This window comes from Gillisia mitskevichiae (assembly GCF_003634585.1).
Lineage (GTDB): Bacteria > Bacteroidota > Bacteroidia > Flavobacteriales > Flavobacteriaceae > Gillisia > Gillisia mitskevichiae.
This window is the reverse complement of the sequence record NZ_RBLG01000007.1, coordinates 1-57,140: the sequence shown is the minus strand read 5'-3', so window position 1 is coordinate 57,140 and position 57,140 is coordinate 1. Positions and strand designations below refer to the sequence as shown.

Below are 57,140 nucleotides of genomic sequence, written 5' to 3'. Positions count from 1 at the left end.
TAGGGGTAATTGAAGAAGAGGAAAACAACTGTAAAATTCAGCATATTTTAAAAAAGTTCGATTTCCTTAAAGAAAATTACAGAGTCATTCTTACACTTCATTTAATTGATGGCTATGATTATGAAGAAATATGTGACATCCTTAAACTAAGCCCTGCTAATTGTAGAACGACCATCTCTAGAGCAAAAGAACAATTAAGAAAAATATTATCAGAAAATGAAAGATGAGGAATTATATAAACTCTTTATAAACGAAGACTGCGATCTAGAAGAACCAGAAATTGGTCATGAAGATCGGTTTTTCGAGAAATTAAAAGAGTCCCGGAACCTTAATGGTAAAAGCGGTGAAAGTAATGTTAGAACTTTATGGCAATCTTGGATAGCTATTGCAGCAAGTATTGTATTTATAATATTAATTGCTGGTAGTTTGTTAAATACCAATTTGCTTGCGAAACCTGCAGATCTTGCAGCAGTTTCTCCCGAGATGAAAGAAACACAGGAGTTTTATGCAAAAGCTATTAGAGCAGAACTGGATAAAGTGAAGGCTTCTAAATCTCCAGAAACAAAAATAATTATTGATGATGCCTTAGTACAACTGGAACGATTGGACAATGAGTATAAAAAACTTAGAGTAGACCTTTCTGATAGTGGTAAAGATAGGCGAGTAATATTTGCGATGGTATCCAACCTGCAACAACGTATAGATCTATTAAATACCGTTTTAACCCAAATTGAAGAAATTAAAGAATTAAAAAACAACAAAAATGAAAGCACTATTATATAACATATTTATCCTCGCAGTGATGTATCCCGCAGTTCCCACTTTCAATGGAAATGATGCGGCTATAGATAAAATCTCTGGCAAACACACAAAAGAGAAAAAGATCACCAAATCCTATGATGTAGCTGCAGATGCACTTCTAAAAATTGACAATAGTTATGGAAATATAGATGTTACTACTTGGAGCAAAAACAAGGTACAAATTGAAGTAGTAATAAAAGTGAATGGAAATGATGAACAGAAAGTAAAAGAAAAGCTGGAAGAGATCTATGTGAAATTTAACCAATCTTCTGTAGGAGTAAGTGCTAAAACTTATTTTGAAGAAGAAAATAGATCATGGTGGAATATGATCTTTGGAGAAAATAACAATATGAATATGGAGATAAATTATGTTATTAAAGCTCCTGTAACAAATAATGTGCACCTAATAAATGACTACGGAAATATCTACCTAGATAAATTAACCGGGAACGCTCAAATAAATTGTGATTACGGAAGTATTGATATTGGTGAATTGCTGGGAAGTAGTAATCAAATTAGCATAGATTACTCTAGAAACAGTCATATTAGAGTAGTTAAGAATGCAGTTATCAATGCAGATTATTCTGAATTTGAAATAGAAGATGCAAAGACTCTAGATATCAATGCAGATTATTCTAAAAGTAAAATAAGAAAAGTAGAATATTTAAAATACAATGGGGATTATGGAAGTCTCAATGTAGATAAAGTTAGAAAACTTGATGGAAATGCAGATTATGTTAGCACTAAAATTGGGCAAGCTTATCAATCTCTAGATCTTAATTTAGACTATGGAAGTCTTGAAATCAATAAGATCATGAAGGGAGCTGGAGATATTAAAATTAAATCTAATTACGCAGGAGTGAAAATTGGATATGCAATGGATCAGGCTTTCGATTTCGATATCGTATCAACTTATGGAGGTATTGATGGGATAGATGAATTAGATGTTCAAAAGAAAAATGATGAATCATACAAAAAAAGTTTTTCCGGTTATCATATTAAATCTGATAATTCAAGTAACATTATTATAAGAAGCAACTACGCAAGTGTCACATTTCAAAAGAAATAATTTAAATAACTAAAACAAAACGATCATGAAAAAAGTAATTATCTTATTATTCCTAATACTTATAGGCACCACCAACATGAATGCACAATGGTGGGGGAGTAAAAAAATAAATGGGAATGGAAATATGGTTTCAGATACCCGTAGCACTCCCCGTTACGATGAAATTGCCTTGATAGGTTCTATGGATGTTCAAATTATATCTGGCACAGAGGGAAAACTTAAAGTAGATGCAGAAAGTAATTTACAGGAATATATTTTAACAGAAGTTAAGGATGGAAAGCTCAAAATTTCTGTTGAAAAAGATGTGTCATTAAACCCATCCCGTAACATGACTATTCGAGTGACTGTTCCTGTAGAGACAATTAGCAGTCTTTCTGTAACCGGCTCGGGAGATGTTTCTAACAATGGGATCTTAAAGGCTAATGAGCTAAAAATTGGAGTTACTGGGTCTGGAGATATTAATCTTAATGTGGAAGCAAAACAATTATGGGGCTCTATTACAGGTTCTGGAGATATTAAACTAAATGGAAAGGCAAAAGACTTTAGCTGTAAAGTAACCGGTTCTGGAGATTTCATGGCATACAATTTAAATGCAATAAATGTAGAAGCGGCAGTTTCGGGATCTGGAGATATCCAAGTATATGCATCAGAATCTTTGAAAGCTCGTGTTTCTGGTTCGGGCGATATAGGATATAAAGGAAACCCAGAAAAACAAGATTTTAAAACATCTGGTTCTGGTGATATCTCGAAACACTAGTTTCCCGAATATTTCAAAAAACCTAAGGCAAAGACCTTAAATCTTCATCGAGGTTATATTAAAAAAATAATGAACCTGTAAGAGTTAGTCAACTTTTACAGGTTCATTATTTTTAGGAACTCTCAGCAACAAGAATACACCCGCTACAAAGAAAACTATTAGAAAAAGAATAGCATTACGAACACTCCCTGTTATTTGAGCTACTATCCCATACATAGACATCCCAATCACGATCCCGATCTTTTCCGATACATCGTAAAAACTAAAATAACTAGCTGTATCTACGGTGTTCTCAGGAATCATTTTAGAATAAGTAGAACGAGATAAAGCCTGAATTCCACCCATTACTAAACCTACAGCGGCCGCAGCTACATAAAACTCTTGTGGTGTTATTATAAAATAGGCATAAATACATATAAGAATCCAGAAGATATTTAAATAAATAAGGGTTTTAATATTTCCGATTTTCAAGGCTATTCTAGAAGTTAAAGTTGCTCCCACCACTGCAACTAATTGTATTAATAAGATACTAACAATTAACCCGGTGGTTGCATCTTGTTCTCCCCAATCTAATTCTTCAATTCCAAAATAAGTGGCTATAAGCATAATAGTTTGCACAGCCATACTATAGGTGAAAAAAGCCATTAAATATCTACTAAGTCTAACCTGAGATTTAAGGGCAAACCAAATTTTATTTATTTCTTTAAATCCATTAAAAAGTACATTCCTAGTAAGCTTCTCTTTCTTATTCCCTTTTGGTAAATACTTGTAGGTATATTGGCTAAATCCTATCCACCAGATTCCGGTTAACACAAAAGATAATCTAGTTGGTAAACCTTCATCTTCAAAACCAAACCACTCATATTTCATGATCATTATCAAACATATGATCAATAGTATTACACTTCCAATATATCCTAATGAAAAACCTTTGGCGCTAATTTTATCTTGCTGCTCTGGAAAAGCAATATCTGGCAAATAAGAATTATAAAACACCAAACTAGACCAGAAACCTATTAGTGCAAAGAAATAGCATAATAACCCAAACCATAGAAAATCTAAACTAAACCAAAACAGGCCAATACATGAAATCGCTCCCAAATAGCAAAAGAATTTTAAAAAGGATTTTTTATTCCCCACGTAATCTGAGATCCCAGATAAAAATGGACTGAAAATAGAAACCACCAAAAACGCCAAAGCAGTAACGTAGCTTATTAACGAGTCGTTATTGAGATTATACCCCATAAAATTAATAGTATCATCTATAATGTTGCCATCGCTATCTTTTACAATTGTGATTGCTCCATAGAAAATCGGGAAGATTGCTGAAGCGATCACCAAACTGTAAACAGAATTGGCCCAATCATAAAACGCCCAGGCATTTAATAATTTCTTGCTTCCTTTAGGGGGATATTTCATTTTTTAAAAATAAAAAAAAAGCCGTTCTAAAAGAACGGCTTTTCAAAAAGTTATAATAAATATCCTATTTAAAGGAAGTTACACCATATTTTGCTGCTTCAGCTCTTGCTGCTGGAGCCCATTGTGTAAGATTATTAATTCTAGTTGTAGAAGATGGGTGAGTACTTAAAAACTCAGGTGGTGCTTGTCCCCCATTCTGTTCTGCCATCCTTCTCCATAGACCTGCAGCTTCATCTGGATTATATCCTGCAATAGCCATTAATGTTAAACCTATTCTATCTGCTTCCGTCTCATGACTTCTACTAAAAGGCAACATTACACCTAATTGAGAACCTAATCCGTAAGCTTGAGCAAAGATTTGTTGAGTCTGATCGCTTTTACCACTTAATGCCACAGTTCCTGCAACTGCTCCTAATTGTTGTAATTGTGCTGCACTCATACGTTGTGCACCGTGATCTGCTAATGCGTGAGCAACCTCATGCGCCATAACTACTGCTAGTCCAGTTTCATCTTTTGCTACTGGTAAAATACCTGTATAAGCTACAACCTTTCCTCCTGGCATTGCCCAAGCATTCACAGCTTCATCATCTACTAAATTAAATTCCCATGCGAAATCTTTCAAATATCCTTGATAACCATTTGCATTCAAATATCTTTCTGATGCTGTAACTATTTTTTGACCAACATTTTTCACCATTCTAGCTTCTGAAGTGCCTGTTACAACTTTATTTTCAGCTAAAAATTGATCGTATTGTGCAAATGCGGCTGGAAATATTTGATCGTTAGAAACAAAGTTTAAATTTTTCTCTCCAGTAAAAGGATTGGTTTTACAACCAACCATAACAAACACAGCAAAAACTGCTATAAATAAATTTTTAATTCTCATGATTTTTGGTTTTAGTTTGATAAAAATACAAAACAACCGCTTTCTGTTTAGAATGTTTATGCTTGCTTTAACAGTTATGGATTTTCAAAAATGATACCATTTATAAATTATCTTTTATAATTTCTTTAATCCTAACATCATAGGAATTTATTTAACTTGGCGCTTCTAATTTATTTTATGTCCCAATCAATAGAAAAGAAGAAGCCAGTACAAGTACTACTTGCTCCAAAATATATAATGGTCACTGGAAAAGTTTTAACTGCAATCTCCCCATTTATCGCGAGTAGATTTGCTGCAAGACTTTTTTTTACTCCTTTTAAATACAAAACCCCTTCCAGAGAAAAGGAGATGGATCAAAATTCCATTCAGGAAAAAATTACAGTTCCCGCTATAAACAGAGAAATTGTAGTATATCATTATGGGGAATCCCAAAAGAAAATATTACTCATTCATGGTTGGAGTGGTACTGGTACTCAAATGGCTATAATTGCAAAAGAGCTGGTGAGAAAAGGATTTAGCATTCTGAGTTTTGATGCGCCAGGTCATGGAAAAGCACCTGGTAAAATAAGTATGATGCCATTTTTTATAGAATCAATACATCATTTAGAAAAAACTTATGGACCCTTTCATGCTGCTATAGGACACTCTTTAGGTGGTATGTCTATTCTAAAAGCTATAAAAGATGGTCTTAAGGTAAATAAGTTAGTTGTTATTGGAACTGCTAACAGTGTCACTCATATTACCAAGGATTTTGCCCAAAATATGCAACTAAATGAAAAGGTTGCAATTAAGATGAAATCTTATTTCGATACTAAATTCGGAGAAGACATGGATAATTATTCGGGTGCAATTTCTGCAGAAGAAGTTAAAATACCAAGCCTAGTTATACATGACGAAGATGATGTAGATGTACACGTGAGTTCTGCTTACGAGATCTCCAAAAACCTAGAGAATAGTCAATTATATATCACTAAAGGATTGGGGCATCGGAAGATATTAGGGGATCCTGAAGTAATTAACAAAATAACAACATTCATCGCGGTATAATCTTTGTAGATTTAAAAATAAAAACATGAAAAATTTATTTTTTGCATTTTTAGCAATTGTCGCTATTAGTTGTAATAGCAATGCTCAGAAAAGTAATTCTGAATCAAAGTCAAAGGAGGTAGCTTCAAAATTTGAAGTTTCAAAAACAGATGCTGAATGGAAAGAAATTTTAACTCCAGCTCAGTACCAAATCCTTAGAAAGGCAGGAACAGAAAGACCTTTCTCAAGCGAGTTGAATGATATTAAAAAACCAGGAACTTTTGTTTGTGCTGCCTGTGGAACTAAACTATATAAAACGGAGCACAAATTTGATAGTGGAACTGGATGGCCAAGTTTTGATAGAGCAATTAATAGTGGAATAGAAATGGGATCTGATTCTAAATTAGGTTATTCCAGAGATGAAATTCATTGTGCTACCTGCGGAGGTCATTTAGGACATTTATTTAATGATGGTCCCCAAGAAACTACTGGAGAAAGACATTGTATAAATGGAGATGCCATGAAATTTATACCAGATACTAAATAAAGATATATTTAATGAAAAAGTATAATATAGAGAAGACAGAAGAGGAATGGAAAAAAGAACTTTCTGAAGAACAATATCGAGTTCTAAGGCAAAAGGGAACTGAAGCTCCAAATTCTGGGAAATACAATCTTCATTTTGATAATGGGGAATATCAATGTGCTGCCTGCAAAGCAAAACTTTTTGAAAGCAATAGCAAATTCGAAAGCTCATGTGGATGGCCTAGCTTTGATGAAGCAATAGAAGGAACTATAGAATATGTGCAAGACAAAACATTTGGAATGATAAGAACAGAGATTCTTTGTGCCAATTGTGGAGGTCATCTAGGTCATGTATTTGATGATGGCCCTTCCCCGTCAGGTCAAAGATTTTGTGTAAATTCAGCAAGTATAGATTTCAATAAAAATTCTTAAACTTTAAAAATTAAATTATGAAAAAATTATCTACCCTTATAATATGTGCGCTTTTCGCCATGACCTCTTGTACCTCAGATAGTGTACAAGGACCTCCTGGACCTCAGGGACCTGAAGGACCATCTGGTGTAAATGGATATATTGGAACAGCAATAGATCTTCCCGGAGATTTTACTGCTGCAAATGATTATACACTTTCTTTATTTTTTGATGATGAAGGAGTTGAGGTTTTTGAATCGGATGCAGTTTTGGTTTACGTTAAAGTAGGAGATGGAAATGATGATGCAAATGGAGTTCCTATCGAAATTTTTAGAGCTTTACCACAAACCTATTTTCAAGGAGACAAAACAGTACAGTATAATTTCGACTTTACTTACGAAGATGTTTTTATCTTCTTAGACGGAATTAATTCAGATGGAAGTGCATTAAACTATGCTGCTTTAAATTCTGAATTCAGATTAAATCAAAAATTCAGAATTATAGTTGTTCCAGCCGCTTTTGCTGAAAATAGAAAACAATTGGATTTAACTAATATGAATGCAGTAATGAAAGAATTGAATATTAGAGAAGCAGATGTGATCAAAAAATAAATAGATAATAAATACTATTTTCTCAATGGCTCTACATAATAAGTAGAGCCATTTTTATTTAAATTCTTAATCTGGTAATTTCACTAATTCTAATTCTTTCAGTTTAGGCTTATATTCCTTAAATTCGCAACTTCTAAAAATGTCATAAAAATTTCGAAATATGAGTAAATACGATATCGTTGTTCTAGGAAGTGGTCCAGGAGGTTACGTAACCGCAATTCGCGCTTCACAACTTGGTTTTAAAACCGCAATCATCGAAAAGGAAAAACTTGGAGGTGTATGTCTTAACTGGGGTTGTATCCCAACAAAAGCTTTACTTAAAAGTGCTCAGGTATTCGATTATTTAAAACATGCAGAAGACTATGGTCTTACTCTTCAGAATCCAGATAAAGATTTTGGAGCTGTTGTAAAGCGAAGTAGAGATGTAGCAGAAGGAATGAGCAAAGGTGTTCAATTCTTAATGAAAAAGAATAAGATAGACGTTATTGAGGGTTACGGAAAACTTAAGGGCGGAAAAAAAGTTGAGGTTACAGATAAAGATAATAAGAAAAAAGATGTAGAGGCAGATCATATAATTGTTGCAACTGGCGCAAGATCTAGAGAGTTACCAAATCTTAAACAAGATGGTAAGAAAGTGATTGGATATCGTGAAGCAATGACTTTAAAGACCCAACCAAAATCTATGATCGTAGTTGGTTCTGGGGCAATTGGAGTGGAATTTGCTCATTTTTATAATGCTATGGGAACAGATGTTACTATAGTAGAATTCCTTCCAAATTTAGTTCCTTTAGAAGATGAAGAGGTTTCTAAGCAGTTTGAAAGAAGTGTGAAAAAAGCCGGTATTAAGGTAATGACCAATTCTTCTGTAGAAAGTGTTGACACTTCTGGAAAATTGATAAAAGCTAAAGTTAAGACCAAAAAAGGGGAAGAAACTCTAGAAGCAGAGATCGTACTTTCTGCAGTTGGAATTAAAACTAATATTGAAAATATCGGTTTAGAAGAACTTGGTATTAAAACAGATAAAGATAAGATTCTTGTAGATGAATGGTACCAAACTAATGTTGCAGGTATTTATGCAATTGGAGATGTGGTAGCTGGACCTGCGCTTGCTCACGTAGCTTCTGCTGAAGGAATTACTTGTGTAGAAAAAATAGCAGGAGTTCATGTGGAAGCAATAGATTATGGAAATATCCCTGGATGTACCTATGCAACCCCGGAAATTGCATCTGTTGGAATGACAGAAAAGCAAGCTAAAGAGGCTGGTTACGAACTTAAAGTTGGTAAATTTCCTTTCTCTGCATCTGGAAAAGCAAAAGCTGCAGGAACCCCAGACGGTTTCGTAAAAGTTATTTTTGATGCTAAATATGGTGAATGGTTAGGTTGTCATATGATTGGTGCAGGAGTAACAGATATGATCGCTGAAGCTGTTCTTGGTAGAAAATTGGAAACTACAGGACATGAAGTTTTAAAAGCTATTCATCCTCACCCAACAATGAGTGAAGCAGTGATGGAAGCTGTGGCAGCTGCTTATGGAGAAGTGATTCATCTATAACATTAAAAGGTTTATATAAAAAAGCTCCGAAATATCGGAGCTTTTTTTGTTTTATATCGGTAGAAGATCACAATACCAAAATGCGGTATCCCAAGATTCAGTTTTTTCTTTAAAGCAGTCATCCTCTGTTTTGGATGGAGAATATTTTTTTTCGATTATTTCTCCAATTTCAAATCTTACAGGTTCTTTAAAATTTGGACCATCATAAACAAAAGTATGAAATTCCCCATGTTCCCCACAGGGATCAACATTTGCAGGTAAGCTGTTTATAAAATCTAGATCTATTTCTCTTCCGCAAAACGACTTATCTAAAACTTTTGCATTTACACAAACTGTGATCGCTTTAAATCCTAACTCAATGAATTCAGTTATTAAGTGTTTTGTATTCTTTTTCCAAAGAGGGAAAACTGCGGTTATATCTATTTTTTTTAGTTGTTCCTCCCTATACGTTCTAAGATCTTCTAGAAATATGTCTCCAAATATAGCATGGGAATGATCTTCAGATCTCAGTTTATTAACCGCTTCAGCCATTATAGAATTATATTCTTCCATAGAAACGGTTCCATCCAATGCTATCAATTCCAGGGGTATTCCAATACTTTCAGCTTGCCGCTGTAACAAATCCTTTCTCACTCCATGCATGGAAACTCTATCTACTTCAGAGTTTATAGTGGTAATAAGTTTTTCCACCTTATATTCTCCAGCCTTTTGGATCTTATATAAAGAAAAAGCAGCATCCTTACCACTACTCCAATTTAAATATGATTTATACATGAGCTTATTGTTTAATAAAACTCGCGATAGCTAGATCGTAACTCTGCAGTCCAAAACCTAGAATTACGCCTTTAGCATTTGGAGATATAAAGGATTTATGTCTAAATTTTTCTCTGGAATAGGTGTTGGAAATATGTACTTCTACCACTGGAGTAGCAATAGCTTTAACAGCATCTCCAATCCCTATAGAAGTATGAGTATAGGCCGCAGCATTTAAAATAATACCATCAAATTCTTTATCTGCCTTTTGCAATTCGTCGATCAACTCTCCTTCTATGTTACTCTGAAAATGAGATAATTCGGCATCTCTAAATTGAAATTGAAGTTTGGAAAAATAATCTTCAAAACTCTGATCTCCATAAGTATCTGGCTCCCTAGTTCCTAAAAGATTGAGATTAGGACCATTTATAATAATTAATTTCATAGGTTCTCTTTATAGATTTTAATCAGGCGTTTAAGTGAAATTATAATCTGTCTACAGGACTTAACCTATACCCAATACCAATCATTATATTATTGAATTTAAAATCTTGGGAAGGTTGTCCAAGGTAATCATCCACTTTTCTCCTACTTACTTCATACGTATATCTCCCCTGAATAAAAAAAGATTTAGTAATATCCATGCCCAATCCTGCACCTAGCTCCCATCCAAACTGATCTTTGGTACCGGTAACATCTTCACTCCCTAACAAATAAGTTACTTGAGTTCCTGCTTGCACATTAAACCCCTTTTGGCCGATTTGATATTTTAGCATAAGTGGTAAATAGATAATATTAAAATCATTTACATATGCGAAATTTACCGCTGGCTGTAAATGAAATTTGTCTGTAATGTAAATATCCACAAATGCACCTCCATAAACTCCTGAACCATAATCATTCCATCTCGCGTTATCTTTCTCTCCATTTACCTGAGCATAAACGTAACCGCTAATAAATCCAACCTTTGTGTCTTTAGATCTTCTATATTGTGCATTTAAGATCGATGTTGAGAGTAGAAATATTAATATAATAAAAGCTATTCTTGCCATACTCCTAATTTTAAAAAATAAAAGTACCATAAATATCAATTTTGAACCTAATAAATTTAAATCAATAAAAAAGTAGGTGCAAAACACCTACTTTTTATATTCATAGTACATAGTAATTCTATAAACCGAATTCTATACCTAGATTAATAGAATTAATGCTACCACCATCCATACTTATACCTTCATAAGAAGCCGCGATTCCCAATTTCCCTATCCTGTATCCCAGCATTGGTCTATAATAGAATCCTCCGTCATTTCCATCATCTACCCCTATTGCATAACCAAGATCTGCTCCCAGATAAAATGAAGAGAGTCCAAAACGACCCGAAGCCGCTACGGGAATGAACTGAATATCATCAAAATCATCCTCAACAAAATAATGAGAATATCCAAGCAATGGCCCAACATCTAAAACTTCCGCAACATTAAACATATATGCGACATCTGTACCTAAATGGAAATTTGAAAAATCTTCTACATCTCCCACTGGAATTCCACCATTAACTCCGAACCTAAAATCACCCTGACTAAAGGCCGAAGTTATTCCCATAAATAAAACAAAAAAAGAAATTACTAACTTTTTCATGATCGTTATTTTTAAGATTAGTTACTTAAAATTATCAAAAAAAATTGAACAAATCATGGATTTAAACATAATGAAGGGATTTATTTACACTGATTTTCAGCAGTTTACGACAAAAAGCAAATAAAAAAGGCACAACTCTACAGTTGCGCCTTATTCTTTATAAATAAGAATTCTCTAGAAAAGAAACCCAATACCACCCTGGAAAACAGAGTGTTTAACATCACTATTACTAAAAAAGGAATCATCATAAACATCTGTAAGACCATGATTATATCGTGCATTTACGAAAAATCCTCCTCTAAACTTATAAGAAGCTCCAAGTCCTAAACTAATATCTACTTTATTAAACTGATCTTCATTTAAAGAAAAATCTCCACTATCACCACCTGGATTTCTATCGATTTCACTGTTCACCAAAAATCCAATTTGTGGACCTGCCTCTAAAGAAAGACCCTCAACAAGATAGTATTTAGCCAAAACAGGAACATTAATATAATCTAACTGGTATTCAACATCGTTTGCATTATCTCTACTTACAATATCATAACCTTGCCCGGAATATAGAACCTCTGGCTGTATAGAAAATTTGTCTGAAACAGGTATCTCTGCTAAAAGACCTAGATTAAAAGAAGTTCTAGAATCTGGATTGTCAAAATCACCAAACCCATCACCTCTAAAAGTACTGGAATTAATTCCTCCCTTAACTCCAAATTTCACATATTCTTGAGCGCTTAAGCTACCCAAACTCAATAAAGCTATTCCTATTAATAAAATCGACTTTTTCATATATTTTTATTTTAAGTTCACGAGCAAAATTAGTCCTACATTTGTTAAGGAAGTGTTATTCAAACCTAAAGTATTGCTAATTGTAAGCCTAGCTTTTGTTAATAATCATAAATATGACTTGGGAACAAGCTCTACAAGACTTTAAGAATTTTATGCGGATAGAACGTGGGCTATCAGACAATTCTGTTACCAACTACTCTTTAGATATTCATAAACTTATTAACTATTTAATGCTTAATAAGATACAGATATCTCCTATAAAGATATCAGCAGGAATACTCCAGAAATTTGTTTTTGAAATTGCTAAATCCTTAAATCCCAGATCACAATCTAGAGTGATCTCTGGATTAAAAAGCTTTTTTGATTATCTGATCTTTGAAGGATATAGAGATAATAATCCAATGGAAATAATTGAGTCTCCAAAGATCGGCAGAAAACTACCAGATGTACTTTCACTTGCTGAAATAGATAAAATGATATTTAATATAGACTTATCTAATGCGCAGGGAGAAAGAAATAGAGCTATTATTGAAACCTTATATGGCTGTGGCCTCCGAGTCTCTGAATTATTAGATCTTAAAATTTCCGATCTATACTTTAAGGAAGGATTTATAAAGGTTACTGGAAAAGGCGATAAACAGCGCTTTGTTCCAGTAAGTTCTATTACTGAACAATATATTACAGAATATCTTCAAAACTCGAGAAACAATTCCCCTATCCATCCAAAGGCATCAGATATTATCTTTTTAAACAGAAGAGGCAATTCCCTTACCCGAGCAATGATCTTTACCATAGTTCGAAAACTTGCAGAACAGTCTGGAATTAAGAAGAAAATAAGCCCTCACACTTTTAGACATTCCTTTGCTACCCATTTATTGGAAAATGGTGCCGATCTAAGAGCTATACAACTAATGCTGGGTCATGAAAGTATCACGACTACAGAAATTTATATGCATGTAGACAAAAGTCATTTAAAAGAAGTGATAAACAGTTTTCACCCCAGAAGCAATTATTAATGTTTTGCTAAACCTCTCATTTAATTTTTTATTGAGCCTCTTCCTGAGTAAATTCAATAAAAATTATAAAAATGAAGCATTTAAATTTTAAAAACGGAGATAAAATGCCTGCCATTGGGTTAGGTACTTGGAAATCTGATAAAGGAGAAGTAGGAAAAGCTGTAAAAACCGCTATAGAAAATGGCTACAGACATATAGATTGTGCAGCCACTTATGGCAATGAAGCTGAAGTTGGCGAAGCACTTGCAGAGGTATTAAAGGAAGGGATCGTAAAAAGAGAGGACCTATGGATCACTTCTAAACTTTGGAACAATGCACATAAATCTGAAGATGTGATACCTGCTCTAAAGCAAACATTAAAAGACCTACAATTGGATTATTTAGATCTATATCTAATTCATTGGCCAGTAGCTTTTAAACCAGGTGTAGCATTTCCAGAGAACGATGAAGACTATTTATCGCTTGAAGAAGCTCCTATCATAGAAACATGGAATAAGATGTTGGAAGCCAAAAAAGAAGGTCTTACAAGACATGTAGGAGTTTCTAATTTTAGTGCTACCAAATTGAAAGATCTTTTATCTAAGACCGAGAATGGACCAGAAGTAAACCAGGTAGAATTACATCCTTATCTACAACAAAATTCATTGATAGAATTTTGTAGCAAGAATGAAATTCATTTAACTGCATACTCTCCATTGGGAAGCGGGGACAGAGTGGATGCTATGAAAGCTCCAGATGAACCTTCTCTTTTAGAGAATAAAGTGATAAAAAAAATCGCAAAGAAACACGGAGCTTCTCCTGCACAAGTTATAATTAATTGGGATACTTTACGGGGAACTGCTGTAATTCCAAAATCTACTAATGAAGGTAGAATAGTTGAGAATCTTGAAAGTACAGGGGTTAAATTGGATGAAGAGGATCTTAAACAAATTGCAGATCTAGACGAACATTTTAGATATGTAACAGGAGAATTCTTTGTTACTAAAGGAAATAGTTATGAAGATATCTACGACGAAAAGTAGAAATTAGAGATGCCCTTATAAAAACAAAAATCCCGCAAATTGCGGGATTTTTTATTATTGAGTGGTAAGTTTATTTAGCAATATTCACCGCTCTGGTTTCTCTAATAACAGTTACTTTAACTTGTCCTGGATACGTCATATCTGTTTGTATTTTCTGAGAGATCTCAAAAGATAAGTTCGATGCTTTATCATCAGTTACTTTTTCACTTTCTACAATAACTCGTAATTCTCTACCGGCCTGAATTGCGTAAGCTTTCTTAACACCACCAAATCCAAATGCGATCTCCTCAAGATCTTTAAGTCTTTGGATGTAAGAATCTAATACTTGTCTTCTTGCTCCTGGTCTCGCACCACTTATAGCATCACATACCTGTACGATCGGAGATAATAAGGAAGTCATCTCTATTTCATCATGGTGAGCTCCAATTGCATTACATACCTCTGGCTTTTCACCATATTTCTCTGCCCATTGCATTCCAAGAATTGCGTGTGGTACTTCTGTTTCTGTATCTGGTACTTTACCAATATCATGTAATAGTCCAGCCCGTTTTGCTAATTTAGGGTTTAGACCAAGTTCTGCTGCCATCACTCCACATAGCTTAGCTACTTCTCTGGAGTGATGTAATAGGTTTTGCCCATAAGAAGAACGATATTTCATTCTACCTACTACCTTTATTAACTCCGGATGTAAACCATGAATACCAAGTTCAATAACAGTACGTTTTCCTATATCTATAATTTCTTCGTCTATCTGTTTTCTGGTTTTCTTAACTACTTCTTCAATTCTAGCAGGGTGAATTCTACCATCTGTAACTAATTTGTGAAGTGATAATCTAGCAACCTCTCTACGCACACTATCAAAACAAGAAAGAATAATTGCTTCAGGAGTATCATCTACAATGATCTCTACTCCAGTAGCTGCTTCTATCGCTCTAATGTTTCTACCTTCTCGCCCAATAATTCTACCCTTAACATCATCACTCTCCAAGTTGAATACAGAAACACAATTTTCAATTGCTTCTTCTGTACCAATTCTTTGAATAGTATTAATAATGATCTTTTTGGCTTCTTGTTGTGCGGTTAACTTGGCTTCTTCAATAGTATCTTGAATTAATGCCATTGCGTCTGCCTTGGCAGTATCTCTTAACGTTTCGGTAAGTTGAGACTTCGCATCTTCAGCAGATAATCCAGAAATCACTTCCAACTGTTGGATCTGACTGTGGTGCAATTTATCTATATCTTCTTTCTTCTTTTCTAAATAATCGTTTCTATGATCGTAGTCTTTGATCTTATCTTCTAGATCTTTATTAAGATTTTTATTTTTAGAAAGTTCACTAGATACTTGAGATTCCTTATCACGGGTTCTTTTCTCAGACTCTTGTATCTTTTTATCTCTAGAAAGGATCACTTTCTCATGCTCAGACTTTAATTCTATAAACTTTTCCTTGGCTTGAAGAATTTTATCTTTTTTAATATTCTCTGCATCGGCTTTTGCTTCTCTTAAGATAGCGGCTGCAGACTTTTTAGCACCTTTAGTGATTTTTGAAGCGTGGTTTTTCTCTAAATATTTAGCGACCGCAAAACCAATTGCTACTCCCACTATCCCGGCAACTATCATAAAAATTATCGATTCCATATATTTAATTTAATTGTATAAAAAAGCCTGTACTAGATCAAATTTTGTATAAACTCCATAAAATAAGTATAGGGCTAACAAGCTGATCAAGTATCCGCTCTAAGACGGCACGCTTTTACAACTTAAACTCACCCTTTTTAAAGAATTCGTGTTGAGTTTATCAAATATATATCACTAATACAGGCAGTAAACCTTAATGCTATTTAAAAGAACTAGGTAGCTAATTGCTCCTGAAGAAGATTATTGAGTGATCTCAACTTTTCTTCCATCAGTTTCACTTCGCTAGAATTATCTATAGATTTTTGCTCGGTCTGGGCAGCAAATTGTAAAGCACACATTGCCAATACATCTTGCTTATCCCTTACGGCATAACTTTGCTCAAATTGCTTAATCATTGCTTCTATCTTCTTTGCTGCCTTACGCAATCCCTCCTCCTGTTCAGCCTGAATGGTGAGTGGATATACGCGGTCTGCAATAGATAATTTAATTTTAAGCTTGTCGGACATTAATTCTTTTTATTCTGAAAGTTGAACGATACATTGATCAATTTCCCTTATTAAACCGTTTATTTTGAGCTTGGTTTCTTTCTTATATTCGTTACTGCCTAGCATCGCGTTGGCTGCTTTTAACGTATGAATTCGTTTTTCTGAGGTTTTCACCTCTTCAGATAAACGCTCATTTTCTTCTTTTAAAATCGCTAATTCTTCTTGAATTGAATGTTGTGACTGCTTTGTTGCTTCATACTTATGAAGTAACTTGCTAATTCTATTTTCAAGACTATCAACTATTTCGGTTAGATCACTCATAAAAGCTTAACGCGCTACTAATATTCACAAAGTTAACATACCGCTTGAAATTTCCCAATACTTTTAAAGCTATTTTCAAAATACCTGAAATTTAATCTAAGTTACATTAAACCAAAGCTTTAATTATCTCTAAAAGTTTAATTATATTTATCCCCCCATAAAAATGCTGTTTTCTATGACTATGAAGAAGATCTTTACCCTAACATTATTACTTTTTTCTGTTGCTATACAAGCTCAATCTAAAATACCTTCAGATTTCTTTAAAAATCCGTTGGCTGTAGATTTAGTGCTATCCGGAACTTTTGGAGAATTACGCTCCAACCACTTTCATTCTGGGATGGATATTAAGACCCAACAACGGGAAGGATTACCCATTTTAGCTGCAGGAGATGGATTTGTAAGCCGCATCAACATTCAGCATTACGGTTATGGAAAAGCGCTTTATATTCAGCATCCAAATGGATATACAACGGTATACGGTCATCTTCAGAAATTTTCTCCTGAGATTGAAGCTTATATCAAAAAACAGCAATACGAGAAAGAAACTTACGAAATAGAGTTATTTCCTAAAGCAGATGAGTTGAAAGTAACTGTCAGTGACCTCGTTGCTATTAGCGGAAATACCGGAGGAAGTGGCGGGCCACATTTACATTTTGAAATTAGAGATGGGCAACAACGCCCGATGAATCCTAATTTATTCGGAATTGAGATCAAGGATACGCAAGCGCCTACTGTAAATAGTTTATGGGTATATCCTCTAGGAGAAAGCGCGCATGTTAATGGTTCTGGAGAAAGACAGCGTGTAAAGCTTACACCATTAAAAGATGGTTCTTTTAAGGCGGAACAATTAAATGCCTGTGGTGAAATTGCCTTTGGTGTAAACACTACAGATAAGCAAGATGGTGCACCAAATAACAATGGGATCTATAAAATAAATACCAATCTAAACGGAGATCAAATCTTTCAGCTGAATTTTGATCGTTTTTCGTTTTCTGAAACCAGACATTTAAATCAGCTTATAGATTATGAATATTTCAGCAATAATAAAAGCAGGATCACAAGGCTATACGTACAACCTAGCAATCCGCTAAGTGTTTACCAAAATGTGGTGAATAATGGAACTATTACAATTCAGGATAGTTTAACCTATTTATACAACATCACAATTCTTGATTTTGCAGGGAACGAACGTATTATAAGAGTTCCAATTAAAGGGGAGCAACCTATAAATAAGATCACGAAAAACATAAAAGAGACCGATTTTCTTGTAAAAGCCAATGAAGCTTTTAGTGTTGAAGAGAATGGTATTGATGTGTATATTCCAAAAGGTAGTTTGTATGAAGATACTTTTCTAGATATTTCATTCTCTGGAGATACCATTCATCTTGATAAAGATGATATTCCTATTCATAGCAATATTACAATTGGGTTCGATGTAAGCAAGTATTCTGAAGAAAGTAAAGAAAAGATGTTTATTGCCAAATTAGGATACCGCGGTAGACCAAGTTATTCTTCCACTTATAAGAAAGGTAATAGATTTACTACAGGAATTCGCAGCTTTGGAGATTATACTTTGGCTTCAGACGTGAAACCTCCTTCCATAACTCCTGTGAATTTTAAAGATGGACAGTGGATCTCTAGTAATGAGAATATAAAAGTTAAAATTACCGACGACCTTTCTGGAATTAAAAGTTACCGCGCAACGGTTAATGGGAAATTCATTTTGATGGAATATGAGTATAAGAACAATACTTTAACTCATAATTTTAGCGATGCAGTACTTACAGAAACCGAAAATAAACTTAAAGTGATCGTTATAGATAATGTTGGAAACAGCAGCACCTACGAAGCTACGTTCTTCAGAAAATAGATTTACTTCCTTAGTAATTTCGTTTTTGTAAAAAATATGATGATAGAGCTTTGAAGATCTCTAAAATTGTAAAAAACCTCTATGAAGCCTTAGTTCTTCATAAACTCTTTAAGTACAGAGACCACATAATCCAGTTCTTCTTTTGTATTGAATCTTGAAAATGAAAATCTTAGAGAAGGTTTACTCATATCTTCTTCAGAAAGAAAAGCGCTTAAAACATGAGAGCCTTTATCACTTCCACTTTGGCAAGCAGAACCTTTAGAACAGGCAATTCCCTTTAGGTCTAATTGAAAAAGAAGCATTAGTGCTTTTTCTGGTGGAATTGGCAAACAAATGTTCACCAAGGTATATGTGCTTTTTGTAAAATCTTTGCAATGCCCATTGAATTTAACACCTGGGATATTTTCTTCTAACTGTTCTATAAAATAAGATTTTAAAGAACTCACATAACTCTTCTCTTCTTCTAAATTAGCATAGGCCAGTTTAAAAGCTTCTTCTAAGCCTACAATATTATGTACACTTTCTGTCCCTGCACGATGTCCGCGTTCCTGTTCTCCTCCAAATATCAAAGGTTTTAGGCCGCTATTTTTTCGAATAAATGCAAAACCAACACCTTTTGGTCCGTGAAATTTATGAGCGCTTACCGCAGTAAAATCTATAGGTGTTTCCTTAAGATCCATTTTATAATGCCCTATAGATTGCACGGCATCACAATGAAACAAAGCTTTATGTTCTTTACAAAGCGCTCCTGCTTTTTGAACATCTAACAAGTTTCCTATTTCATTATTCACATGCATTAAACTCACAAGAGTTTTCGTTTCAGAATTACTTAGCAGTTCCTCTAAATGCTCAAGATCTACACTCCCATAAGTGTCTAGATTTACATAGTCTACGTCTATCTCATAACACTCTTTTAACTGGTCTACAGTGTATAAAACCGCATGATGTTCTATTTTAGAAGTGATAATCCTTTTTACACCAAGATCTCGAACAGCAGAATTAAGAGCCAAATTATCGGCTTCTGTTCCCCCTGAAGTAAAAATGATCTCCGCCGCGCTTACATTTAAAATGTTAGCTATAGTCTTTCTTGTATTTTCAATTAAAGATTTAGATGATCTACCATAACTATGTATAGAAGAGGGATTTCCGTAAAAATCTTTCATCACTGTTGTCATTCTATCTATAACTTCGTCACGCATTTGCGTGGTAGCGGCACTATCTAAATATATTTTTCTCATCGAAGGCAAAAATAAAAGAAATAAAATTATTTAATGGATGCTCTGCTATAAAATCCTAATACTTTATTTTTGTTAAAAACGGAAGCTATGCGTAACTACTTTTATATCATTTTTTTATTCCTAGGTTTCACCTCCTGTGATGATGGCGATATCATAATAAACAATTTTGATTTTGAGGATGATAGTATTGAAAGTTGCGCTAAAGTTGGTAGACCAAAAGTTTTTTTTATAATAAATAGCGATGATATATTTGAATCTATTTCTCTAGTTACTAATAACACAGCAATAAGTGAGTTAGCAAGTATATTAACTATAAACACAGAAACTGACATTAGTTTTAATCTTGATAGTAATAACAAAATAAACTATCGAGTATACGATGGCAGTATAACTACAGATTATTTCTGCAATTCGTTACCACCAAGCGGTCCTAAGGTTATTCAGGAATTTGTAAGCGTTGGAGGGACGGTTAAAATTTCTACTACAAGAATTTATCTAGACTCAACAGATAGTGACGGGGACGGCATAAAGGACGCAGATGAATTTGATGGCGATACAGATGACGATGGTATTCCTAATAAATTTGATATAGATGACGACGGAGATAATGTACTTACATCTACAGAACTGTATGCTACAGGCGACAATACTGTATTTCAAGATACCGATCAAGATGATAAACCAAACTATTTAGACAAAGATGATGATGGTGATGGTATATTAACTAGAGAAGAAATTACCGCTGGGGACCAATTGCCTACTGCAAATGTAAATGATGAAAATCTTGCAAATTATTTGAATTTTGATATTGCAGAACGATTTACAGGTGATATTACGGATATTACAACACGAGATAATGTATTTAATGTAAAATACACCTCTGTTATAAACATTGAGAATTTGCAATTACAAAATCAAGATGGGACAGGAGAAGTTATTTCTTTTGAATCTTATAGATTAGGAGAATACAATTCTAATTCTACGCCCCTAATTATAGTACCTACAACTCCTGATACTGATATTGAAACTGAAACTGAAAATTAAGAGTTCTGATAAATATAGACCTCTGTAGCGCCTAAGCCATACTTCTGGAAATTAGCATCGTAAAATTTAAGGTTGTCATACCGGCCTAAAAGGTAATCTAGTTCTGCTTTTAGTACTCCTTCTCCCACTCCGTGTATAAATACGATCTTTGGGATACGCTTACTAATAGCAAAATTAATTTGTCGTTTAGCTGTATCTAGCTGAATATTCAAAATATCGAAATTGCTCATTCCTCTAAAGGAATTTACTAATTTTTCTATATGTAGATCTACTTCCATTGGCGGAGCACTGCGATCTTTAGACTTTACCTTTTCAGTTTTTGCTCGTTTTACAGGTTGTTTTTCTTTGATAATTTCTGAAAAAGAAATGTTTTCTGAAGCGATCATTCTACTCTGCTCCTCACCTATCTTAACTAGTTCGGAGTCATGAAATTCCATTAAAAACCCTTCAGAAGTTTCAACATAAATAGTTTCCCCATCTATATTAATCACTTTGCCTTTCAAAGCATCATCCAATACTTCTACTTTATCATTAATTTCAAACTTCATAACTAAGGTTTTTCTTCAGTGTTATCATCTTCCTCATCTTTGGTCTCAACCCAAAAGTTAGTAGCTCTGTATAAACCAAACATTATAATTACCAAACCTAAGATCTGTAAGTACTTATTTCTATCTTCTCCGGTAATTGTATATATCATTATTGCGCCACCAATTACAATAAGCAATGTATTTATAATTTGACCGTATCTTCTATTCATAATCTGCTGATAATTAATACTTAAAAACCTAAATGAATTGTTATTCGATTAATTAAAACACTATTTTTAATTAAAATCTTAGGGCGATGAGGCAAATATACATTTTAGTACTATTTATTATACCATTCATTGCACATTGTCAATTAAGCATTAAGCCCAATCAGGAATTAAATACTTATCTATATTCCGAAGGCGCTCTTGTTTATGTTGAGCAAGGCATTCATTTAACACCTAATTCTGGAAATAATCCAAAACCAAGTATTTTTCTAAGAAAAGAAGCACAATTAATTCAAGGAACCTCCAATTTTCAAAATACAGGAGATGGGGTACTTTCTTTATATCAAGAAGGGAATGCCAGCAATTACACTTATAATTATTGGAGCATGCCCGTGAGCAATACTTTTTCTAACAATACCTTCGGAAATCAATTTTTTGATCCAATCACAAAAACCGAAAGCAATCCCGCATTAATCTCCATTGGTTATAATGGAACTTCCAAACCATTAACGATCTCTACTAAATGGATTTACAAATTTTCTGGCACCGATTATTCCGACTGGGAATTTATTGGTAATACTTTCAAGCTTAAGCCAGGGGAAGGTTTTACTATGAAAGGCGTAGATGGAACGAATACAGATATAAACATCTATAGTGTGCCCAACAATGCAGGCAATAAGCAGCGTTATGATCTACGAGGAAGACCTAATTCAGGAATTTATGAGTTAGAAATTAAGGAAGGTGATACTAAGCTTGTTGGTAATCCATATCCATCTGCTTTAGATCTCAATGTCTTTCTTCAGGACAATACAAATACTACTGGAATTGCTTATTTCTGGGATTCCGAGAACATCGATTCTCACTATCTAAAGGAGTATGAAGGCGGATATGGCGCTTACTCACCCGGAGCAGGGATATTCGGCTATGTACCAGCTATTTTCAATAAATTTGATGGTTACGGGAACACTATTTCAGAAGGAGGAACTACAGGAGCTTATTACGCTAGAAGATTCTCCCCAATTGGCCAAGGTTTTATTGTTATAGGCAGCCATGATGGTAAGATCGTATTCAATAATAACTATCGGCATTTTGTAAAAGAAGATCAGATATTATCTGAATTTAAATCTAAAAAATTGGAATTAAATTACTTAAAAGCCGAGGAGTTTCCATTATTAAGGTTAAATATAGAATTACAGAGCACCTACATTAGGCAAATACTTTTGGTGTTACGCGATAATGCCACAGAAGCAGTAGATCATGCTATGGATGCCATTAATCCTGAATACTTAAGCTCGGATGCGGGATGGATGATAGATAACGAGAATTATCTAATAAATGTGAGGCCTTTCAATGAGCTTGAAGAAATTCCGTTTTTTATAGTATTAGCAGAAGATTCAGAGATCATATTTAGTATTGCGGAAGTAAAAGGATTTAAACCTAAGGTCTTTTTATTGGACACTAATACAAGTATATACCACAATTTAAGTGATGGCCCAATAAAATTCAATTTGGCTGCTGGTGATTATTCAAATAGATTTAAGCTTACTTACACCAATAAGGAACAGATCTATATTAACTGGGATATTGTAAAAGATATCACGAATTTCAACATTTTTCAAAATAATCCCGAATCGAGATTAGAAATACGAATACCGGCAAAATCAATCCACAGAGACATTATACTTTTCGACAGTTTAGGCAAAAGGATCATGGAGAAAAAAGGAATTACCTATGAGAGTTATCACGAATTTTCTACCAGGAAATTAAGCAAAGGCCTATATATTCTTAAAATAACGAATAAAGATGCTACGATAATTTCCAAAAAAGTGATAATTTCAAATTAAATTAAAAATCTCGAGGGAGTTCACGAGATATTAATTGAAATTTAGAGGTTTTCCTCTTAGAAAATAAATCCTTACTGAGGGAAATTGAAATTATGGAAGAACTATTACTTCCCTGTTTAAACAAACAACTTTTTGGATTAGAATGTTATGGTTGTGGTGGCCAACGTTCTGTTTTGTTATTATTAAAAGGAGATTTTCACGCTGCCTTTATTATGTTTCCGGCTATCTACCCTATTTTAATTTTACTTGGGTTTGTAATTTTCAATCTATTTTATAAATTTCAAAAAGATTATCTTATAAAGATCACACTTATTTTAATTACTGCATTTGTATTAGCTGTGAGCTATCTATTTAAAATGTATTATTTTTTCAACTAAAACCAACTAAAAAACAAATTCAACTTATGGAATTAAACAAACAAGAATTACCAAACGCTACTTTAATATTAATTTTAGGAATACTATCTATAGTTGGTTGTTGCTGTTACGGAATTGTAGGGGTGATATTTGGAATTATAACATTAATATTAGCTAAAAAAGCAATGGAAATTTACAATGCAAATCCCGAAATGTATCTCGGATATCAAAATGTGAAACTTGGACGGATCTTGGCTATTATTGGATTGGTGTTAAGCGCTCTGTTTTTATTAACCTTTATTGGTGCGCTAATCTTTTATGGGGGAATGGAAGGTTTAGAAGAATTTCAGCGGGAGATGATGGAACCGCAAGGAATGTAATCAGAATCTTAAAATATAAAAGCCCCAGAAATATCCTTTTCTGGGGCTTTTATATTTTTAATAATAATCTAGCTTAATCTATCTATCATAGCTTCCAAAGATATTTTTTCCTGATCTCCAGAAACCATGTCTTTTAATCCATAAACTTTATTGTTCATCTCTTCCTCCCCTGCCAAAACAACAAATGGAATTTCACGTCTATTAGCATAATTCATTTGTTTCTTCATTTTTGAAGTATCTGGATATATTTCTGCAGCAATTCCAGCATCCCTTAATTTCTGAACAGCTTTTAATCCATAAAGAGCTTCTTTTTCGCCAAAATTGATAAATAACACTTTAGTATTTGCTGTTACCGTATCTGGGAAAAGGTCGAGCTCTTCCAGAACAAGGTATATCCTATCCAACCCGAAGGAAATACCTACTCCGCTCATATCCTTTAAGCCAAAGATACCAGTAAGATCATCGTATCTTCCACCACCACCAATAGAACCCATTTTAACTATTGCCGGGGGAGCAACTTCAAAAATAGCTCCAGTGTAATAGTTTAAACCTCGAGCCAAAGTGACATCGAGATCTAAAAGTGCAGATTTCAATGGCATCTCAGAAATCACATTCTGAATAAACTCCAATTCCTCTACTCCTTTCATTCCTATCTCAGAATTAGAAAGTATTTGCTTCAGCACTTCTACTTTCTCACCAAAATTACCTTTCAAACCAAAAATTGGTTGGATATTTTTTAATGCTTCCAAAGAGATCCCTTTTTCAAGCATCTCTTTTTTAACTCCTTCTTCTCCAATTTTATCTAACTTATCTAATGCCACCGTAAAATCTATCAACCTGTCTTGCTCTCCAATCACTTCAGCAAATCCAGACAAAACCTTTCTATTGTTAAGCTTTATAGTAACCCCTTCCAATTTAAGCTTTGTAAATACATCATCATATAGCTGAATGAATTCTACTTCTTGCCATAGACTATTGCTACCAACAACATCTGCATCGCATTGAAAGAATTCTCTAAATCTTCCTTTCTGCGGTCTATCTGCTCTCCATACTGGTTGAATTTGGTAGCGCTTAAAAGGAAACTCTACTTCACTTTGATGTTGAACCACATACCTTGCGAAAGGAACTGTAAGATCGTACCTCAAAGCTTTTTCACTAATCGAAGATGTGAGTTTTAAACTGTCTGAATTTTTATAGGCTTCTTGATTGGCTTTTTTAAGAAAATCTCCTGAATTCAAGATCTTAAAGATCAATCTATCTCCTTCTTCCCCGTATTTCCCCATCAATGTATCTGAATTTTCAAAACTTGGAGTTTCAATAGGTTGAAATCCAAACTTTTCAAATTGTGCCTTAATAGTATTCATTATATAAGTACGTTTAGAAACTTCTTTTGGGGAAAAATCTCTGGTACCTTTAGGGATCGATGGTTTTTGTGCCATAATTTTGTTTTGTGATATTATAGTGAACTATATTTAAAATATTGCTGAATTATCAATTTCAAAAAAAATAATATAAATCCTTTTTCTTATTGGTATTATTCCTAAAGGTCACATCGAGCGAAGTCGAGATGTTTTAATAAGCCTTCGACTACGCTCAGGGAGACAAAAACTTAAAACCTTAAGTCAATTAAGTAAAATGGATGATTTCAACAGTTTTTTCAATTTTATTAGTGCTGCAAATATCTTAATTTTTAAACGAACCAAAACAAATTTCAAATTTTAAGTAACATATAAGTATCTTGATAGTCTAATCTTATTGTTAGACCAAATATATTATGTTTAAACTCTTTAAGGAAAATGTAAGGATTGCTTTTGAATCTATTAGAAGTCAAATTCTTAGAACCATTCTAACTGTTTTAATAATCGCAATTGGAATTACTGCTTTGGTAGGAATTTTAAGCGCAGTTAGTGCATTAGAAAACACAATTAGTAGCGATTTTGCCTCTATGGGGTCTAATACGTTTAATTTACAGCGTTATGAATTTGTAACTCAGTCTCGTGGTGGAGACGAAAAAGAGAAAATAAATCCTATTTTATCTTATAGAGAAGTTAGAACTTTTAAAGAGGAATTTATTTTTCCAAAAACTCAAACCTCTCTTTCATTTAATGGAACAGGAACGGCAGAAGTTAAATTTGAAGGAGATAAAACAGATCCAGAAGTTTCGGTTGTAGGGATAAATGAAAATTATTTAACCAATTCTGGTTTAAAATTAGAGAACGGAAGAGAATTCACATATTTCGATATTCAAAACAACAATAAAGTTGCCATATTAGGAGCCGATTTTGCTGAAGGACTTTTTAAAAATACGAATCCTATTGGAAAAACTATCAGTATTCGCGGAGTGAAATTTCAGGTTGTTGGAATGCTGGAATCTAAAGGTTCTACTTTCGGAAATAATCAAGATCTAAGAGTATTGATCCCTATAGAAACAGCGAGATCTATTTATACTCAACCTAATATAAATTACAACATTAGCGTAAAAGTTGATGATAAAGAATTAATGGAAAGCGCCCAAAGTGAAGCAATTATCACTTTCAGAAATATTCGCGGACTGAATCCTGTAGAAGAGAATAATTTTGGAATAGAAAAAAGCGACGATCTTATTAATAGAATTCTATCTATTACAGGGTATCTAAATATTGCTGCCTGGATTATCTCTATTATTACAATCTTCGGGTCCTCTATCGCTTTAATGAATATCATGCTGGTTTCTGTGGCAGAAAGAACCCGTGAAATAGGGATTAGAAAAGCTTTAGGCGCTAAGAAAAGCACTATTGCTACTCAGTTCTTTATGGAAACCCTTATAATTGGACAATTAGGAGGTCTTCTTGGTATTATCCTAGGGATTTTAATTGGATATGCTGTAGCCTCTGTAGCAGATTTTGATTTTGTAACTCCGTGGAAAGCTATGTTATGGGCAACCGGGATAACCATACTTGTAGCAATACTTGCAGGAAGTTATCCAGCTAATAAAGCTGCTAAACAAGATCCTATAGAATCCTTGAGATACGAGTAACTAATTATTCTCTACCATATCATTAAAGTACTCAAACAATTGTCCTTTGGTGATAACGGCCCCTTGTTTAATCAAAGCAAAAATATCCTTATTTCTATCCTCGCTCACAGCTTTGGTGGAAGTAAAAAGATTCACAGCATCGTCTAGCAAATTACTTTGAAGCCACTGGTATCCTTCTCTGGTAGTAATATCTATTGCTTCATTCTCTACTTTAACAGCAACTAGCTTAATTTCTGCCATGGTAATATTGAACAAATACATTTGATGCTTAGAAAAATGTTCTAAATAAGTAACTTTCTCTAAAACTCCTTCCCAGATTAGATCACTAAAAACATCTAATTCATCTTCAGCAACCTCTGGCTTGTTTTTTTTGATCTGCTCCCATTCGTCTGCTGTGATGGATTGAGAAGCCAAGAAATTTATAAATTCCTGATGTAATTCTTCAAATTGTTCTTTGGTGAGTCTGCTATATTTCATCTTTGAAATCCTGAAAAGTTAAAAATGCCAGTGTCTTCATTTATAAAGTTAAGAAGAAACAGCACTTTTTAATATGTTCATTTTAAATTATGCGTAAAAAAAAAGCTGCTCAAAAAATATCGTTGATATTCTTTAAGCAGCTCTAATAAATTATTTGATTAAGCCTCAGCTACAACGTCAAAAGAGAACGAAGAGATCACTTCACGATGGAAACGCAAAGTTGCCTCATATTGTCCTAAACGCTTGATGTTTCCACCGGCGATCGCAATAAATTTTTTCTCCAATTCAACTCCTTCTTTTGCTAATGCATCAGCTAAGTCTCCATTGGTAATAGATCCAAACATTTTATCTCCACCACCTGCTTTAGCAGTAAGTTTCAATTCCAATCCGTTTAGTTTAGCAGCTTGTTTTTTAGCTGCATCTATATTCTTTTGCTCTTTAAAAGCTTGTTGCTTAATAGTTTCAGCTAATACCTTCTTTGCTGAAGGAGTTGCTAAATCTGCAAAGCCTTGAGGAATTAGAAAATTTCTACCGTAACCATGCTTCACAGTTACCATGTCATTTTTAAATCCTAAGTTTTCTACGTCTTTTTTAAGTATCAATTCCATAATTGCCTCTTTCTTATTTTAATAAATCGCCAACATACGGCATTAATGCTAAGTGACGAGAACGTTTAACCGCTACAGCCACCTTACGTTGATATTTCAAAGAAGTTCCAGTTAAACGACGTGGTAACAATTTACCTTGCTCATTTACGAAACTCAATAACCAATCTGCATCTTTATAATCGATGTACTTAATACCAGATCTTTTAAATCTACAGTATTTTTTAGCTTTATTGGTTTCTATGTTTAACGGAGTTAAATACCTGATTTCTCCGTCTTTCTTTCCTTTTGCTTGTTGTTCAATAGATGACATAACTACGCTTTTTCTTTGTTTCTATTTCTTCTTTTCTCTGCCCAAGCAATAGCATGTTTATCTAAACGTACAGTTAGATAACGCATCATACGCTCTTCTCTTCTAAATTCAACTTCCAATGGGTTAATAACCTCACCTGGAGCTTGAAATTCGAATAAGTGGTAAAAACCACTTTTTTTGTGTTGGATTGCATAAGCTAATTTTTTTAGCCCCCAATCTTCTTTGGATACCATCTTGGCGCCGTTAGAAACAAGAAAATCTTCGTATTTCTTAACTGTCTCCTTTATCTGTTCATCAGATAAAACGGGATTCAAGATGAAAACAGTTTCATAATGATTCATAAACTATGATTTAAATTAATTGGCTGCAAAAGTAACACATTTTTTATTATCTGCAAAGCCTTTCTTATTACGTATTAACAGTAATATACATTTTAATATATGTAATTGGTATTTCATCGAAACCTAATTTCTATTTATCTTGCTTTAGTAATATTTTATCAGTAATATTGTTAACACTTAACCTTACCAAGACGTGGACGAAATTTTACTTAAATGTGCTGTTGTGGATGATTCTAGCTTACAACGTTTATCGATTGTAAAGCTTATAATGGATCACCCTAACTTAAAGGTGGTTGCACAGTACAATAATGCGATAGAAACCAAAAATGGTTTGTTAGATACAGAGGTAGATCTTATCTTTCTAGATATAGAGATGCCTATTCTTTCAGGTTTTGATCTTTTAGATGACCTTCCAAATAAGCCGCAAATTATATTCGTTACAGGGAAAACAAAATATGCTTTTAAAGCTTTCGATTATGATGCTGTAGATTATATCCATAAACCGGTAAATAGAGAACGTTTTAATAATGCAGTTTCAAAAGCTCTAAACCTATATCAACTAAAGACCAATGGAGTTCCTGTTGAAGATGAGAATTTCATCTTCGTAAAAAGTAATCTAAAGAATAGAAAAGTATTTCTTAGCAAGTTAAAGTATATAGAAGCTTTAGGAGATTACGTTAAGTTTGTAACAGAAAAAGATACGTTTGTTGTTCTTGCAACTATGAAATCTTTTGAGCAGCAATTACCCTCAGATAAGTTTTTGAGAATTCATAAATCTTATATTGTGAATCTTGAAAAAGTGGAGCGTTATAATAGTAAGAATATTGAGATCGATAAACAACAACTACCTTTAAGTAGACATAAGAAAGCAAATCTTATAGAGGCTTTAAGCTCGATGCAATAAATTTTAAGCTTTTCTGAATTAACATTATAGAGGATTCCTCGTGATCATTTACAACTGTTTTTACGAAGGATCTACATTAGTGATCACCCTCACACTTCTCCATATTCCAATTGCCTTAAAACTGGTTAGGATCTTCTGAATATATTTTTTTGTTTTTCCTAAGGACTGATTTGGTGGGATCTTTAAAAGAATATTCTTATAATACTCATTACGTATCCTCGCTACTGGTGGAAATTCTGGCCCTAAAACATGTTCTCTAAAAACATTAGCCAAAGACTTAGCTATCCAATCTGCTGCATCATTGGTTTTAGAATAATCCTTACTTCTAATCGTGAATTTTATAAGCTTATAATATGGAGGATATTGATATTGGTAGCGTTCTTCCAGTTGCTCCTTATACATTTCCAGATAGTTGTTTTCTGAAACCTGTTTCACTATTTGATGATGAGGATTATAGGTTTGGACGATCACCTTCCCTCTATTCTTTGTTCTTCCAGATCTCCCTGCCACCTGAAGCATTAGCTGAAAGCTTCGCTCATGCGCTCTAAAGTCTGGGAAATTCAGCAAATTATCGGCATTCATGATACCTACCAATCTCACCTTTCTAAAATCTAGTCCTTTGCTTAGCATTTGGGTTCCAACCAAAACATCAATGCTTTCCTGTTCAAAAGCACTTATTATTTTTTGATGTCCATGTTTACCACGAGTAGTATCTAGATCCATTCGTCCTATTCTCGCCTCTGGTAGTAAAGATCTTAATTCTGTTTCTATTTGCTCGGTCCCAAAACCTTTGGTGGTAAGTTCTACACTCTCACAAGCCATACATTGCTTTTGCATAGCCATATGATAACCGCAATAGTGACATCGCAACTGATTGCTATGATTGTGGTAGGTAAGACTTACATCGCAATTAGGACATTGCGGAGAATGACCACAAGTAAGGCATTCTAAAATAGGAGAATATCCTCTTCTATTCTGAAATAAGATTACCTGCTCTCCTTCCTCTAGTGTAAATTTGATCTCCTCCAACAATCTATCAGAAAAATGGCCTGTCATTCTTTTCTTCTTGTATTTCTCTTTAAGATCTACAATTTCAATTTCTGGCGGCAATACATTCCCGAATCTTCTATCTAATGAAACAAGAGCATATTTATTATGAGTGGCATTATAATAAGATTCTAAAGATGGCGTGGCAGATCCCATTAGCACTTTAGCATCATGCAATTTGGCTAATACTACAGATGCATCTCTCGCATTGTACCTTGGTGCAGGATCAAATTGCTTAAATGTTGTTTCATGCTCTTCATCTACAACGATGAGTCCAAGGTCCTGAAATGGAAGAAAAATAGCTGAGCGTGCTCCTAAAATGATCTTAGCTTTCTCATTATTGTTTAAAACATGATTATAAACTTCCATGCGTTCATTCACAGAGTATTTACTGTGATAAACCAATACTTGTTCTCCAAAAAAAGATTGTAATCTAGAAACCAATTGAGCGGTTAATGCGATCTCAGGAAGTAAATAAAGAACCTGTTTTCCTTCTTTAATAACTTGCTCTATTAATTTAATATAGATCTCTGTTTTCCCAGAAGAAGTAATCCCGTGTAGCAAACAAACATCTGTATCTTTATAAGCTTCGGTTATTTCTGTAAATGCAGATTGTTGCCACTCATTCAAAACCATTTGTTGATCTACTTCCTCTATATCAAATTCAATTCTATCTTTTTGTAAATGAAATTCTATTAAAATCTTTTTATCTATAAGACTTTTAATTACTGCTGTAGACGTTCCGCTAGCTTTAGAAAGTTCTTTTAGTTCAAGTGGTTTTTTAGATCTCGCTTGAAGCTGAAATAAGGTTAATATCACAGCCTTTTGTTTGGGAGCTTTGCTTAGCTCATCTAACAAAAGATGCATTTCATTTTCTGGAAGATGTTTTTCATTCAGCTTCACATAGCGAATTAACTTGGGTTTATATTGCTCGAATATTTCCTGATTAACCACCACTACACCTTTAGAAACCAATCTATTAATTACCGGTAACACCGTTTTCTTGTCCAGTAATTGCATGATCTCCTGAATCTTCAGAGATGATTGTCTTTGTAAGGCTTCATAAATAAGATATTCTTGATCGTCTAATTGTGCATCTTCGCCATTACCAGAAGGTAAAAGCTGAATTAAAGTTTCACTTTCCAATAAAAAGCCACCAGGAAGAGCTGCCTTTAAAACTTCTCCCTCTGCACACATATAATAAGAAGAGATCCAGTTCCAGAATTTCAGTTGATTTTTGGTAATTATAGCTGAATCATCAAGGATCTGTTCGATCTCCTTAGCTTCATATTTCTGTGGTGCATTGTTATGAATAGAAACAACAATACCAGTATAAACCTTGGATTTCCCAAAAGGCACTGCAACTCTCATTCCGGGAGTCAAAACTTCCAATTCAGCTTGGGAAATTTTATAGGTAAATTGCATTTCTAATGGAAGTGGTAGAAGTACATTTATATAGAAACCCATGTAGTAACTTTAAGTTGGTTAACAGATCATTCTGGATCTGTATTTTTCAGCATTTAAAAATAAAGGTTTTCTAACCTATGTTAATCACAGCTTAAACGAAAATTTCACAAAACAGAATGACTTCGCGCGAGATGACACTTTATAATAATAGGTTGAGGAAAACCGATATACTTACAAATTTAAACTTCTTTTTACTCCAAATAAAAAATCCACTCTTTAAAAGAGTGGATTTTTTTTAACAATTCTATTTCTAAGATCTTATTCTGCTCGTAACCAAGTTTGTGTTCGGTAAAAGAAGGAAATATATCCTCTTACATTCAGCTTTTTAGGATTATCCTCATCCAGCCAGATTTTACATCGATAAACTTTACCTGTTTTAGGATCAGTTACAACCCCTCCAGAATATTCATCTCCATCATTTTCTAAACCAGTCATAACAACCATTCCTTCAATAGGCTTATTTTTAAGTTCACCTTCGCATTCCGTACAAACCCTGTCCCGATCTTCTTCTTTTATAATACGCACTACCCTACCGTGAAGCTCTTCCCCCACTTTAAATATTTCTATTATGGAGGTAGATTGCCCAGTTTCTTCGTTTACAGTCTTCCATTTTCCAAGCACAGATTGCGCCTGTAAATTGAATCCTGCACAAAGTAGTAGGATACTGTATATAATACGTTTCTTCATTTTCATTTTTCGTTCTGTTCTAACTGAATTATAAAATTTCAATTAACTTTTACCTAACATGGCTTCTTTAAGGTCTTTATCGGCCGGCTTCTTAGATAACCAGATCCCAAACAATCCCTTCTTAAACTCCATTCCTGGAATGGTACCTAATAACTTATTGTTCTTATATACTTTTACACCTTCTTTAGGCAGGTAAACCATATCGAAAATGTCATTTTTTTGGATCTCTTCGGAAAAATAATTTTTGAATTGAGTTATTTCTGAAGCAATACCAGATGCCTTACCACCTGTAGCATTTTCAAAACCTTCGTTTACAGCATCGATCATTTTATCACTAGTGATCAATTTAGAAACTATATGCAATTTAATAGCCATTGGCTGATTAGCATTTATAATCCCATTAGCATCGGCATTTTTTTTATCTAAGTATAAAGCCCCAGCATACATGTCCATCCAAAACTTTTCTCTCACTCCTACTCCATTAAGGCTTAATTTTTGACCTTCAAAAGTTACAGTGTTTGGTAAAGTAACGCCAGCCGCAGTTGTTTGAGCCGGTGCAGATGCAATAGTTACCATTGCAAACAATAATAATAAAACGTTTTTCATTTTAATTTAAGTTTAGTTAATTAATTTAATTTAATCTCTTTTTCATTTTAAGTAATGAGGCATTCAATTCAAATCCAAGCAACAATATATTAGAATTTAACCATATATACACCATAAGTACTAAAAGTGCTCCAATAGAGCCATACAATTCGTTATATCTACTAAAATTCTCAATATACAAACCAAACAAATAGGTGTTCAGTAATATCAAAATAGTAGTAAACAATGCCCCTGCTGAGAAAAACCGGGCTTGCCTTCCTTCTCTTGTACCCGAATAATATAGGGTTGCAACTGCTGCATAGATCAATAAAATAAATGCGGTGTATTTTACTAATTTAGGCGATAAGCTCCTACCTCCAAAAATATCTAACTGACTTATGTCATCTACTGCATAGGTGAGATAAACCGCTAATATCACTGTAATTAACAACAACAATGCCATGATTATAGAAACCCCTATGGCCACAAAATATTGACGAAATACAGATCTATTGGTATTTGTATGAAAGGAATATTCAAAACCTGTAAAAATAGAATTCACCCCGTTAGTCATTAAAAACACCGACAGGATAAAGGTTATAGACAGCAAACCTCCTCTGGGTGTACTTGCAATATCATAAAAAACTTCATCAAAAAATTCGGAAGTTGTAGGAGGCAACAACGAATCCATGAACACCAAAAATTGCAACTGAAAGTCATCTATAAATTGAATGTAAGGAATCAAATTCAGAATAAATAAAAGGAAAGGAAACAATGCCATAAAAAAACTAAAGGCAATAGCGCTTGCCCTTGTAGAAAATGTTCCATGAATAATTCCACCTGTGTAAATTACCCAAAGATCATGAAATGTTAAACCATCTAAGCCAGGAAGTTTTATTTTACTTGTTCTATACTCCCAGGCATCAGATATTCTAACTAATAATGATTTGGAAGATTTTTTAGTTCGCATGCATTATACTGCTTTTAAACTCAGGTCCATATTATATACAGAATGGGTTAAGGCTCCACTAGAAACATAATCCACTCCACATTCAGCATATTTTCTAACCGTATCTAAGGTAATTCCCCCACTAGATTCTGTTAGACATTTTTTATTTATTAACTGTACAGCTTTTTTTGTCTCTTCGTAATTAAAGTTATCTATAAGTATCCTATAAATTCCATCACTTTTTAAAATTTCCTGAATCTCTTCTAAATCTCTCGCTTCTACAATGATCTTAAGGTCAAGATCGTTCTTTTTAAGATAAGTCTTGGTTTTATTTATTGCTGGAGTTATCCCTCCTGCAAAATCTATATGGTTATCCTTAAGCATAATCATATCGTAAAGTGCAAATCTATGATTTTCACCTCCACCAATTTTTACCGCCCATTTCTCTAGAGCTCTAATTCCAGGAGTTGTCTTTCTGGTATCTAAAATTTGAGTATTTGTACCCTCCAATTTCATTACAAATTCGTTGGTCTTAGTCGCAATAGCACTCATTCGCTGCATTGCATTTAAAACCAGCCGTTCTGCTTTTAAAATAGATTGAGAAGAACCTTCAACATAAAAAACGATATCTTTTTTTTGAACTTTTTGTCCATCTTCAATTAAAGTCTCCACTTTAAGATCTGGATCTATGTAGCTAAAAACTTGTTTAGCAAATTCCACTCCTGCAATAATGCCATTATCTTTTACAAGCAACTTAGCTTTTCCTTTTGCTTCTTTAGGAATACACGCTAAAGAACTATGGTCTCCTTCACCAACGTCCTCTCTTATAGCGTTAGAAATAATTAATTCAATTTCCTTTTGAAATTGTGCCTTTGAAATCATCGCAATAGTTATTTTTGTAAATGTAGCAAAGTCTTAGTAAAATGACCATAAAATTACTTGGTATAGGTAAAACAGATGATAAAACCCTTCAAAATTTAACGGATGTTTATGTGAAAAGGCTTCAGTTTTACAACAAATTTGAAATTGAGCTAATTCCAGATCTCAAAAAAGTTAAAAACTTAGATGAGAATCAGCAGAAACAAAAGGAAGGAGAATTTATACTAAATAAGATCTCTACCTCCGATTTTGTGGTCTTATTAGATGAAAATGGAAAACAGTTGAGTTCTGTTGGGTTTTCTGAATTTATTCAGAAGCGCTTTAATAGCGGATTAAAACAAGTCATTTTTGTTATTGGCGGGCCATACGGATTTTCTCAGGAAGTCTATGATCGCGCCGATACTAAGATCTCACTCTCCAAAATGACATTTTCACACCAAATGGTTCGGCTGTTTTTTACAGAACAGCTGTACAGGGCCTTTACTATATTAAAGAACGAACCTTATCATCACCGCTAAATAATTTATATGAAACTTGTATTCGCAACTCATAATAAAAATAAACTAAAAGAAGTACAGGCCTTATTTCCTAAGAATATTACATTACTCTCTTTAGATGATATTGGTTGTTATGATGAAATTCCTGAAACCGCAGATAATTTAGATGGAAATGCCATATTAAAGGCCAACTTCATAAAAGAGCGATATCAAATGGATTGTTTCGCAGATGATACAGGATTGGAAGTAAAAGCACTTAATGGAGAGCCGGGAGTTTATTCAGCAAGATATGCTGGAGAACAAAAAGACAATGAAGCGAACATCAAAAAGCTTCTTTCTAACCTCGAAGATCGAGAAAATCGAGATGCACGGTTCAAAACTGTGATCGCATTGAACCTAAATGATCATGAATTATTATTCACAGGAATTTGCGAAGGTACCATATTAAAGGAGAAAAAAGGAGAGAACGGTTTTGGCTACGATGCTGTTTTTCAGCCAAATAATTCAGATAAATCTTTTGCTGAAATGGAATTAAGTGAAAAAGCTAAACTGAGTCATCGAGGAAAAGCGCTGCAATATCTTATAGATTACCTAGCTAAATAGTTGTTTGTTATTCATTTAAGAATTTTAGTGTAAGCTGTAAAGGAAATCGTACCTTTGCAACTTATTAAAATTTTATATGAATAAATTTGAACAATTAGGATTAAATCCTGCCATACTTAAAGCTGTTGAGGAAATGGGCTTTACAGAGCCGAGTGAGGTACAGGAAAAAGCGATTCCAATTTTATTGCAAGAAGACACCGATATGGTTGCACTTGCCCAAACAGGTACAGGAAAAACCGCCGCTTTTGGTTTTCCACTCATCCACAAGATCGACGCACAAAGTAAGCATACACAAGGATTAATTCTTTCTCCTACCAGAGAATTGTGTTTACAAATTACAAATGAGCTTAAAAATTACGGGAAGTTTACACCAGGATTAAATACAGTTGCTATTTATGGTGGTGCAAGCATTACAGATCAAGCCCAGCAAATTCGTCGTGGAGCACAAATTATTGTGGCTACTCCAGGAAGAATGCAGGATATGATCAAGCGTAAGTTGGTTGATATTTCTAAAATTGAGTACTGTGTACTTGATGAAGCAGATGAAATGCTGAATATGGGATTCTTTGAAGATATTACTAATATCTTATCTCATACTCCAGTTGAAAAAAGCACTTGGTTATTCTCTGCTACTATGCCTAGAGAAGTATCTACCATTGCTAAGAAATTTATGCGTAGTCCAGTAGAAATTACTGTTGGAAACAAGAATGAAAGTACTTCTAATGTTTCTCACGAGTATTATCTTGTAAACACTCGCGATAGATATGCCGCTTTAAGAAGATTAGCAGATGCTAATCCAGAGATTTTCTCTGTGATCTTTTGTAGAACAAAGAGAGATACTCAAAAAGTAGCCGAGAACTTAGTTGAAGATGGTTACAACGCTGCAGCATTACACGGGGATCTAAGTCAGAACCAACGTGATATGGTAATGAAGAGTTTTAGAAATCGCCAGATCCAGATGTTAGTAGCAACAGATGTTGCCGCTCGTGGAATTGATGTGGACGATATTACTCACGTTATTAACTACCAACTACCTGATGAACCAGAGATCTATACACACAGAAGTGGTAGAACCGGTAGAGCTGGGAAAACTGGTTTTTCAATGGTTATTGTTTCTAAGAGTGAACTTAGAAAGATCAAGAGTATAGAGCGTATTATTAAGCGAAATTTCGAACAAAAAGAAATTCCAGATGGAATGAAAATTTGTGAAGTTCAGCTTTTTCACCTTGCTAACGATATAAAGAATACTACGATAAACCATGATATAGACCCTTATCTACCAAGTATAGAAGCGGTTTTAGAAGGTTTAACGAAAGAAGAGATCATTAAAAAAGTATTTTCTGTAGAATTTACTCGATTCTTCAATCACTATAAGAATGCATCAGATCTTAATTCTAAAGTATCTCCTAGAGATAGAGATTCTTCTGGTTCTAATGGAGATAGCACACGTTATTTCATAAACGTTGGAACAAAAGACGATTTCGATTGGATGTCCCTTAAGGATTACCTTAAAGAGACATTGGATCTTGGAAGAGATGATGTTTCCAGAGTAGATGTTAAAGAGAGTTTTTCTTTCTTCAACACTAGTTCTGAAATGGCAGAGAAAGTTATTGCTACTTTCGAGAATGTACAACATCAAGGAAGAAGTGTAAACGTAGAAGTTTCACAAGATACTGGTCGCGGTGGCGGAAGAAGATCTTCTGGTGGTGGTGATCGTAACAGAAGTCGCGGTAAAAGCGGTGGAGACTTTAAATCTAGAAGAAGCGATAGTTCGTCTGAATCTAGAGGAAGAAGATCTGATAAACCTTCTGAAGGTTCAAGCAGAAGAAGATCTAGTGATTCTGGAAATTCCAGTGAATCATCTGGAAGAAGCGGAAGCAGAAAAAAGAATATTTCTAGTTCTGTGAATCGTAGAAAATCTAATAGATCATAAATAAATAAACATTGGGAGGACTTTGGTATAGTTATTACTATACATTTCTCCCAATGTATTTTACTTTTATGAAGTTATTCCCAATCCTTTTCTTTTTTATTATCCTTTGTTCTGTAGGGGCTATACAAGCTCAAGACATAGTGAATGGAAAAGTTTTAAATGCCTCTAATGATCTTCCATTGGAAAATGTGAATATCGTTAACCTTAATCAGGTTAAAGGAACCACTACTACTTCAGAAGGAAGTTTTGAGATACAAGCAACAGTTAATGATACCCTTTATTTTTCCTATCTGGGATTTAGAACAATACAAGTTCGGGTTACCAATGACTGGTTAAAATATGGAAGCGTTAAGGTTAAAATGACTGAATTAGGGATTGCTTTGGAAGAAGTAGTTGTTAGTCCTATAACTCTAACTGGTTATTTAGAAATTGACGTTAAGAATATTCCTATTTATGAAAACAGCAGATATTGTATTTCCGGTTTAAATTCTGGATATGAGGGAGGAAGTTATTCACCTGGTGCAGCAGCGAAAGCTCTGGGTGCTATATTTAATCCTGCAGACGCACTTTATAATCTCTTCGGAAACAAACCAAAGCAGATGAAAAAATTGCGTAAAATGAAGGATGATGATGAAATAAGAAACCTTCTTCAAGCAAAATTTGACAGACAAACTTTAGCCGCTGTTTTACAAATAAGCACAATAGAGATCGAAGAGATTCTTGCCAGATGTAATTATTCAAAAGACTTTATGAATTCTGCTAACGATCTTCAAATTTTAGATGCTATTAGTGGATGTTATGAGGAGTACAAGGTATTAAGGAGATAACCTCTGAGATCATAGAAATAATATAACCGAAGTTGATTCTTAATTGACTTCGGTTTTTTCATGCTTATATTCTAGCATTTTTTTAAGGTTTTTAAGCCCTAACTCTAGATCGTCGCCATACATTTTATCTATTGGTTGAAAAAGAGCAATTACAGAAAATGGGAAGTTAAGTCCTCCCCGTACACCCCAAACCATTTTTGTTTTATTTTCATCTAACTCTTTAAAAGCTTTATATTCTAGACCTATAAGTTTTACAGGTCTTAATATAAGAACTCTGGTTTCCATAATTCGGCCTTGATTAAGCTTCACTATCTTTTGGGTACCTTCAAAAAGTCGGTTGCTTTTTTTCCAATATAAAAGAGCGCCCAATTTCCCATCGTCTCCATTAAACTTTAAGACTCCATTATAATCATTTTCCAACCAAGGCATCCAATGAGGTTGCTTTTTAAGTTGCCTCACCAAATTGTATACATCTTCTTTAGATCGATTAATTACCAGAGTCCTACTAATATCAAATTCCTTTTTTGCCCAAGCATGTAGGAATGCTATAAAGGTGATAATGGCAATAAGAATATAAAAAAATAGGGTCATGTAGGTTTTCTATAATTATCTAAAATTCAAAAATATTAATCATTTTCAAATCTTTTCACCAATTGGTCAAAGTTTTTAAAACTTTTACTCAACCATTCAAATTTAACTTCATTTTTATCATAATCACTCAATTCCCAAGAAATTTTACTTTTTCTTAGTCTGGATGTAAGTTCCTGCAAAATAATTGCTGCTGAAACAGATATATTTAAACTCTCTGTAAATCCAACCATCGGAATTTTTATGCATTGATCTGCATTAGATAATACTTCTTTAGATAAACCATCCTTTTCTGTTCCTAAAAAAAGAGCTGAAGGTTTTGTGATATCAAAATCAGATAATTCAATGGCTTCAGCATTAGGTGATGTGGCTATAATTTGATAACCTTCCTCCCTTAATTTACTTATACATTTTAAACTATCGTCATGTCTATTAAGGCTCACCCATTTTTGCGCGCCCATTGCGATCTCTCTATCTATCTTCTTAACTTTTTGCTCCTCGATCACATGGACATTCTGAATGCCAAATACATCGCAACTTCTAATTACAGCACTTGTGTTATGTAATTGATAAACATCCTCTGTAACCACCGTAAAATGATTGGTACGTTGCTCTATAACTTTATTAAACAAAGCTTTTCGCTCTGGGGTAAGCAATTCTTCTAAAAATGACAAAAATTCGATACTGGCCATTCAATTTAAAATTTGATATGTTTTATATGAAGGTATTAAAAAAGACCGATCCGAAAATTCAATTTCAGATCGGTCAAGATATTTAAAAAAATAACTAATTCTTATTTTTCAAACTGTTTTAAAGTCTTAACAATTATAGCAACACAATCTAATAGTTCTTCTTCTGTCATTACCAAAGGAGGCGCAAAACGAATAATATTTCCATGGGTTGGCTTTGCTAAAAGACCATTATCTCTAAGTGCCATGCAAATATCCCAAGCAGTAGAGCTTTCTTCAGAATCATTAATAACTATAGCATTTAGTAAACCTCTTCCTCTTACAAGGCTTACTAGATCTGTTTGTTCAATATATTTATTTAATTCACTTCTAAAAAGATTACCAAGCTTTCTAGCATTCTGAATAAGGTTTTCATCTTTAACCACATCCAAAGCAGCAATAGCCACTGCACCTGCAACAGGATTTCCACCAAAGGTAGAACCATGTTGTCCTGGTTGGATCACATTCATCACCTCATTATCTGCTAATACAGCAGATACAGGATAATTACCACCAGAAAGAGCTTTTCCTAAGATCAACATATCTGGTTTTGTATAAGTTTCTTGTCTTTCACAATGATTCTGGCAATCACAATTACCACAAACCGCTAATAAACCACCAGTTCTTGCAATTCCTGTTTGGATTTCATCTGCAATAAATAGTGCATTATGTTGGCTACATAGCTCTTTAGCTTGCTTCATATAATCGTCTGCTGGAGTAAATACACCTGCTTCTCCTTGAATTGGCTCTACTAAAAAACCGGCGATATTCTCGGTACTTTCTAAAGCTTCTTTTAAAGCATTGATGTCATTATATGGAATCTTAATAAATCCTGGTGTATAAGGGCCAAAATTCTTTCTTGCATTCTCATCATTAGAAAAAGAGATCACGGTAGTTGTTCTTCCGTGGAAATTATTTTCACAAACAATTATTTGTGCTTGATGCTCTTCTACCCCTTTCTTTTCATATGCCCATTTTCTGGCGATCTTAATAGCAGTTTCCACCGCTTCAGCCCCAGTATTCATAGGAAGTACTTTATCGAAATTAAAATACTCCGTTACATATTTTTCATAAGGTCCTAAGATATCATTATGAAAAGCACGTGAAGTTAGAGACAAAGTAGAAGCTTGATCATGCATAGCTTTTACTATTTTTGGATGGCAATGACCTTGATTTACTGCAGAATATGCTGAAAGAAAATCATAATATTGTTTACCTTCTACATCCCAGACGTGAACTCCTTTTCCTTTACTCAATACTACCGGTAGTGGATGGTAATTATGAGCTCCGTATTTGTCTTCCATTTCAATTGCCTGTTCTGAAGCAGTAACTTTTTCTAATTGCATATTCTGTATTTTAAATAATTATTCTAACAATTCCTACTTTTATTTGGTCTATATATGCTGAAAATGGAGAGAAATCAACCAAAAAATCAACAAGTGCAAATTACTAAATGTTATCTGAAATTTATAATGCGAGCAGTATAAAATCTTCACAATTATCCTATTTTTGCGCTATGGGAAGAAAGAAAAGAAATCTGGTATTTGAAGAATTAGAAATTTTAGATGCCGGTGCCAAAGGAAAAAGTATTGCAAAGGCTCCAGATGGAAAAGTAGTATTTATAAATAATGCAGTTCCAGGAGATGTTGCAGACATACGAACTACCAAAAAGAAAAAATCCTTTTACGAAGGTACAGCAACTAAATTCCATAAACTTTCAGATAAACGCGTAGAGCCGGTATGTCAGCATTTTGGAACCTGTGGAGGTTGTAAATGGCAACATATGGGTTACGAGCATCAGTTATTCTATAAGCAACAGGAAATCACCAATAATTTACAACGTTTAGGTAAGATTGAATTACCAGAAATAGAACCTATTTTAGGAAGTAAAGAGATCTACTTTTATAGAAACAAAATGGAATTCTCTTTTAGTGATAGCAGATGGTTAACGCTAGATGAGATTAACAGTGATCAAGATTTTGAAGATAAAAATGCCTTAGGATTTCATATTCCAGGAATGTGGGACAAGATCTTGGATATTAAAAAATGTCATTTACAGGAAGATCCTAGTAATGCTATTAGAAATCACGTGAAGGAATTTTCTATTGCTAATGAAATTCCGTTTTTCAATACAAGAAACCAATATGGGTTGTTAAGAACTCTTATGATTCGTACTTCATCTACTGGAGAGATCATGGTGGTGTTGCAATTATTTGCTGAAGATAAAGAGAAGAGAACTTTGCTATTGGATAGTTTAGCCGAAAAATTCCCTGAGATCACTTCCCTTCAGTACGTGATTAACTGTAAAGGAAACGATACCATTTACGATCAAGAAGTGATTTGTTATAAAGGAGAAGATCATATTTTCGAAGAAATGGAAGGTCTTAAATTTAAAATCAATGCAAAATCCTTCTATCAAACCAATTCTGCACAAGCTTATGAACTTTACAAGGTAACCAGGGATTTTGCAGGACTTACCGGAGATGAACTTGTTTACGATCTTTATACAGGTACTGGGACCATCGCTCAATTTGTTGCTAAAAAGGCAAAGAAAGTTGTGGGTATAGAAGCCGTCCCAGTTGCCATTGAAGATGCAAAAGAGAATGCTAAGCGAAATAATATAGAGAATACAAAGTTCTATGCAGGAGACATGAGGAAGGTATTCACTCAAGATTTTATTAATGAACACGGGCATCCAGATGTTATAATTACAGATCCACCAAGAGATGGAATGCACAAGGATGTAGTTGCTCAAATAATTGGTATCTTGCCTCAACGAATTGTGTACGTTAGTTGTAATTCGGCTACACAGGCACGGGATTTGGCGCTTTTAGATGAACATTATAAAGTAACCAGAGTTCGACCGGTAGATATGTTTCCACAAACCTTTCATGTAGAAAATGTAGTATGTTTGGAAAAAAGATAAAATCACTTAGTACTGCCGGTATATTTTTACTGCTTATTGCACTTATCAATTTAAGTTGTCAAAGAGACGATATCTGTCCGGAGTCTACCTTGATCACTCCGCTTGTAAAGATCTCCTTTTATGATTTTGATGCTAATTCTGAAGGGGATACTTTAGCTAAACCAGTTGCTAATTTTAGTATTAGGGCTGTTGGAGATACTTTAAATTTTGAAATTCCCACAAATCCTTCAGAAATAAGTATTCCTCTAAAGACCGATGTAGATTTAACTTCCTACGAATTTATCTTGAACGCCAATGACGATGAGGAGGAGGAACCAACTTCAGCAGAAAATAGTGATATTATTAATTTTACCTATACTCGAAATCAGGAATATATAAATAGTGCTTGTAGTTTTAAGGTTACATATATTAACCTGGAAGCTAAATTAGTAGCGGAAACTCCTAGTTCCAATAATTGGATAAAAGATATTATAGTAGATCAATCAACTGTAGAAGATGAAACAACAACACATATTTCTATTTTTCATTAGCATTTTTTGCCTTTTGGGAATAGAAAGTTCCAATGCGCAAACTGCTACAGATACCGTGAATTATAAGGAACGATATGGTTTGCGTGTGGGTGTAGACCTAAGCAAGCCCATACGTACTTTATTACAAGATGATTATAGTGGATTAGAATTGCTTGGAGATTACAGGATCTACAAAAATTATTATCTGGCTGCAGAGCTTGGAAATGAGCAAATAGATCTTCCCGAAGAAAATCTTAGTGTTAGTTCAAAAGGTAGTTATATAAAACTGGGTGCAGATTATAATGCCTACGAAAACTGGGCAGGAATGGAAAATGCCATAATTATAGGACTTAGATATGGATTTTCTACTTTTTCTCAAACTTTAGAGAGTTATGCAATTTCTACTCAAACTCCCTATTTTGGATCCGATCTAAGAGTGGATCCTGAGGAATCTACAGGCCTTACCGCTAGTTGGGCAGAGCTTGTTGTTGGTGTTAAAGTAGAATTATTTCAGAATTTATATTTAGGTGCCAATGTGCAACTTAAAAGACGAATTTCTGAATCTACTCCTTCTAATATGGACAATTTGTATATTCCTGGATTTGGTGCAACCAATGATTTTAGTGACTTTGGTGTTGGCTATAGTTATAATATCTCTTACCTCATCCCGCTTTATAAGAAAGCGAAGAAGTAAAATTCTATTTTATTATAGATACTTATAATTCCTCCTGAATTTATTTCAAGATCTAATATCGTCTAGTAAAATAAAAGATTTCTCGACTCCTTCCGAAAAGACAAAGAATTGTCACATTGAGCGGAGTCGAAATGTGCTTGGAAAATATAAAAATCAAATACACAACATATCCTTCGACATGCTCAGGATGACCACGTAGTGTCACATTGAGCCTGTCAAGATGTAGGTAGTAAATAGAAGTTACTCCAGAAAACTAGATTCTTCAACATGCTAAGATGACATTCTATTGTCACATTGAGCGGAGTCGAGATGTTTTATCTGTTTATTCTTCTTCTTGATCTCTCAGTTTATGCAGTTTTTTAGTACCAGCATAAATATCATATTTCAATAATTTAGATTCCAAGGCTCCGTTAAAAAGTTTGATCTTTCTAGAAGGGCGCAAACCAACATGTTTGATCGCTTCCAGATTGGAGGTGATAAACCAAGCTGCAGTATCTGGGTAACTTTGTTTTAAGGTATCCCCTATTTCCTTATAAAAAACAGGCATATCTATATCCAATCGCTCTCCGTACGGCGGATTGAAAACCATATGTAAATGTCTTTCACTAGTCTTCGTGCTTTCAAAGAAATTTTGTTGTTTCACCTGTATGAATTCAGCAAGATTTGCATTTTCAACATTATCTATTGCCTTAGTAACTGCAGAAGGTGCTTTATCATAACCAACGATTGTAAAATGGAAATCTCGTACTTTTTTAAGTACAGATTCTTCCACTTTTTCAAATAGGTCTACATCCCAATCTTTCCATTTTTCAAAAGCAAATTCCTTTCTATTTAAATTCGGTGGAATATTACACGCGATCATGGCAGCTTCTATTAAAATAGTACCACTCCCACACATAGGATCCATAAAATCACTTTGTCCATCCCAACCAGAAAAAAGCAACATTCCTGCTGCCAAAACTTCATTTATTGGTGCAATATTCGTAGCTGTTTTATAACCACGTTTATGCAATGATTGTCCAGAGCTATCTAGAGAAACATTACAGTAATTATGCTCTATATGAATGTTTATTCTTAGGGTTGGAAAATCTAGATCTACATCTGGTCTTGTCCCAAATTTCTCTCGAAATCTATCTACAACGGCATCTTTAGTTTTCTGAGCGATATATTTGGAATGGGTGAATTGTTCAGAATGAACCGTGGCATCTATCGCCAAGGTGTCATTTACATTCATAAAATCTTCCCAAGCGATCTTCTTGATCTCATTATAAAGATCCTCTTCTGAAGCGATCTTGAAAGATTTAAAAGGTTTTAAGATCTTAATGGCCGTACGCAAGCAGAGATTGGCTTTATACATAAAACCTTTATCTCCAGTAAATTGCACGTTTCTTACTCCCTCTTTAATATTCATTGCGCCAAGATTACGCAACTCCTTTGCTAATATAGGTTCAAAGCCAAAAAGTGTTTTGGCAACCATTTCAAAATTATTATCCATTCCCATCATTTCTTAAACGGCAAAAATACATTATTTTTGTGCGATATGACAATTACATGTTGGGCAGAATACCCATTTTTAAAGGATTATTCAGAAAACATTAGAATGAACTTGTAAAAACCAATTTAGAGAACCTATTTTATTAAATGATCTATATTCTGCCACTCTTATCAGTTCTAATTGGGTTTTTTATAGCCTTATTCTTAAAACCAAATTCCTCTGTAGCATTTAAATTATTGCTTTCTTTTAGTGGAGCATATCTTTTATCTGTTACCGTTTTTGAATTGCTCCCTGAAGTTTATAATTCCGGAGAATCTCAAATCGGCGTATTCATTATGCTAGGATTATTACTGCAAATAGTTTTGGAGTTTTTATCTAAAGGTGCAGAGCATGGCCATATCCATCATGAAGGAAATACTACTCATTTCCCACTTTTACTATTAATTAGTTTAGGGATCCATTCTCTATTAGAAGGTTTTCCTTTAAATACCTCAGAGCATTTGCTTTACGGTGTTGCGATCCATAAGATCCCAGTTGCAGCCATTTTATCTGCGTTTTTACTTCAGTCGAATATAGGGAAGATTAAGGTCGCTTTATTTTTAATTCTATTTGCTCTTATGACTCCCTTAGGAAGTTGGATGTCGGCTAATTTTGAAATCCTTAATGAATATACCACATATATAAGTGCTGTTGTAATAGGGATCTTTCTACATGTATCTACCACTATTATTTTTGAAGCTTCAAAAACACACACCTTTAATGCCTCCAAACTAGCAGTGATCGTTGCTGGAATTGTATTAGCATATTTAATGTAAGATGTTTAGTAAGGAAGATTCAAAAAAGATGAGAGAAGAATTCTGGACTAGCTTCGGAAAAAAATATCCACACAAATGGGTTCTCTACCATACCGGAATTAAAGAAGTACAATTAAAATTCACTTTTAATACAGATCTAGCCCAGGTTTCAATAGATATTTCTAGTGCAGATGAAGTAATACAGGAATATTATTTCGAAAAGATCTATGCTTTAAGAACTATTTTAAAAGAAGAATATTTACCAACAATTGAGATTGAAAAGAATTATCTCTTGCCTGAAGGGAAGGAAGTTTCTAGATTTTATGTTCAGTTGGATTCGGTGAACATTCATAATAAAACTCATTGGCCACAGGTTTTTGAATTTCTGAATAACAACATGGGACAGTTGGAAGCGTTTTTCATTGAGTATAAAGATTATATTGAAGGATAATCTTTATATGTCTTATAATCTTAAAGAATTATCAATATTTTGTCGAGATATTTACCAATGACCATGAATTAATTTCAATATCACTTTCTTATTTATTAAAAAAGTGTAAATTTATTTAGCCTTTTCTAAATTTACTATGAAATATCTTGCGCTTCTTTATGTTTTAGCATTACTATTATATAGTTGTGAAACTTCGGAACCAGCAGAAGACGTTCCTGTGGTGGAAGTTGTAGATGATACTGCCATCGACGCAGAAAACGAGGAAGAAACAGAGGAAGAAGACCGATTGGCAAATTTTGTATATACTACAATTACAATTAAACCTTATTATTATCCAAACTCAGAAATTGAATATTATTATAATGAATATGACCGGCTGGCTTCAAAAATTGTTGAAGGAGATAGACTTGTTTTTTTCTATTCTGAAGCCGCGCATGATAGAATAGATACCATTACCGGACAAAGACTTGCAGATAGCGCCTATAGAAAACATCTACTATTCGCAATTGATCCAGATAAAACTAAATTTAAACTAGAAAATACAGATTTTAGCGCTGCTTCCTCAAAATATGGATTATTCGCGTTCTTCCCAGATAGCGGATACCACGAAATTACTGATGGCTTTATTGAAGGCATTAAAATCAGCGAGACAGAATGGGAAATAACTACTAATATTACATGGACCATCCCAGCGAATGAGTTTCATAGAGAAGATCTCCATAACGAATTTCAACTCTCCTCCAACTTCATTCCCGCACCGCAAGAATAGTATTTGCAGTCACTCAATTCTCTTATTAAAACTCGATAGTTAACTCGCAATTTCCAGTATCTTTGCGGGCATAATCTAACTATGAGTTTCACTTTACTTTCCTCTCCCTTACAAGGATTTACAGATTTCCGATTTCGGAATGCATTCCATCACTATTTTGGTGGAATAGATACGTTCTACGCTCCGTACATCCGTCTAGATGGAAAGATGGTGGTAAAAAATTCATACCAGCGAGATCTTCTTCCAGAGCATAACGATACGTTAGAAGTAATTCCGCAGGTGATCACTAACGATGCAGAGGAATTCTTATTTGTGGCCAAGTATGTGCAAGAATTAGGGTACAAGGAACTCAACTGGAATTTAGGTTGCCCTTACCCTATGGTTACTAAACGTGGAATGGGTTCTGGGTTGATTTGTGATCCTGCTAAAATTGATAATATATTAGATCGAGCTCATTCTGAAACAGATATTCTGGTTTCTATGAAAATGAGAATGGGTTATGAAAACAGTAATGAAATCTTAGATGCTTTTCCTATTTTGGATAAGTATCCGCTGAAGAATATTGCCATTCATGCCCGTATAGGAAAGCAACTTTATAAAGGTGGCGTAGATCTAGACGCATTTGAGCGTTGTATTCCTGCAACGAAACATAAATTATACTATAATGGTGACATCACCAATGTAGCAGCCTTTAAGGACATGCAGGAACGATTTCCTAGCATAGATCATTTCATGATTGGGAGAGGTCTTATTGCTGATCCTTTTTTGCCAAATATGATCAAGAATAACACTACAGAATATCCCAAAGATCGTTGGAAGATCTTCAGCGAATTTCATGATACTATTTACGAGCAGTACGATGCAGCATTGTCTGGCCCTACTCCTATCAAGATGAAAATGCAAGGTTTTTGGAGTTACTTTTCAGAATCTTTTAGCAATCCGCAGAAGAGTTTCAAAAAGATCAAAAAAGCAAATAATCCAAAAGCTTATAAACAAGCGGTTGCAGATATTTTAAAAAGCGAACAATAAACTACCTTTGCAGGCATCTATTTAATATGCTATTTTGAAAGACCTTTTACTACTTACTCCACCATTTACACAATTAAATACGCCATACCCAGCTACGGCATATCTAAAGGGATTTCTGAATACAAAAAATATTTCCTCTTATCAGATAGATCTTGGGATGGAAGTGATCCTTGAGCTATTTTCAGAAGATACTTTTAGAGAATTATTTGAGATCGCTTTTGAAAATGACAGTATTCAATCTGAAAACTGCGAACGCATCTATGCTTTAAAGGAAGCATATTTACAACCTTTAGATGAAGTAGTTCGATTTTTACAAGGCAAGAATAATACCTTGGCCAGACAAATTTGTACCGATAATTTCCTGCCTCGTGCATCCAGATTCGATCAATTAGACGATATGGATTGGGCATTTGGCTCTATGGGAATGCAAGATAAAGCAAAGCATTTAGCTACTTTGTATTTGGAAGATCTTTCAGATTTTATTGTAGAATGCATAGACGATAATTTTGGATTTAGTAGATATGCTGAGCGTCTTGGGCAGAGTGCCAATTCTTTTGATGAGCTTTATGAAGAATTGCAGGAAGAAACCACTTTAATAGATGCTATTACACTGCAGATCCTGGAAGAACATTTACAAAAAACGCAACCTAAATTGGTGTGTATCTCTGTTCCTTTTCCGGGCAACCTTTATAGTGCACTAAGATGCGGACAATTTATAAAATTTAAGTATCCAGATATCCAAATTGCAATGGGTGGTGGATTTCCTAATACCGAATTAAGATCTATTACAGATACTCGGGTTTTTGAGTTTCTAGATTATATCACTTTAGACGATGGGGAATTACCTATTGAACTTTTAGCTGAAGCAGTTAGTGCTCCAGATAATGCTGCGCCTCCTACTTTTAAAAGAACTTTTGTACTGGAAGAAGGAAAAGTGGTTTATAAAAATGATACTACCAAAGCAGATTATAAACAAATTGATCTTGGCACCCCAGATTATTCAGATCTTTTATTAGAAGATTATATCTCTGTAATAGAGATCGCGAACCCTATGCATAGTTTATGGAGTGATGGGCGGTGGAACAAACTTACCATGGCTCACGGCTGTTATTGGGGAAAATGTACATTTTGCGATATCTCTCTAGATTATATTAAAATATATGAGCCCATTGCTGCCAAAATATTGGTAGATAGAATGGAACAACTTATAGATCAAACTGGAGAGAACGGATTTCATTTTGTAGATGAAGCAGCACCTCCAGCTTTAATGAAAGCTTTAGCTTTAGAAATAATCAAGCGGAAGCTAACGGTAACGTGGTGGACCAATATTCGGTTTGAAAAGAACTTCACAAAGGATCTTTGTCTTCTTCTAAAAGCTTCTGGCTGTATTGCAATTTCTGGCGGACTTGAAGTAGCCTCAGATAGATTATTGAAACTAATAGATAAAGGAGTTACGGTTTCTCAGGTAGCACAAGTAACTCAAAATCTTACCGATGCCAATATCATGGTGCATTCTTACCTTATGTATGGCTATCCAACGCAGACTGTTCAGGAAACGGTAGACAGTTTAGAAATGGTAAGGCAATTATTTGAGCTTGGAATTATTCAGTCGGGATTCTGGCATCAGTTTGCATTGACAGCACATAGCCCGGTGGGATTGAATCCTTCAGATTATGGGATCACTCCGAATTATAAGAACATCACTTTTGCAAATAACGATGTAGATTTTAAAGATCACACAGGGATAGATCATTCAAAATTCAGTTTCGGACTCAAGAAATCGCTTTTCAATTTTATGCACGGGATCGGATTTGAACTTTCGCTTGAGGAATGGTTCGATTTCAAAATTCCGAAGACACAGATAGATCCTAATTTTATTGAAAAATGCTTAGAAACAGTTCCCAACTTTAATATAAAACCTTCAGCAAAAATAATCTGGTTAGGAGCTCTGCCAATTGTTACTGAACAAGTAAAAACGAAACGAGGGATTACAAGGCATCAGCTAGGATTTACCTTTCACAGCAATCTAAATAGTTTTCAGATCGTTCTGGAAAAAGAAACCGGAGATTGGTTGCTTAAAAATTTACCACTGCTTCAGCCAGGGAATGAAAAACTCCAATCCTTTTCAGATCTAAAAAAAGATTTTGAAATGGAGCTCGAGGATTTTGAACTTTTTTGGTTCTCTAAACCTATGCAATTGTTAAAGGCAAACGGATTACTGGTTCTGTAAGAAATACCTGATTATATTATCTAATAGACTTCAACATAAATCACTTTAAATCATTTATTTATAGTATTTTAACTCTATATATAAATGACTATGGAGCAGGTTAGACTTTTCCCATTTCAGCATAAAGATGTTTTACAAATTGGCATCGCTTTTAAATTCAATTCTGCTTTAAAAAGCCATTTAATGCTACTAGAAGAAGTTACATGGACCAAAACTCATTCTTGTTTTTATGTATCATTTACCCAAGAGAATAAAGGCAAACTCTATCGTCATCTTCAGAAATTCGATTGCCGTATCGATTATTCAGAACTTCAATCTTATACAATTTCACCTAGAATTGAAGAAGATTTAAATGAGTTCAGCTCTTATCTACAAGGGAAGCGTTATAGTAAAAGTACCATTGGAACTTATTGTAGCTTTATTCTAAAGCTTTTAAAATTTCAGCAAAAACCAATTTCAGCATATACCAACAGAGATCTAGAATTATTTATAGAGAAGGAAATTGCACAACAAGGATATTCTATAAGTACGCATAGGCAGTGTATAAGTGCATTAAAGCAATTCGAAAAACTGCACAAATTAGAGGCTTTGAATGTGGATGATATAGACAGGCCGAATAAAAGTAAATATTTACCGGTTGTACTTTCTAAGGAGGAAGTGATAGATATTTTTAGGGCTACCCGAAATTTGAAACATCGCACGCTGCTCATTCTAATTTACTCTTCTGGTTTGCGTATTGGGGAAGCTCTGAGTTTGAAATTGCAAGATATAGATGTAGACCGCCGGCAGATCTATGTGAGAAACGGGAAAGGACGAAAAGACAGGCATGTGGTCATGGCAGAAGCTTTTGTTCCTCTACTTTATAATTATCTTACCAGTTATAAGCCCGAAAAACTGTTTATTGAAGGCAAAGATGGGGATGAATATAGTGCCTCATCTGTAAGAAGTGTTTTAAAATTGGCATGTAGCCGAGCTAAGATCAAGAAACATGTAACGCCGCACACCTTGCGACATTCTTATGCGACGCATATGTTGGAGAACGGAACCGATCTAAGGCACATTCAGGCATTATTGGGGCACTCACGCCCTGAAACCACAATGATCTACACACATGTCACTCAGCATGATTTGCTAAAGATCAAGAGCCCTTTAGATGTTGCATTAAAGCAATTATCTGAATCCGATAAAAACCCTGAAAACCTGCGTTTATCCCGGAATATCTTCGATTAAAAGTGTATATTCGATTCGATATAACACGTTGTGCACAATACAAAACCAAAAAAAAAAGTAACTTAGAGAATGGATTTTTTAATAATCATAATTTGGACTATTGGATTTATTCTTTATTTTCTACCAACAATAATCGGGTGGAATAAAAGAAATTCAAATGCTATATTAGCTATAAATCTATTATTAGGTTGGACTTTTATTGGTTGGATGGTTGCATTTATCTGGTCACTTTCAAAAGATGCAACTCCGATTATAATTTCGAAAAAAAGTAGAAAAAAGAAAAAGAAAAACAAGAAAAGTAATAAGAAAATTGACTTAGCTAATGAAAATATTGAGTCAGATATATCTCCAGTAAAAGAATGGAATATTAAAAATGAGAATAAGAATTTAAAATAATTTAACTAATTAAAAATCTCGTTCACAATATTGACTCTATCTGATAATATGCTGACTTAATCAAATCTTTAAAAATCGGAAGGTTTTGAAATGATAATTAGAAATTATACAGTACTGTGCACAACATCGGTTAAGCGCAAATAGCGGGCATTCGAGTGAAAAGTGTTATTTTAGAGACTAAGAAACAATCAACTAAGTCGACAAGAACGCGTCCCTACTCCACGCCACTTGCCTTAACCAAGACCGTTGTAGCCAATTTTTAAGAATGACATTAGCGAAAAAAATTACTATAGGAATTTCCACATTTATACTTTTGATCATTGTATTTGTATTTTGGTTGTTTTTTGAAATTATGAATGAAAATGAAGTTGACAAAATATATTATGGTATAGAAATTCCTGAAAATATGAAATTTGAGAAACCAATTGAGTTTTTATCATTCAAACAAATTGACTCATTAAGTAATCTAAAAGTTGAGGAAGAAAAAATTTTAGTAATTGGAAGTGGATATTCTGGCTATGATTTTTATATGTGGCACAAACCAGATGATAAAGGAAAATTATTCATAAAAGCATTTGAATTAACGCAAAATATTCAATTATCAGAATTGAAATTGAGAACTCGGACAGAAAATATAATACATAAATTAGATAATAATTATAAAATTTATACTGGAAGTACCGTAATTGACGAAGGAACTTTTGAAAATTTTTATCCAGTTCGATTTGAGATGTGGTTTAAATCTCATAATTCAGGTCTTGAAAAAAAAATGACTGAAAAAAATTACATAATTGATGGATGGGATAGATAAAAAACTGGCTACAACATCGGTTAAGCGCAAATAGCGGGTATTCCAATGGAAAGTGATATTTTAGACACCAAGTAACAAAGAACTAAGCCGACAAGAACGTGACCCTACTCCACGCTACTTGCCTTAACCAAGACCGTTACCACACATTTTATAATATGTACGATAATTTAAATCAACTGATTGATCTTAATCTTGAGCTTTTAAGTAATAAGGAAAATAATTCTGAATTCTTCTATGAATTTCTAAATTTAGAAAAACAACAATTCCAACAATTAGGCAAATTTAGAGAGTCTGAAAGGTTAGCGGAAAGTATGCAAGAAAAAGGCTTAATTAAAATTGACAAAGAATTAGCCATTTTGACCGAATTTGGATATAAAGTTGCTAAAATTGGGGGTTGGTCTTTATACTTAAAAGCCAAATCTGAAAAAGAAAAGAAAATAACATCTGAAAATCAAGAAAAAGATAAATTAGAATTAGATAATCTTAAATTACAAAAAGACAATTTAGAATACCAAAAATCAATTAGAGCCAAAGAAGAACAAATAAGAAAATTGACCAGAGATAATTTAAGATTAGGAAATTGGGATATTAGATTTAGATGGTATATTGCAATAATAACTTTTGTGATCGGATTTATTATTAAATATTTTATTGAAAATTAATAATTCTGTCCAAAGCAAAATGCAATTTTCACCCAACTTTAAAAAATATTATGAACGAAGAAGAGTTTAAAAAATTAATCGAAAACCAAAGAATTTTAGATAGAAAATTAGATCAAATTCAATTTGACATAAATAAAATTAAAGGAGATGTTAAAACTTCAATTAATAATCAACTACTTATAGAACAATATGAAGAAGATATAACTGACCGATTAAATAGAATTGAAAATAAATTAAAATAAGAAGTATGAATGATCATGGAATAGAAAAACAGATCGATACAAGTTTAATTTATTTATCTAAATGACAAGATCAGATAAATTAGATAAAATTCTTTTTGTACTCCTTTGGGTTGATAAAATGGAATTGGAACAAAAACCAATTTCCAAGAAAATCACTATGCTTTTCATTAATGAATCAAGTGATTTAGAGCTTGAGCCATGGGAAATGCAATCTTTAAAAGTGGAATTATTGGATGAAGGATTCATGAAAATATCAAATGATGAATTAAGAATAACCAAAAAAGGAAAAAAATTTATTACCCGACAACAAGGATTTAAAAAACTTGATTTAGTAGAGATTCAAGAAGATCTTATCAGAGAAAAAACAATAGAAAAATTCAAATATGATAAATTCAGTTTTTGGTTTTCAATTTTAGCAATAATTATATCCCTGCTGAGTTTATTTTTGAAATAAAAAAGAACTTTTAAGAATGTTTCTAGTATAAAACGTGAGGTAACATCGGTTAAGCGCAAATAGCGGGCAATCTGGTGAAAAGTACTATTTTAGACATCAAGTAAAAAACAACTAAGCCGACAAGAACGCGTCCCTACTCCACGCCACTTGCCTTAACCAAGACCGTTGTAAATTATGGCTCAGAATGAAAAACGAAAAAAAATAACGGCAAAATATGATTGAAAAAACCGCTCTTTCGCAACTGTTACGCTGACTTTTTCAAGATTTTAGTTAAGAACAAAAACTACTCAAGAGTGAGTTTTATTGGGAAAGTTTAAAAGGATGAAAAGTGTGAAAATTGGATGATCTTAAAATAAGTGCGCGGATTCTTATTCGAACTTGAAAAAGGTAAAAATAGATGAATTCAGCTAGTTATTCTGACTTTTACTCAAGCGTGAAAAATGGATAAATTGAATGCCTTTAAATTTTTAACTCCGACATTCACTCAGACCTGAAAATTGACAAAATAATTAAGAACCAAAAAATCAAAAAATGATTCTCACTCAAACGTGAAAAAATCAAGATTCAGGAAAGAATAAAAATGACTTAAAAAGAGTGACAACAAAACAACATATTCCGAGAATCGCCACAATATACAACATCGGTTAAGCGCAAATAGCGGGCATTCTGATGAAAAGTGCTATTTTAGACACCAAGCAAAAAACAACAAAGCCGACAAGTTCGCGTCCCTACTCCACGCTACTTGCCTTAACCAAGACCGTTGGGCATAATATTTTGAACGACAAAAAAGAATCACAATAATTTTATTTGATGGGAATATTTGACAAATTATTTGGTAAAAAAGAATCTAAAGCTGAGAATGAAAGCGTTCAATTAAACAAAGGAGAAAAATTTCTTGCTGTTGACAATGAATCTGGATTCAGAATAATTAGATCTTTAACAGACGAACAAAAAGAAAGGATTGAAAAATCAACTATTCTTTTACGAACAAATGAGCTTTATATGCATTATTGGACGACTAATTTAATTTGTGAAGATCGGAATGATCCAGCTTGGCAGAATAAAGTGATGTTCTTTTGGAGAGCAGAAGAACCATTTCCGAAAAAATCATTACCGCCAGAATTTGAGACTTTTGAAATTAAATATTTTCTTTTTAACGATGACACCTCAAAAATTTCATTACAAGTTGGACAAGCAGCACCTTGGTTTGGAATGCCAGGTCTTGGAGAAAAACACTTTTGTGAAATGAACTCTCAAAAAGTGACAATACCTGAATTGAATAAACTTGGAATTGTTGATTACATTGATCAAATAGAACTAACAAATGAAAATCTAAATATATTAACTAATCGAGAAGAATATTTTTTCTTAATTGACGAACGACTTACGCCATTTCAAAACGGAAATTTTTATTTAAAAGATAAAATTATACCAATTAGCGTTGCTTACGAAATTGGCGGAATACATATCGTAAAAAAACGAAATTAGAGTAAAAATACTATGCCCAACATCGGTTAAGCGCAAATAGCGGGCATTCTAGTGAAAAGTGCTATTTTAGAGACCAAGTAAAAGACAACTAAGCCGACAAGAACGTGTCCCTATTCCACGCCACTTGCCTTAACCAAGACCGTTGTAGCCAATATGTTTAGAAAAATAATTTTAATCATTTTTTGCTTTCTTCTTTTAAGTTGTCAAAATAAATCTGACAAATTAAAATTTGAAAAGGAAGTTGCTTATGAGATATTTCCATTGCTAATTAAAAATTTGCATAGTGATATTAGATTAGGAAATCCACCACCTCC

The 57,140-nt window shown here is 33.8% G+C and carries 64 protein-coding genes and 1 other RNA gene (1 of these 65 running past the window's edge); 37 read left to right on the top strand and 28 right to left on the bottom strand.

Annotation, left to right across the window (positions count from 1 at the left end; all coding sequences use genetic code 11):
* The 4 genes in view from BC962_RS15625 to BC962_RS15610 are tightly spaced (at most 25 nt apart) and all read left to right on the top strand, a layout consistent with a single transcriptional unit that may run on beyond the window.
* On the top strand, window positions 1–227 hold the 3' portion of the coding sequence (locus BC962_RS15625; RefSeq protein WP_121346965.1) for an RNA polymerase sigma factor. The gene continues 337 nt to the left of window position 1, outside the view; only the last 227 of its 564 coding nucleotides appear in the window; the start codon falls outside the window, past its left edge; its stop codon occupies window positions 225–227.
* A complete protein-coding gene (locus tag BC962_RS15620; protein ID WP_121346964.1) occupies window positions 217–783 on the top strand; it encodes a DUF4179 domain-containing protein in 567 nt (188 codons plus the stop codon). The genes BC962_RS15625 and BC962_RS15620 overlap by 11 nt, the downstream gene beginning before the upstream one ends.
* A complete protein-coding gene (locus BC962_RS15615) occupies window positions 764–1,870 on the top strand; it encodes a hypothetical protein (protein WP_121346963.1) in 1,107 nt (368 codons plus the stop codon). The genes BC962_RS15620 and BC962_RS15615 overlap by 20 nt, the downstream gene beginning before the upstream one ends.
* A gap of 25 nt (window positions 1,871–1,895) precedes the next feature.
* Window positions 1,896–2,627 carry a head GIN domain-containing protein gene (locus tag BC962_RS15610; protein ID WP_121346962.1) on the top strand — a complete coding sequence of 244 codons (732 nt, stop codon included), beginning with the start codon at window positions 1,896–1,898 and terminating at the stop codon, window positions 2,625–2,627.
* Between the two features lie 84 nt (window positions 2,628–2,711).
* Here BC962_RS15610 and BC962_RS15605 read toward each other — a convergent pair whose 3' ends face one another.
* Window positions 2,712–4,046: an MFS transporter gene (locus BC962_RS15605; RefSeq protein ID WP_121346961.1), complete on the bottom strand. Its 1,335-nt coding sequence runs from the start codon at window positions 4,044–4,046 to the stop codon at window positions 2,712–2,714.
* A 64-nt stretch (window positions 4,047–4,110) separates the two neighbouring features.
* Window positions 4,111–4,932: a M48 family metallopeptidase gene (locus BC962_RS15600; protein WP_121346960.1), complete on the bottom strand. Its 822-nt coding sequence runs from the start codon at window positions 4,930–4,932 to the stop codon at window positions 4,111–4,113.
* A 177-nt stretch (window positions 4,933–5,109) separates the two neighbouring features.
* Here BC962_RS15600 and BC962_RS15595 point away from each other — a divergent pair, with 177 nt between their 5' ends.
* From BC962_RS15595 to lpdA, 5 genes are all read left to right on the top strand, one after another.
* Complete coding sequence (locus BC962_RS15595) at window positions 5,110–5,979, top strand: alpha/beta fold hydrolase (protein WP_121346959.1); 870 nt, start codon at window positions 5,110–5,112, stop codon at window positions 5,977–5,979.
* 25 nt (window positions 5,980–6,004) lie between these two features.
* Complete coding sequence (msrB, locus tag BC962_RS15590) at window positions 6,005–6,505, top strand: peptide-methionine (R)-S-oxide reductase MsrB (protein WP_121346958.1); 501 nt, start codon at window positions 6,005–6,007, stop codon at window positions 6,503–6,505.
* A gap of 11 nt (window positions 6,506–6,516) precedes the next feature.
* On the top strand, window positions 6,517–6,915 hold the full coding sequence (gene msrB, locus BC962_RS15585; protein ID WP_121346957.1) for a peptide-methionine (R)-S-oxide reductase MsrB: 399 nt from the start codon (window positions 6,517–6,519) through the stop codon (window positions 6,913–6,915).
* Between the two features lie 17 nt (window positions 6,916–6,932).
* Window positions 6,933–7,505: a collagen-like protein gene (locus tag BC962_RS15580; protein WP_121346956.1), complete on the top strand. Its 573-nt coding sequence runs from the start codon at window positions 6,933–6,935 to the stop codon at window positions 7,503–7,505.
* Window positions 7,506–7,665: 160 nt separating this feature from the next.
* Entirely contained in the window at window positions 7,666–9,057 is a 1,392-nt protein-coding gene (gene lpdA, locus BC962_RS15575) for a dihydrolipoyl dehydrogenase (RefSeq protein ID WP_121346955.1), read from the top strand.
* A gap of 51 nt (window positions 9,058–9,108) precedes the next feature.
* Here the strand turns inward: lpdA and BC962_RS15570 are convergent, their stop codons facing one another.
* The 5 genes from BC962_RS15570 to BC962_RS15550 all read right to left on the bottom strand — a co-directional run bounded on the left by BC962_RS15570 (window position 9,109) and on the right by BC962_RS15550 (window position 12,234).
* Window positions 9,109–9,831, bottom strand: coding sequence for a Dph6-related ATP pyrophosphatase (locus BC962_RS15570; RefSeq protein WP_121346954.1), 723 nt, complete (start codon window positions 9,829–9,831; stop codon window positions 9,109–9,111).
* 4 nt (window positions 9,832–9,835) lie between these two features.
* On the bottom strand, window positions 9,836–10,255 hold the full coding sequence (gene aroQ, locus BC962_RS15565) for a type II 3-dehydroquinate dehydratase (protein ID WP_121346953.1): 420 nt from the start codon (window positions 10,253–10,255) through the stop codon (window positions 9,836–9,838).
* Between the two features lie 40 nt (window positions 10,256–10,295).
* The gene (locus BC962_RS15560; RefSeq protein WP_183075527.1) at window positions 10,296–10,862 is read right to left on the bottom strand and encodes an outer membrane beta-barrel protein; all 567 of its coding nucleotides are present in this window, start codon (window positions 10,860–10,862) and stop codon (window positions 10,296–10,298) included.
* 118 nt (window positions 10,863–10,980) lie between these two features.
* Window positions 10,981–11,448, bottom strand: coding sequence for a hypothetical protein (locus BC962_RS15555; RefSeq protein WP_121346951.1), 468 nt, complete (start codon window positions 11,446–11,448; stop codon window positions 10,981–10,983).
* Between the two features lie 174 nt (window positions 11,449–11,622).
* Window positions 11,623–12,234, bottom strand: a complete 612-nt coding sequence (locus BC962_RS15550) for a porin family protein (RefSeq protein ID WP_121346950.1) — start codon at window positions 12,232–12,234, stop codon at window positions 11,623–11,625.
* 113 nt (window positions 12,235–12,347) lie between these two features.
* Here BC962_RS15550 and xerA (BC962_RS15545) point away from each other — a divergent pair, with 113 nt between their 5' ends.
* Complete coding sequence (gene xerA, locus BC962_RS15545; protein ID WP_121346949.1) at window positions 12,348–13,250, top strand: site-specific tyrosine recombinase/integron integrase; 903 nt, start codon at window positions 12,348–12,350, stop codon at window positions 13,248–13,250.
* A gap of 71 nt (window positions 13,251–13,321) precedes the next feature.
* Complete coding sequence (locus BC962_RS15540; RefSeq protein ID WP_121346948.1) at window positions 13,322–14,272, top strand: aldo/keto reductase; 951 nt, start codon at window positions 13,322–13,324, stop codon at window positions 14,270–14,272.
* A gap of 70 nt (window positions 14,273–14,342) precedes the next feature.
* Here BC962_RS15540 and rny read toward each other — a convergent pair whose 3' ends face one another.
* The 4 genes from rny to BC962_RS15520 form a co-directional block, all read right to left on the bottom strand.
* Complete coding sequence (gene rny / locus BC962_RS15535; RefSeq protein ID WP_121346947.1) at window positions 14,343–15,908, bottom strand: ribonuclease Y; 1,566 nt, start codon at window positions 15,906–15,908, stop codon at window positions 14,343–14,345.
* 50 nt (window positions 15,909–15,958) lie between these two features.
* Window positions 15,959–16,065: non-coding RNA, 6S RNA (ssrS, locus tag BC962_RS15530), on the bottom strand.
* Between the two features lie 55 nt (window positions 16,066–16,120).
* Window positions 16,121–16,414 carry a cell division protein ZapA gene (locus BC962_RS15525; RefSeq protein WP_121346946.1) on the bottom strand — a complete coding sequence of 98 codons (294 nt, stop codon included), beginning with the start codon at window positions 16,412–16,414 and terminating at the stop codon, window positions 16,121–16,123.
* 9 nt (window positions 16,415–16,423) lie between these two features.
* Window positions 16,424–16,714 (bottom strand): hypothetical protein, encoded by a 291-nt coding sequence (locus BC962_RS15520; RefSeq protein WP_121346945.1) that lies wholly within the window; start codon window positions 16,712–16,714, stop codon window positions 16,424–16,426.
* Between the two features lie 181 nt (window positions 16,715–16,895).
* On the opposite strand from BC962_RS15520, the gene BC962_RS15515 reads away from it, so the two are divergent.
* A complete protein-coding gene (locus BC962_RS15515) occupies window positions 16,896–18,584 on the top strand; it encodes a M23 family metallopeptidase (protein WP_245984247.1) in 1,689 nt (562 codons plus the stop codon).
* Between the two features lie 89 nt (window positions 18,585–18,673).
* Here BC962_RS15515 and BC962_RS15510 read toward each other — a convergent pair whose 3' ends face one another.
* A complete protein-coding gene (locus tag BC962_RS15510; RefSeq protein ID WP_121346943.1) occupies window positions 18,674–19,822 on the bottom strand; it encodes a cysteine desulfurase family protein in 1,149 nt (382 codons plus the stop codon).
* A gap of 87 nt (window positions 19,823–19,909) precedes the next feature.
* On the opposite strand from BC962_RS15510, the gene BC962_RS15505 reads away from it, so the two are divergent.
* Window positions 19,910–20,866, top strand: a complete 957-nt coding sequence (locus tag BC962_RS15505; protein WP_121346942.1) for a hypothetical protein — start codon at window positions 19,910–19,912, stop codon at window positions 20,864–20,866.
* On the opposite strand, the gene BC962_RS15500 is transcribed toward BC962_RS15505, so the two are convergent.
* Entirely contained in the window at window positions 20,863–21,414 is a 552-nt protein-coding gene (locus BC962_RS15500) for a Smr/MutS family protein (RefSeq protein ID WP_121346941.1), read from the bottom strand. The two genes, BC962_RS15505 and BC962_RS15500, sit on opposite strands and share 4 nt — an antisense overlap.
* 2 nt (window positions 21,415–21,416) lie before the next feature.
* The gene (locus tag BC962_RS15495; protein ID WP_121346940.1) at window positions 21,417–21,623 is read right to left on the bottom strand and encodes a hypothetical protein; all 207 of its coding nucleotides are present in this window, start codon (window positions 21,621–21,623) and stop codon (window positions 21,417–21,419) included.
* An 86-nt stretch (window positions 21,624–21,709) separates the two neighbouring features.
* On the opposite strand from BC962_RS15495, the gene BC962_RS15490 reads away from it, so the two are divergent.
* From BC962_RS15490 to BC962_RS15480, 3 genes are all read left to right on the top strand, one after another.
* Window positions 21,710–23,464, top strand: a complete 1,755-nt coding sequence (locus BC962_RS15490) for a T9SS type A sorting domain-containing protein (RefSeq protein ID WP_121346939.1) — start codon at window positions 21,710–21,712, stop codon at window positions 23,462–23,464.
* Window positions 23,465–23,556: 92 nt separating this feature from the next.
* The gene (locus tag BC962_RS15485) at window positions 23,557–23,841 is read left to right on the top strand and encodes a DUF2752 domain-containing protein (protein WP_121346938.1); all 285 of its coding nucleotides are present in this window, start codon (window positions 23,557–23,559) and stop codon (window positions 23,839–23,841) included.
* A gap of 26 nt (window positions 23,842–23,867) precedes the next feature.
* Entirely contained in the window at window positions 23,868–24,200 is a 333-nt protein-coding gene (locus tag BC962_RS15480; RefSeq protein ID WP_121346937.1) for a CCC motif membrane protein, read from the top strand.
* Window positions 24,201–24,268: 68 nt separating this feature from the next.
* Here the strand turns inward: BC962_RS15480 and hisS are convergent, their stop codons facing one another.
* Window positions 24,269–25,639: a histidine--tRNA ligase gene (hisS, locus tag BC962_RS15475; RefSeq protein WP_121346936.1), complete on the bottom strand. Its 1,371-nt coding sequence runs from the start codon at window positions 25,637–25,639 to the stop codon at window positions 24,269–24,271.
* A gap of 335 nt (window positions 25,640–25,974) precedes the next feature.
* Here hisS and BC962_RS15470 point away from each other — a divergent pair, with 335 nt between their 5' ends.
* On the top strand, window positions 25,975–27,216 hold the full coding sequence (locus tag BC962_RS15470) for an ABC transporter permease (protein WP_121346935.1): 1,242 nt from the start codon (window positions 25,975–25,977) through the stop codon (window positions 27,214–27,216).
* Here the strand turns inward: BC962_RS15470 and BC962_RS15465 are convergent, their stop codons facing one another.
* The 4 genes from BC962_RS15465 to rpsF form a co-directional block, all read right to left on the bottom strand.
* On the bottom strand, window positions 27,217–27,693 hold the full coding sequence (locus BC962_RS15465) for a DUF6495 family protein (RefSeq protein ID WP_121346934.1): 477 nt from the start codon (window positions 27,691–27,693) through the stop codon (window positions 27,217–27,219).
* A 158-nt stretch (window positions 27,694–27,851) separates the two neighbouring features.
* Entirely contained in the window at window positions 27,852–28,301 is a 450-nt protein-coding gene (gene rplI / locus BC962_RS15460) for a 50S ribosomal protein L9 (protein WP_121346933.1), read from the bottom strand.
* A gap of 13 nt (window positions 28,302–28,314) precedes the next feature.
* Window positions 28,315–28,611, bottom strand: a complete 297-nt coding sequence (rpsR, locus tag BC962_RS15455; protein ID WP_026838831.1) for a 30S ribosomal protein S18 — start codon at window positions 28,609–28,611, stop codon at window positions 28,315–28,317.
* Between the two features lie 2 nt (window positions 28,612–28,613).
* Window positions 28,614–28,952, bottom strand: coding sequence for a 30S ribosomal protein S6 (gene rpsF / locus BC962_RS15450; RefSeq protein ID WP_010229179.1), 339 nt, complete (start codon window positions 28,950–28,952; stop codon window positions 28,614–28,616).
* Window positions 28,953–29,145: 193 nt separating this feature from the next.
* Here rpsF and BC962_RS15445 point away from each other — a divergent pair, with 193 nt between their 5' ends.
* On the top strand, window positions 29,146–29,856 hold the full coding sequence (locus BC962_RS15445; protein WP_121346932.1) for a LytR/AlgR family response regulator transcription factor: 711 nt from the start codon (window positions 29,146–29,148) through the stop codon (window positions 29,854–29,856).
* A gap of 60 nt (window positions 29,857–29,916) precedes the next feature.
* Here the strand turns inward: BC962_RS15445 and priA are convergent, their stop codons facing one another.
* From priA to nadC, 5 genes are all read right to left on the bottom strand, one after another.
* Window positions 29,917–32,370 carry a replication restart helicase PriA gene (gene priA, locus BC962_RS15440; protein WP_121346931.1) on the bottom strand — a complete coding sequence of 818 codons (2,454 nt, stop codon included), beginning with the start codon at window positions 32,368–32,370 and terminating at the stop codon, window positions 29,917–29,919.
* Between the two features lie 258 nt (window positions 32,371–32,628).
* The gene (locus BC962_RS15435; RefSeq protein ID WP_121346986.1) at window positions 32,629–33,057 is read right to left on the bottom strand and encodes a DUF2147 domain-containing protein; all 429 of its coding nucleotides are present in this window, start codon (window positions 33,055–33,057) and stop codon (window positions 32,629–32,631) included.
* A gap of 42 nt (window positions 33,058–33,099) precedes the next feature.
* Window positions 33,100–33,663 (bottom strand): chalcone isomerase family protein, encoded by a 564-nt coding sequence (locus BC962_RS15430; protein ID WP_121346930.1) that lies wholly within the window; start codon window positions 33,661–33,663, stop codon window positions 33,100–33,102.
* 25 nt (window positions 33,664–33,688) lie between these two features.
* Window positions 33,689–34,612, bottom strand: coding sequence for a YihY/virulence factor BrkB family protein (locus BC962_RS15425; protein WP_121346929.1), 924 nt, complete (start codon window positions 34,610–34,612; stop codon window positions 33,689–33,691).
* Between the two features lie 3 nt (window positions 34,613–34,615).
* Window positions 34,616–35,473 carry a carboxylating nicotinate-nucleotide diphosphorylase gene (gene nadC / locus BC962_RS15420; protein ID WP_121346928.1) on the bottom strand — a complete coding sequence of 286 codons (858 nt, stop codon included), beginning with the start codon at window positions 35,471–35,473 and terminating at the stop codon, window positions 34,616–34,618.
* 41 nt (window positions 35,474–35,514) lie between these two features.
* Between nadC and rlmH the strand changes: the two genes are divergently transcribed.
* The 4 genes from rlmH to BC962_RS15400 all read left to right on the top strand — a co-directional run bounded on the left by rlmH (window position 35,515) and on the right by BC962_RS15400 (window position 39,330).
* Window positions 35,515–35,988 carry a 23S rRNA (pseudouridine(1915)-N(3))-methyltransferase RlmH gene (rlmH, locus tag BC962_RS15415; RefSeq protein ID WP_121346927.1) on the top strand — a complete coding sequence of 158 codons (474 nt, stop codon included), beginning with the start codon at window positions 35,515–35,517 and terminating at the stop codon, window positions 35,986–35,988.
* 9 nt (window positions 35,989–35,997) lie between these two features.
* Entirely contained in the window at window positions 35,998–36,570 is a 573-nt protein-coding gene (locus tag BC962_RS15410) for a non-canonical purine NTP diphosphatase (RefSeq protein WP_121346926.1), read from the top strand.
* A 76-nt stretch (window positions 36,571–36,646) separates the two neighbouring features.
* Entirely contained in the window at window positions 36,647–38,503 is a 1,857-nt protein-coding gene (locus BC962_RS15405; protein WP_121346925.1) for a DEAD/DEAH box helicase, read from the top strand.
* 68 nt (window positions 38,504–38,571) lie between these two features.
* Complete coding sequence (locus BC962_RS15400; protein WP_121346985.1) at window positions 38,572–39,330, top strand: carboxypeptidase-like regulatory domain-containing protein; 759 nt, start codon at window positions 38,572–38,574, stop codon at window positions 39,328–39,330.
* Between the two features lie 39 nt (window positions 39,331–39,369).
* On the opposite strand, the gene BC962_RS15395 is transcribed toward BC962_RS15400, so the two are convergent.
* The 3 genes from BC962_RS15395 to rocD form a co-directional block, all read right to left on the bottom strand.
* On the bottom strand, window positions 39,370–39,921 hold the full coding sequence (locus tag BC962_RS15395) for an SRPBCC family protein (RefSeq protein WP_121346924.1): 552 nt from the start codon (window positions 39,919–39,921) through the stop codon (window positions 39,370–39,372).
* Window positions 39,922–39,956: 35 nt separating this feature from the next.
* Window positions 39,957–40,610, bottom strand: coding sequence for a TrmH family RNA methyltransferase (locus tag BC962_RS15390; protein ID WP_121346923.1), 654 nt, complete (start codon window positions 40,608–40,610; stop codon window positions 39,957–39,959).
* A 101-nt stretch (window positions 40,611–40,711) separates the two neighbouring features.
* On the bottom strand, window positions 40,712–41,992 hold the full coding sequence (rocD, locus tag BC962_RS15385) for an ornithine--oxo-acid transaminase (protein WP_121346922.1): 1,281 nt from the start codon (window positions 41,990–41,992) through the stop codon (window positions 40,712–40,714).
* A gap of 170 nt (window positions 41,993–42,162) precedes the next feature.
* Between rocD and rlmD the strand changes: the two genes are divergently transcribed.
* From rlmD to BC962_RS15370, 3 genes are read left to right on the top strand one after another with little or no spacing between them, the layout of a single operon-like run.
* Window positions 42,163–43,572, top strand: coding sequence for a 23S rRNA (uracil(1939)-C(5))-methyltransferase RlmD (gene rlmD, locus BC962_RS15380; protein ID WP_121346921.1), 1,410 nt, complete (start codon window positions 42,163–42,165; stop codon window positions 43,570–43,572).
* The gene (locus BC962_RS15375) at window positions 43,554–44,102 is read left to right on the top strand and encodes a DUF6452 family protein (RefSeq protein ID WP_121346920.1); all 549 of its coding nucleotides are present in this window, start codon (window positions 43,554–43,556) and stop codon (window positions 44,100–44,102) included. The genes rlmD and BC962_RS15375 overlap by 19 nt, the downstream gene beginning before the upstream one ends.
* Window positions 44,068–44,775 carry a DUF6048 family protein gene (locus BC962_RS15370; RefSeq protein ID WP_183075526.1) on the top strand — a complete coding sequence of 236 codons (708 nt, stop codon included), beginning with the start codon at window positions 44,068–44,070 and terminating at the stop codon, window positions 44,773–44,775. The genes BC962_RS15375 and BC962_RS15370 overlap by 35 nt, the downstream gene beginning before the upstream one ends.
* A 322-nt stretch (window positions 44,776–45,097) precedes the next feature.
* Here the strand turns inward: BC962_RS15370 and BC962_RS15365 are convergent, their stop codons facing one another.
* Window positions 45,098–46,270 (bottom strand): THUMP domain-containing class I SAM-dependent RNA methyltransferase, encoded by a 1,173-nt coding sequence (locus BC962_RS15365; RefSeq protein ID WP_121346984.1) that lies wholly within the window; start codon window positions 46,268–46,270, stop codon window positions 45,098–45,100.
* A gap of 146 nt (window positions 46,271–46,416) precedes the next feature.
* Here BC962_RS15365 and BC962_RS15360 point away from each other — a divergent pair, with 146 nt between their 5' ends.
* The 12 genes from BC962_RS15360 (at window position 46,417) to BC962_RS15305 (ending at window position 56,826) form a co-directional block, all read left to right on the top strand.
* Window positions 46,417–47,085, top strand: coding sequence for a ZIP family metal transporter (locus BC962_RS15360; RefSeq protein ID WP_121346918.1), 669 nt, complete (start codon window positions 46,417–46,419; stop codon window positions 47,083–47,085).
* 28 nt (window positions 47,086–47,113) lie between these two features.
* A complete protein-coding gene (locus tag BC962_RS15355) occupies window positions 47,114–47,515 on the top strand; it encodes a DUF4268 domain-containing protein (protein ID WP_317127964.1) in 402 nt (133 codons plus the stop codon).
* Window positions 47,516–47,651: 136 nt separating this feature from the next.
* A complete protein-coding gene (locus tag BC962_RS15350) occupies window positions 47,652–48,284 on the top strand; it encodes a hypothetical protein (RefSeq protein WP_121346916.1) in 633 nt (210 codons plus the stop codon).
* 81 nt (window positions 48,285–48,365) lie between these two features.
* Window positions 48,366–49,313 (top strand): tRNA dihydrouridine synthase, encoded by a 948-nt coding sequence (locus BC962_RS15345; protein ID WP_121346915.1) that lies wholly within the window; start codon window positions 48,366–48,368, stop codon window positions 49,311–49,313.
* A gap of 34 nt (window positions 49,314–49,347) precedes the next feature.
* The gene (locus BC962_RS15340; protein ID WP_121346914.1) at window positions 49,348–51,543 is read left to right on the top strand and encodes a B12-binding domain-containing radical SAM protein; all 2,196 of its coding nucleotides are present in this window, start codon (window positions 49,348–49,350) and stop codon (window positions 51,541–51,543) included.
* A 90-nt stretch (window positions 51,544–51,633) separates the two neighbouring features.
* Window positions 51,634–52,773, top strand: coding sequence for a site-specific tyrosine recombinase/integron integrase (gene xerA, locus BC962_RS15335; RefSeq protein ID WP_121346983.1), 1,140 nt, complete (start codon window positions 51,634–51,636; stop codon window positions 52,771–52,773).
* A gap of 69 nt (window positions 52,774–52,842) precedes the next feature.
* A complete protein-coding gene (locus tag BC962_RS15330; RefSeq protein WP_121346913.1) occupies window positions 52,843–53,169 on the top strand; it encodes a superinfection immunity protein in 327 nt (108 codons plus the stop codon).
* Between the two features lie 265 nt (window positions 53,170–53,434).
* Window positions 53,435–53,980: a hypothetical protein gene (locus BC962_RS15325; protein WP_121346912.1), complete on the top strand. Its 546-nt coding sequence runs from the start codon at window positions 53,435–53,437 to the stop codon at window positions 53,978–53,980.
* Window positions 53,981–54,135: 155 nt separating this feature from the next.
* Window positions 54,136–54,642, top strand: a complete 507-nt coding sequence (locus BC962_RS15320) for a hypothetical protein (RefSeq protein ID WP_121346911.1) — start codon at window positions 54,136–54,138, stop codon at window positions 54,640–54,642.
* A 50-nt stretch (window positions 54,643–54,692) separates the two neighbouring features.
* A complete protein-coding gene (locus BC962_RS15315) occupies window positions 54,693–54,884 on the top strand; it encodes a hypothetical protein (protein ID WP_121346910.1) in 192 nt (63 codons plus the stop codon).
* 61 nt (window positions 54,885–54,945) lie between these two features.
* Window positions 54,946–55,338, top strand: a complete 393-nt coding sequence (locus tag BC962_RS15310) for a hypothetical protein (RefSeq protein ID WP_121346909.1) — start codon at window positions 54,946–54,948, stop codon at window positions 55,336–55,338.
* 810 nt (window positions 55,339–56,148) lie between these two features.
* Window positions 56,149–56,826, top strand: coding sequence for a glycohydrolase toxin TNT-related protein (locus tag BC962_RS15305; RefSeq protein ID WP_121346908.1), 678 nt, complete (start codon window positions 56,149–56,151; stop codon window positions 56,824–56,826).
* Window positions 56,827–57,140 lie beyond the last annotated feature (314 nt).

Coding starts and splice junctions, on each gene's coding strand:
- BC962_RS15620 (WP_121346964.1), top strand. CDS start 217: ATGAAAGATGAGGAATTATATAAACTCTTTATAAACGAAGACTGCGAT.
- BC962_RS15615 (WP_121346963.1), top strand. CDS start 764: ATGAAAGCACTATTATATAACATATTTATCCTCGCAGTGATGTATCCC.
- BC962_RS15610 (WP_121346962.1), top strand. CDS start 1,896: ATGAAAAAAGTAATTATCTTATTATTCCTAATACTTATAGGCACCACC.
- BC962_RS15605 (WP_121346961.1), bottom strand. CDS start 4,046: ATGAAATATCCCCCTAAAGGAAGCAAGAAATTATTAAATGCCTGGGCG.
- BC962_RS15600 (WP_121346960.1), bottom strand. CDS start 4,932: ATGAGAATTAAAAATTTATTTATAGCAGTTTTTGCTGTGTTTGTTATG.
- BC962_RS15595 (WP_121346959.1), top strand. CDS start 5,110: ATGTCCCAATCAATAGAAAAGAAGAAGCCAGTACAAGTACTACTTGCT.
- msrB (WP_121346958.1), top strand. CDS start 6,005: ATGAAAAATTTATTTTTTGCATTTTTAGCAATTGTCGCTATTAGTTGT.
- msrB (WP_121346957.1), top strand. CDS start 6,517: ATGAAAAAGTATAATATAGAGAAGACAGAAGAGGAATGGAAAAAAGAA.
- BC962_RS15580 (WP_121346956.1), top strand. CDS start 6,933: ATGAAAAAATTATCTACCCTTATAATATGTGCGCTTTTCGCCATGACC.
- lpdA (WP_121346955.1), top strand. CDS start 7,666: ATGAGTAAATACGATATCGTTGTTCTAGGAAGTGGTCCAGGAGGTTAC.
- BC962_RS15570 (WP_121346954.1), bottom strand. CDS start 9,831: ATGTATAAATCATATTTAAATTGGAGTAGTGGTAAGGATGCTGCTTTT.
- aroQ (WP_121346953.1), bottom strand. CDS start 10,255: ATGAAATTAATTATTATAAATGGTCCTAATCTCAATCTTTTAGGAACT.
- BC962_RS15560 (WP_183075527.1), bottom strand. CDS start 10,862: ATGGCAAGAATAGCTTTTATTATATTAATATTTCTACTCTCAACATCG.
- BC962_RS15555 (WP_121346951.1), bottom strand. CDS start 11,448: ATGAAAAAGTTAGTAATTTCTTTTTTTGTTTTATTTATGGGAATAACT.
- BC962_RS15550 (WP_121346950.1), bottom strand. CDS start 12,234: ATGAAAAAGTCGATTTTATTAATAGGAATAGCTTTATTGAGTTTGGGT.
- xerA (WP_121346949.1), top strand. CDS start 12,348: ATGACTTGGGAACAAGCTCTACAAGACTTTAAGAATTTTATGCGGATA.
- BC962_RS15540 (WP_121346948.1), top strand. CDS start 13,322: ATGAAGCATTTAAATTTTAAAAACGGAGATAAAATGCCTGCCATTGGG.
- rny (WP_121346947.1), bottom strand. CDS start 15,908: ATGGAATCGATAATTTTTATGATAGTTGCCGGGATAGTGGGAGTAGCA.
- BC962_RS15525 (WP_121346946.1), bottom strand. CDS start 16,414: ATGTCCGACAAGCTTAAAATTAAATTATCTATTGCAGACCGCGTATAT.
- BC962_RS15520 (WP_121346945.1), bottom strand. CDS start 16,714: ATGAGTGATCTAACCGAAATAGTTGATAGTCTTGAAAATAGAATTAGC.
- BC962_RS15515 (WP_245984247.1), top strand. CDS start 16,896: ATGAAGAAGATCTTTACCCTAACATTATTACTTTTTTCTGTTGCTATA.
- BC962_RS15510 (WP_121346943.1), bottom strand. CDS start 19,822: ATGAGAAAAATATATTTAGATAGTGCCGCTACCACGCAAATGCGTGAC.
- BC962_RS15505 (WP_121346942.1), top strand. CDS start 19,910: ATGCGTAACTACTTTTATATCATTTTTTTATTCCTAGGTTTCACCTCC.
- BC962_RS15500 (WP_121346941.1), bottom strand. CDS start 21,414: ATGAAGTTTGAAATTAATGATAAAGTAGAAGTATTGGATGATGCTTTG.
- BC962_RS15495 (WP_121346940.1), bottom strand. CDS start 21,623: ATGAATAGAAGATACGGTCAAATTATAAATACATTGCTTATTGTAATT.
- BC962_RS15490 (WP_121346939.1), top strand. CDS start 21,710: ATGAGGCAAATATACATTTTAGTACTATTTATTATACCATTCATTGCA.
- BC962_RS15485 (WP_121346938.1), top strand. CDS start 23,557: ATGGAAGAACTATTACTTCCCTGTTTAAACAAACAACTTTTTGGATTA.
- BC962_RS15480 (WP_121346937.1), top strand. CDS start 23,868: ATGGAATTAAACAAACAAGAATTACCAAACGCTACTTTAATATTAATT.
- hisS (WP_121346936.1), bottom strand. CDS start 25,639: ATGGCACAAAAACCATCGATCCCTAAAGGTACCAGAGATTTTTCCCCA.
- BC962_RS15470 (WP_121346935.1), top strand. CDS start 25,975: ATGTTTAAACTCTTTAAGGAAAATGTAAGGATTGCTTTTGAATCTATT.
- BC962_RS15465 (WP_121346934.1), bottom strand. CDS start 27,693: ATGAAATATAGCAGACTCACCAAAGAACAATTTGAAGAATTACATCAG.
- rplI (WP_121346933.1), bottom strand. CDS start 28,301: ATGGAATTGATACTTAAAAAAGACGTAGAAAACTTAGGATTTAAAAAT.
- rpsR (WP_026838831.1), bottom strand. CDS start 28,611: ATGTCATCTATTGAACAACAAGCAAAAGGAAAGAAAGACGGAGAAATC.
- rpsF (WP_010229179.1), bottom strand. CDS start 28,952: ATGAATCATTATGAAACTGTTTTCATCTTGAATCCCGTTTTATCTGAT.
- priA (WP_121346931.1), bottom strand. CDS start 32,370: ATGGGTTTCTATATAAATGTACTTCTACCACTTCCATTAGAAATGCAA.
- BC962_RS15435 (WP_121346986.1), bottom strand. CDS start 33,057: ATGAAGAAACGTATTATATACAGTATCCTACTACTTTGTGCAGGATTC.
- BC962_RS15430 (WP_121346930.1), bottom strand. CDS start 33,663: ATGAAAAACGTTTTATTATTATTGTTTGCAATGGTAACTATTGCATCT.
- BC962_RS15425 (WP_121346929.1), bottom strand. CDS start 34,612: ATGCGAACTAAAAAATCTTCCAAATCATTATTAGTTAGAATATCTGAT.
- nadC (WP_121346928.1), bottom strand. CDS start 35,473: ATGATTTCAAAGGCACAATTTCAAAAGGAAATTGAATTAATTATTTCT.
- rlmH (WP_121346927.1), top strand. CDS start 35,515: ATGACCATAAAATTACTTGGTATAGGTAAAACAGATGATAAAACCCTT.
- BC962_RS15410 (WP_121346926.1), top strand. CDS start 35,998: ATGAAACTTGTATTCGCAACTCATAATAAAAATAAACTAAAAGAAGTA.
- BC962_RS15405 (WP_121346925.1), top strand. CDS start 36,647: ATGAATAAATTTGAACAATTAGGATTAAATCCTGCCATACTTAAAGCT.
- BC962_RS15400 (WP_121346985.1), top strand. CDS start 38,572: ATGAAGTTATTCCCAATCCTTTTCTTTTTTATTATCCTTTGTTCTGTA.
- BC962_RS15395 (WP_121346924.1), bottom strand. CDS start 39,921: ATGACCCTATTTTTTTATATTCTTATTGCCATTATCACCTTTATAGCA.
- BC962_RS15390 (WP_121346923.1), bottom strand. CDS start 40,610: ATGGCCAGTATCGAATTTTTGTCATTTTTAGAAGAATTGCTTACCCCA.
- rocD (WP_121346922.1), bottom strand. CDS start 41,992: ATGCAATTAGAAAAAGTTACTGCTTCAGAACAGGCAATTGAAATGGAA.
- rlmD (WP_121346921.1), top strand. CDS start 42,163: ATGGGAAGAAAGAAAAGAAATCTGGTATTTGAAGAATTAGAAATTTTA.
- BC962_RS15375 (WP_121346920.1), top strand. CDS start 43,554: ATGTTTGGAAAAAAGATAAAATCACTTAGTACTGCCGGTATATTTTTA.
- BC962_RS15370 (WP_183075526.1), top strand. CDS start 44,068: ATGAAACAACAACACATATTTCTATTTTTCATTAGCATTTTTTGCCTT.
- BC962_RS15365 (WP_121346984.1), bottom strand. CDS start 46,270: ATGGATAATAATTTTGAAATGGTTGCCAAAACACTTTTTGGCTTTGAA.
- BC962_RS15360 (WP_121346918.1), top strand. CDS start 46,417: ATGATCTATATTCTGCCACTCTTATCAGTTCTAATTGGGTTTTTTATA.
- BC962_RS15355 (WP_317127964.1), top strand. CDS start 47,114: ATGAGAGAAGAATTCTGGACTAGCTTCGGAAAAAAATATCCACACAAA.
- BC962_RS15350 (WP_121346916.1), top strand. CDS start 47,652: ATGAAATATCTTGCGCTTCTTTATGTTTTAGCATTACTATTATATAGT.
- BC962_RS15345 (WP_121346915.1), top strand. CDS start 48,366: ATGAGTTTCACTTTACTTTCCTCTCCCTTACAAGGATTTACAGATTTC.
- xerA (WP_121346983.1), top strand. CDS start 51,634: ATGGAGCAGGTTAGACTTTTCCCATTTCAGCATAAAGATGTTTTACAA.
- BC962_RS15330 (WP_121346913.1), top strand. CDS start 52,843: ATGGATTTTTTAATAATCATAATTTGGACTATTGGATTTATTCTTTAT.
- BC962_RS15325 (WP_121346912.1), top strand. CDS start 53,435: ATGACATTAGCGAAAAAAATTACTATAGGAATTTCCACATTTATACTT.
- BC962_RS15320 (WP_121346911.1), top strand. CDS start 54,136: ATGTACGATAATTTAAATCAACTGATTGATCTTAATCTTGAGCTTTTA.
- BC962_RS15315 (WP_121346910.1), top strand. CDS start 54,693: ATGAACGAAGAAGAGTTTAAAAAATTAATCGAAAACCAAAGAATTTTA.
- BC962_RS15310 (WP_121346909.1), top strand. CDS start 54,946: ATGACAAGATCAGATAAATTAGATAAAATTCTTTTTGTACTCCTTTGG.
- BC962_RS15305 (WP_121346908.1), top strand. CDS start 56,149: ATGGGAATATTTGACAAATTATTTGGTAAAAAAGAATCTAAAGCTGAG.